The sequence below is a fragment of the Pseudomonas sp. TH32 genome, assembly GCF_016650855.1.
Taxonomy (GTDB): domain Bacteria; phylum Pseudomonadota; class Gammaproteobacteria; order Pseudomonadales; family Pseudomonadaceae; genus Aquipseudomonas.
The window spans coordinates 3,266,457-3,324,127 of record NZ_JAEKFA010000002.1 but is presented as its reverse complement, the minus strand read 5'-3'; the positions used below and the strand labels follow the sequence as shown (position 1 = coordinate 3,324,127).

At 63.1% G+C, this 57,671-nt stretch carries 26 protein-coding genes and 2 pseudogenes (1 of these 28 only partly in view); 13 read left to right on the top strand and 15 right to left on the bottom strand.

The window, feature by feature from the left end:
• The 4 genes from JFV30_RS18720 to JFV30_RS18705 form a co-directional block, all read left to right on the top strand.
• Nucleotides 1–722, top strand: the 3' portion of a protein-coding gene (locus tag JFV30_RS18720) for an AraC family transcriptional regulator (RefSeq protein WP_010166682.1). The gene continues 22 nt to the left of window position 1, outside the view; only the last 722 of its 744 coding nucleotides appear in the window; the start codon falls outside the window, past its left edge; the stop codon is at nucleotides 720–722.
• Between the two features lie 114 nt (nucleotides 723–836).
• Nucleotides 837–2,288, top strand: a complete 1,452-nt coding sequence (locus JFV30_RS18715; protein WP_201124881.1) for an efflux transporter outer membrane subunit — start codon at nucleotides 837–839, stop codon at nucleotides 2,286–2,288.
• Nucleotides 2,285–3,415, top strand: coding sequence for an HlyD family secretion protein (locus JFV30_RS18710; protein ID WP_201124880.1), 1,131 nt, complete (start codon nucleotides 2,285–2,287; stop codon nucleotides 3,413–3,415). Before JFV30_RS18715 ends, JFV30_RS18710 begins: the two co-directional genes overlap by 4 nt.
• Complete coding sequence (locus JFV30_RS18705) at nucleotides 3,405–4,916, top strand: MDR family MFS transporter (protein ID WP_201124879.1); 1,512 nt, start codon at nucleotides 3,405–3,407, stop codon at nucleotides 4,914–4,916. Before JFV30_RS18710 ends, JFV30_RS18705 begins: the two co-directional genes overlap by 11 nt.
• Nucleotides 4,917–5,817: 901 nt before the next feature.
• Here JFV30_RS18705 and JFV30_RS18700 read toward each other — a convergent pair.
• Nucleotides 5,818–6,402, bottom strand: a complete 585-nt coding sequence (locus JFV30_RS18700) for a TetR/AcrR family transcriptional regulator (RefSeq protein WP_201124878.1) — start codon at nucleotides 6,400–6,402, stop codon at nucleotides 5,818–5,820.
• Between the two features lie 134 nt (nucleotides 6,403–6,536).
• Here JFV30_RS18700 and JFV30_RS18695 point away from each other — a divergent pair, with 134 nt between their 5' ends.
• On the top strand, nucleotides 6,537–7,709 hold the full coding sequence (locus tag JFV30_RS18695) for an MFS transporter (protein ID WP_201124877.1): 1,173 nt from the start codon (nucleotides 6,537–6,539) through the stop codon (nucleotides 7,707–7,709).
• Here JFV30_RS18695 and JFV30_RS18690 read toward each other — a convergent pair whose 3' ends face one another.
• On the bottom strand, nucleotides 7,710–8,066 hold the full coding sequence (locus JFV30_RS18690) for a type II toxin-antitoxin system HicB family antitoxin (RefSeq protein ID WP_201124876.1): 357 nt from the start codon (nucleotides 8,064–8,066) through the stop codon (nucleotides 7,710–7,712).
• Complete coding sequence (locus JFV30_RS18685) at nucleotides 8,063–8,314, bottom strand: type II toxin-antitoxin system HicA family toxin (protein ID WP_201124875.1); 252 nt, start codon at nucleotides 8,312–8,314, stop codon at nucleotides 8,063–8,065. Before JFV30_RS18685 ends, JFV30_RS18690 begins: the two co-directional genes overlap by 4 nt.
• 209 nt (nucleotides 8,315–8,523) lie before the next feature.
• Between JFV30_RS18685 and JFV30_RS18680 the strand changes: the two genes are divergently transcribed.
• Complete coding sequence (locus JFV30_RS18680) at nucleotides 8,524–18,819, top strand: non-ribosomal peptide synthetase (RefSeq protein ID WP_201124874.1); 10,296 nt, start codon at nucleotides 8,524–8,526, stop codon at nucleotides 18,817–18,819.
• A complete protein-coding gene (locus JFV30_RS18675) occupies nucleotides 18,816–21,983 on the top strand; it encodes a non-ribosomal peptide synthetase (RefSeq protein WP_201124873.1) in 3,168 nt (1,055 codons plus the stop codon). The genes JFV30_RS18680 and JFV30_RS18675 overlap by 4 nt, the downstream gene beginning before the upstream one ends.
• Nucleotides 21,984–22,045: 62 nt before the next feature.
• Here JFV30_RS18675 and JFV30_RS18670 read toward each other — a convergent pair whose 3' ends face one another.
• The 8 genes and pseudogenes from JFV30_RS18670 to pvdM all read right to left on the bottom strand — a co-directional run bounded on the left by JFV30_RS18670 (nucleotide 22,046) and on the right by pvdM (nucleotide 43,433).
• Entirely contained in the window at nucleotides 22,046–22,999 is a 954-nt protein-coding gene (locus JFV30_RS18670; RefSeq protein ID WP_201124872.1) for an alpha/beta hydrolase, read from the bottom strand.
• 61 nt (nucleotides 23,000–23,060) lie between these two features.
• On the bottom strand, nucleotides 23,061–32,036 hold the full coding sequence (locus JFV30_RS18665; RefSeq protein WP_274610281.1) for a non-ribosomal peptide synthetase: 8,976 nt from the start codon (nucleotides 32,034–32,036) through the stop codon (nucleotides 23,061–23,063).
• A gap of 74 nt (nucleotides 32,037–32,110) precedes the next feature.
• Nucleotides 32,111–35,065, bottom strand: a pseudogene (locus JFV30_RS33295) (amino acid adenylation domain-containing protein); the annotation flags it as partial.
• A pseudogene (locus JFV30_RS33290) lies at nucleotides 35,051–37,897 on the bottom strand (amino acid adenylation domain-containing protein); the annotation flags it as partial. The pseudogenes JFV30_RS33295 and JFV30_RS33290, both read right to left, overlap by 15 nt.
• Before the next feature lie 177 nt (nucleotides 37,898–38,074).
• Nucleotides 38,075–39,724, bottom strand: coding sequence for a cyclic peptide export ABC transporter (locus JFV30_RS18650; RefSeq protein WP_201124870.1), 1,650 nt, complete (start codon nucleotides 39,722–39,724; stop codon nucleotides 38,075–38,077).
• Nucleotides 39,725–39,852: 128 nt separating this feature from the next.
• Nucleotides 39,853–40,749 carry a dihydropyoverdine dehydrogenase gene (gene pvdO, locus JFV30_RS18645; RefSeq protein ID WP_010166712.1) on the bottom strand — a complete coding sequence of 299 codons (897 nt, stop codon included), beginning with the start codon at nucleotides 40,747–40,749 and terminating at the stop codon, nucleotides 39,853–39,855.
• Between the two features lie 40 nt (nucleotides 40,750–40,789).
• On the bottom strand, nucleotides 40,790–42,070 hold the full coding sequence (pvdN, locus tag JFV30_RS18640; RefSeq protein WP_010166713.1) for a pyoverdine-tailoring periplasmic protein PvdN: 1,281 nt from the start codon (nucleotides 42,068–42,070) through the stop codon (nucleotides 40,790–40,792).
• A gap of 4 nt (nucleotides 42,071–42,074) precedes the next feature.
• Nucleotides 42,075–43,433, bottom strand: a complete 1,359-nt coding sequence (pvdM, locus tag JFV30_RS18635) for a pyoverdine-tailoring dipeptidase-like protein PvdM (protein ID WP_201124869.1) — start codon at nucleotides 43,431–43,433, stop codon at nucleotides 42,075–42,077.
• A gap of 173 nt (nucleotides 43,434–43,606) precedes the next feature.
• Between pvdM and pvdP the strand changes: the two genes are divergently transcribed.
• Nucleotides 43,607–45,232: a pyoverdine maturation tyrosinase PvdP gene (gene pvdP, locus JFV30_RS18630; RefSeq protein ID WP_201124868.1), complete on the top strand. Its 1,626-nt coding sequence runs from the start codon at nucleotides 43,607–43,609 to the stop codon at nucleotides 45,230–45,232.
• Nucleotides 45,233–45,385: 153 nt separating this feature from the next.
• A complete protein-coding gene (locus JFV30_RS18625) occupies nucleotides 45,386–47,872 on the top strand; it encodes a TonB-dependent siderophore receptor (RefSeq protein ID WP_201124867.1) in 2,487 nt (828 codons plus the stop codon).
• A 90-nt stretch (nucleotides 47,873–47,962) separates the two neighbouring features.
• Here JFV30_RS18625 and JFV30_RS18620 read toward each other — a convergent pair whose 3' ends face one another.
• From JFV30_RS18620 to JFV30_RS18610, 3 genes are read right to left on the bottom strand one after another with little or no spacing between them, the layout of a single operon-like run.
• Entirely contained in the window at nucleotides 47,963–49,375 is a 1,413-nt protein-coding gene (locus JFV30_RS18620) for an efflux transporter outer membrane subunit (RefSeq protein ID WP_201124866.1), read from the bottom strand.
• 7 nt (nucleotides 49,376–49,382) lie between these two features.
• Nucleotides 49,383–51,350, bottom strand: coding sequence for a MacB family efflux pump subunit (locus JFV30_RS18615; RefSeq protein WP_010166724.1), 1,968 nt, complete (start codon nucleotides 51,348–51,350; stop codon nucleotides 49,383–49,385).
• The gene (locus tag JFV30_RS18610) at nucleotides 51,351–52,523 is read right to left on the bottom strand and encodes an efflux RND transporter periplasmic adaptor subunit (protein WP_201124865.1); all 1,173 of its coding nucleotides are present in this window, start codon (nucleotides 52,521–52,523) and stop codon (nucleotides 51,351–51,353) included.
• A 297-nt stretch (nucleotides 52,524–52,820) separates the two neighbouring features.
• Between JFV30_RS18610 and JFV30_RS18605 the strand changes: the two genes are divergently transcribed.
• The 4 genes from JFV30_RS18605 to JFV30_RS18590 all read left to right on the top strand — a co-directional run bounded on the left by JFV30_RS18605 (nucleotide 52,821) and on the right by JFV30_RS18590 (nucleotide 56,919).
• Entirely contained in the window at nucleotides 52,821–53,303 is a 483-nt protein-coding gene (locus JFV30_RS18605; protein ID WP_029615754.1) for a sigma-70 family RNA polymerase sigma factor, read from the top strand.
• 159 nt (nucleotides 53,304–53,462) lie between these two features.
• Nucleotides 53,463–54,800: a lysine N(6)-hydroxylase/L-ornithine N(5)-oxygenase family protein gene (locus JFV30_RS18600; protein ID WP_201124864.1), complete on the top strand. Its 1,338-nt coding sequence runs from the start codon at nucleotides 53,463–53,465 to the stop codon at nucleotides 54,798–54,800.
• A gap of 68 nt (nucleotides 54,801–54,868) precedes the next feature.
• Nucleotides 54,869–56,089 (top strand): putative DNA modification/repair radical SAM protein, encoded by a 1,221-nt coding sequence (locus JFV30_RS18595; protein WP_201124863.1) that lies wholly within the window; start codon nucleotides 54,869–54,871, stop codon nucleotides 56,087–56,089.
• The gene (locus tag JFV30_RS18590; protein ID WP_201124862.1) at nucleotides 56,086–56,919 is read left to right on the top strand and encodes a TIGR03915 family putative DNA repair protein; all 834 of its coding nucleotides are present in this window, start codon (nucleotides 56,086–56,088) and stop codon (nucleotides 56,917–56,919) included. Before JFV30_RS18595 ends, JFV30_RS18590 begins: the two co-directional genes overlap by 4 nt.
• A 247-nt stretch (nucleotides 56,920–57,166) precedes the next feature.
• Here JFV30_RS18590 and JFV30_RS18585 read toward each other — a convergent pair whose 3' ends face one another.
• Complete coding sequence (locus JFV30_RS18585) at nucleotides 57,167–57,664, bottom strand: Lrp/AsnC family transcriptional regulator (RefSeq protein ID WP_201124861.1); 498 nt, start codon at nucleotides 57,662–57,664, stop codon at nucleotides 57,167–57,169.
• Nucleotides 57,665–57,671 lie beyond the last annotated feature (7 nt).

Sequence of the window (57,671 nt, the reverse complement as noted above, 5' to 3'; positions counted from 1 at the left end):
GGCTTGAAGCCTATGCCGACAACTACCGCAACGACGACGTGGTGCATCCCCATTGCCACGCCCAGGCGCAACTGATCCACGGGGTGTCCGGGGTGATGGTGGTCAGCACCGCCCAGGGCAGTTGGCTGGTGCCGTCCGGGCATGCGCTGTGGGTGCCTGCCGGCACCCCGCACGAAATCCGCATGGCCGGCGAGGTGCACATGCGCACGCTGTTCCTGATGCCCGAGGCCGAGCCGGGGCTGGGGCGCACCTGCCAGGTGATCGAGGTGTCGGCGTTGCTGCGGGAACTGATCGTTGCCGCCACCCTGATCGCCGGGCATAACAGCCCGCGGTTGCAAGCCATGGTCGAGTTGATCCGCATGGAATTACTGGCCGCTCCGGTGGTGGCGATGCACGTGCCGGTACCCGGCGAGGCGCGGCTGGCCCGGCTGTGCACGCATTTCATCCGCAACCCCTCTGACGACAGCAGCCTGGAATCCTGGGCCGACAGCCTGAACATGAGCGCCCGTACCCTGAGCCGGGTGTTCCAGCGGGAGTTGGGCATGAGCTTCGGCGAATGGCGCAAGCGTGCCCGGCTGGCCTTGAGTTTGAAGCTGCTGGCCCAGGGCGTGTCGATTCTGGAGGTGGCGCTGGAGCATGGGTATCAGAGCCCGAGTGCGTTCAGTGCGATGTTTCGTCGGTCGCTGGGTTATCCGCCGAGTCATTTCCGGCCGGGGGCGTAGTGTTGCGTCATGTAACGTTGTTGTCCGTTTAGCGACGATACATGGCCCTGACGCGGGCGAATCGGACAGGCCACCTGCCTAACCTGCAAGGCTCCTTCTTGAGCGAGCCTTGTGATGCACAGCCCTTCTTTTCATCCCTGGATACCCTTCGCCCTGTTGAGCGTATTGGCCGGGTGCAGTGGCGTGGCCGGCAAGCCGACGACCGTCACGGCGCAGGTGCCGCCGCGGCTCTCGGTCGAGTCGGCCGAGCCGTTGCCCGCCCGTTGGTGGCAGCTGTACCGCGACCCGCAGCTGGACGCCCTGGTAGCACGGGCCCTGCACCAGAACAAAGACCTTGAGGCCGCTGCGGCCCACGTCGACGCCTTGCTGGCGCGGCTGGAACAGGCAGAGGGCGAGCGCCTGCCGTCCACTTCCCTGGACTATGGCCTGGCCTACGGTCGCAGCCGGGATGACCAGACCCTGGCCCAGGCCACCCACGGCCATGCCGGTGCCGAATGGAGCCACACCCCTGAGTTTTCCCTGAGCTACACCCTCGACCTGTGGGGCGAGGTGCGCTACCGCATCGCCGCAGCACGGGCGGATGCCCAGGTGGCCCGGGCGCTGGAGGACGAGTTGCGGGTGACGGTGGCCGCGCAGACCGCCCGTGCCTATGCCCAGGCGTGTGTCTATGGGTTGCAAGCGCAGGTGCAGGCGCACTCGGTGCAGGTGCTGGAGCAAAGCGTCGCGGTCACGCAAAAGCTGCAAAAGGCCGGCGCGGCGACGGACCTGGACCTGACGCGTCTGCAAGGCCTGCTGGAAGAAACCCGCGCGCCCTTGCCGATGTTCACGGCCCGGCGCAGCAGCGCCTTATATGAGTTGGCGGTGCTCAGCGGTTTACCGCCGGAACAAGTGACGCCACACCGTTGTGCCCAAGGCCCGCAGTTGCAAGCGCCGTTGCCGGTGGGCGAGGGCTGGGCGCTGGTGCAACGCCGGCCGGATATCCGCCGCGCCGAAGGGCAACTGCGCGCTGCCACCTCGACAGTGGGCCTGTCCCGGGCCGAGCTTTATCCGCGCATTACCTTCGGCGCGATGCTCGGTTCGTCCGCCAGCAGCCTGGGCAAGCTGGGAGACCGCTACGCGACGGTGTATTCCGTCGGCCCGCTGGTGTCCTGGCGTTTTCCCAACCGCCAGATCGCCCAGGCGCGGGTCAAACAGAGCCAGGCCGAAGCCCGCCAGGCCCTGGCGAGGTTTGACGGCACCGTGCTCAACGCTTTGAAGCAGGTCGAGCAAGCCATGGCCTTGTATCAAGGCGAGCAGCAGCGTCGCCAGGCGTTGACCGCAGCCCTGGACAACAACCGCCGCGCCTTCGACCTCGCCTCCCGCGGCTACCACGCCGGTGCACTGGATGCTCTGCAACTGCTGGACAGCGAACGCAGCCTGGTAGGCCTTGAAGCCCGCGTGGCCGAGTCCGACCTGCGCTTGATCAATCGCCAGATCGACCTGTTCCAGGCCCTCGGTGGCGGCTGGCAGCGTGACGATCAAACCGCCCCCTTATCTGTCGCTGTAGTCAATGGAGCCACACCATGAACCAGGCTGTTGAACCCATTCGCCTGTCTGTAATGCAACGTCATCGTCGTGCCCTGGTGACCACTGCTTCTCTGGCTACGCTGGTGGGGCTCGCCGCCTTTGCCGGCTATTGGTGGCAGTGGGGGCGCTTTCTTGAGGAAACCGACGACGCCTATGTGCGCGCCGATTGGGTCGCCATCAGCCCGCGCATCGCCGGGTATGTCGCCCAGGTGCTGGTGGAGGACAACCAGCCGGTCAAGGCCGGGGATGTATTGGTGCGTATCGACGACCGGGACTTCACCGAGCGCCTCAACAGCGCCCAGGCACAACTGCAACAGGCGCAGGCCGCCGCCACCGCGCAACAGGCCAGGGTGCAAACCCTCGACGCGCAAATGAGCGAGCAACAGCAACGCATCGCCCAGGCCCGGGCGGAGCTGAGCAGTGGCGAGGCCGAAGCCCGGCGCGCGCGGCTCGATTATCAGCGTTACCGCGAATTGGTCGCGCAGCAGGTTGCCAGCGCCCAGCACCTGGAAACCGTCAGCGCCAGCCAGGCCAAGGCCCAGGCAGCGCTGGTGCAAGCGAACGCCCAGGTCGTGCGGCAGCAAGCGCAGTTGCAGGTTTTGCAGGCGCGTCGGCAGCAGGCGCAGGCGCAAATCGTCGAGCATCAGGCGCGCATCGGCGAGGCCCAGGCCAACCTGGCCCTGGCCCGCAATGCGCTGAAGGACACCGAGATCCGCGCGCCCTTCGACGGGGTGGTGGGCCAGCGCAAGGTCCGTCGCCAGCAATACGTGATGCCCGGTCTGCCGCTGCTGGCGGTGGTGCCGGTGGAGCAGGCGTATGTGATCGCCAACTACAAGGAAACCCAGTTGCAGCACATGGCGCCCGGGCAATCGGTGGACATCTCGGTGGACAGTTTTTCCGGCGCGCACTGGCACGGCCAAGTGGAGAGCATCGCCCCCGGCTCCGGTGCGGTGTTCGCGCTGTTGCCGCCGGACAACGCCACCGGCAACTTCACCAAGATCGTCCAGCGGTTCCCGGTGAAGATCCGCCTGGAGCCCGGCGAGTCACGGATTCTGCCGGGCATGTCGGTGATCGCCACGGTCGACACCCGCCCGGCCGCCCGCCAGGAGCCTGTCCATGGAGGTTGAAGGGCGTGTGCCGTTTCGCGCCTGGGTCGCGGTGATCGGCGGGTTGTTCGGCTGCTTCATGGCCGGGATGAACGTGCACGTGACCAGCGCCGCGCTGCCGGAAATCGAAGGCGCACTGGGCGCGACCTTTGAGGAAGGCTCGTGGATTTCCACCGCTTACCTGGTGGCTGAAATCATCATGATTCCCCTCACGGCGTGGCTGGTGCAGGTGTTTTCCCTGCGCCGCGTGATGCTGTGGGGCTCGGGGATATTCCTGGTGGCTTCGGTGGCGTGTTCGCTGTCGCCGAACCTGCAAGTGATGATCTTCATTCGGGTGGTGCAGGGCGCGGCCGGGGCGGTGCTGATTCCCTTGTCGTTCCAGCTGATCATCACGGAGCTGCCGGCCAGCAAGATCCCACTGGGCATGGCCTTGTTCAGCCTCGCCAACAGCGTCGCCCAGGCGGCGGGGCCGTCGATTGGCGGTTGGCTGACCGACGCGTATTCCTGGCGCTGGATCTTCTACCTGCAACTGTTCCCGGGGATCGCGTTGCTGGCGGCGGTGGCCTGGTCCATCGACCGCCAGCCGATGCAACTGGGCCTGCTTCGCCAGGGTGACTGGCTGGGTATCGGCTGCATGGTGCTGGGCCTGGGTGCGTTGCAGATCGTACTGGAGGAGGGCGGGCGCAAGGACTGGTTCGGCTCGACCTTTATCGTGTGGATGACGCTGCTGGCGGTGGTTGGCTTGATCGGTTTTGTGGCGCGCCAATTGTGGGGCGCCCACGGCTTTATCAACCTGCGGCTGTTGGGGCACTACAACTTTGGCGTGGCCAGCGTGGCGATGTTTATCTTCGGTGCCAGCACCTACGGCCTGGTGTTTCTGGTGCCCAATTACCTGTCGCAGTTGCAGCACTACAACGCGAGTGAAATCGGCGTGAGCCTGATCGCCTATGGCCTGGTGCAACTGATCATGGCGCCGTTTCTGCCGCGCCTGATGAAGTGGGTCAGTGCCAAGATGCTGGTGGCCTCGGGGTTTGCGATCATGGCGTTGGGCTGCTGGATGGGCGCGCACCTGTCGGCAGACAGCGCCAGCAATGTGATCGTGCCTTCGATCGTGGTGCGTGGCATGGGGCAGCCGCTGATCATGGTGGCGTTGTCGGTGCTGGCGGTCCATGGGCTGGCCAAGGCGCAGGCCGGGTCGGCGTCGGCGGTGTTCTCGATGTTGCGCAACCTTGGCGGTGCGGTCGGTACGGCACTGCTGGCGCAATTGGTGGTGGTGCGCGAGCGGGTGCATTCGGCGCGTATTGGCGAGTCGGTGACGCTGTTTGACCCGGCCCTGCAAGCGCGTTTGCCCGATGGCGGGGTGCTGCAGGAGCAGTTGCCGGATCACCAGGTGGTGCTGACTGTGCTGGACCAGGGTGTTCGCCATCAGGCGTTTTTGATGGCCTACAGTGATGCGTTCTTTCTGGCGTGTGTGGCGTTGGCGGCGTGCTCTGTGGCGGCGTTGATGTTGCGGCGTACCTAGGGTGGTCAATTCTGGGGTTGACTTTGGGTGTCTGAGGGTTGAGTACATATCCGTTATTTGGGTGATGGCTGATATGGGTTCCGCTCTTACAGCGGCTCACTTTTGAAAAGCGCAAAAGTAAGCAAAACGCTCTTGCCCCACCACTCGGCACCTCGCTTGGGCTCGGTGTGCCCTCTCTCCGGCATTACTCCGCGGGCCGCCGCGATGGGCCATCCTTGGCCCAGCGCGGCTAACCCGGCGTCCTGCCGGGTTACCCACGCTCCAAAGCCTGCGTTCGGCCAGCGTGGTTTAACGGGGCGCCTAAGATCAAGATCAAAAGCAGATCAAGAGCACAGCGGCCTACAGGCCGGCTTGAGTGGTGTGAAGCAAAGGCAACATCAAGATCAAAATCTACAGCGGGCACGGTCAAATGTGGGAGCTGGCTTGCCTGCGATGGCATCAACTGGATGTACCTGAAAAACCGAGTTGTCTGCATCGCAGGCAAGCCAGCTCCCACAGAAAAGCAGAGCTGCATCAGTTTCAGATTTGGTTTTCGCTTTGGCTTTTGATCTGGCTTCTACCACTCAAGCCGGCCTGTAGGCCGCTGTGCTGTAGATTTTGATCTTGATCTGACTGCCCCAATAAGCCCGAGGCCGAACGCAGGGATTGAGGAGCGGGTAAACCGGCAGGACGCCGGTTTAGCCGCGACGGGGCAGGGACGCCCCGTCGCGGCGGCCCGCGGAGCAATGCCGGAGTGAGGGAACACCGAGCCTTAGCGAGGTGCCGACAGGCGGGGCAGAGCCCTTTGCTTACTTTGGGGCTTTTCCAAAGTGAGTCGCTGTAAGAGCGAAACCATATTCAGCCGTTACCGCAGCAACGGATATGTACCCCATCTGACCCTGAAAACCCCGACCGCACTCGTTCAGCAAACGGCATTGAGCTTCAAACCACGCAATAACAACTCCAGCCCTTGCAAGGCTTCTTCCAACCGCTCGCCCGGGTGCTCATCCTGGGCGATCCAAAGCGATGCGCTCACCAGGCTGCCATTGACCAGCCTCGCCAACGCCTGGCTGCACGCATGCTCGATGAACCCCGCGTGCATCAGCTCATCAAGCAACCGGCGCAGCGAGTCCACGCATTGTTGCTGGTCGGTTGCCCCCAGCACCGCCGGCGCATCCTGCAGCACAATGCGCTGGATCTCGGCATCCTGGGCCATACGCAAATAGGCCCGGCAGCGTTCGCAAAACCCGTCCCAAGGGTTCTCGGCCCGCTCCGAGATAAGGTGCAGGCTCGCGTCCATTTCACCGTCGAGCTGCGCAACCACCGCCGCCAGCAAGCCTTTCTTGTCGCCAAAATGATGGTACAACGCACCCCGGGTCAGGCCGGCGCGCGCGGTAAAATCATCCATCGACGTCTGGGCGTAACCTTGCGTGGCGAAGGCCTGGCGGGCGCTGGCGATCAGGCGGGCGCGAGTGTCTTCGATCATGTCGGCGCGGGCTCGGCTCATGGGTAAGGCTCACAATAGATGATTGACATACGACGCGTATGTTACGCATGATTTGTCACATACGCACCGTATGTATTTTGCCCCGAAAACCTCGAATAGCAAGTTTCAGGGCGCTCAGGAAGAGGTGACACACCATGGCAAACCCCTACGCCGAGCTGTTCCAGGCGCCAGGTTCCAGGGCTTTTGTATTGGCGGGCATGCTCGCCCGCATGCCGATCTCCATGACCGGGATCGGCTTGATCACCATGCTTTCGCAGGTGCACGGCGGTTATGGACTGGCCGGCGCCGTGACCGCCACTTTCGCCCTGGCCACCGCGTTTTGTGCACCCCAGGTTTCGCGGTTGGTGGACCGTTATGGCCAGGGCCGGGTGTTGCCGGTGGCCGCCTCCCTCGGCGGCGGCGCGCTGTTGTTGCTGTTGCTCTGCACCCGCATGCAGGCGCCGACCTGGACGCTGTTCATCTTCGCCGCCCTGGCCGGTTGCATGCCCAACATGTCGGCCATGGTGCGGGCGCGCTGGACCGAGCTGTATCGCGGCCAGCCCAAGTTGCAAACCGCGTTTGCCCTGGAGTCGGTGCTCGACGAGGTGGTGTTCATTATTGGCCCGCCGGTCTCGGTGGGTTTGTGTGTGCTGCTGTTCCCCGAAGCGGGGCCGTTGATTGCGGCGCTGTTCCTGGCGGTGGGGGTCACCACTTTCGTGCTGCAACGCCAGACCGAGCCACCGGTTCACGAGCACCACGCCGAACACGGCCGTTGGTTGATTGCCTCGCCTTCGGTGTTGATCCTGATGGTGCTGTTAATGGCCATGGGCGTCATCGTCGGCGTGGTGGATGTGGTCAGCGTCGCCTTCGCCCAGCATCAGGGCCAGCCGGCTGCCGCGAGCATTGTGCTGTCGGTGTACGCGATCGGTTCGTGCCTGGCCGGGCTGGCGTTTGGTGCCCTCAAGCTGAAGGCCCCGTTGCCTCGCCAGTTCCTGTACTGCGGCGTGGCGACGGCGATTACTACGCTGCCGTTGTTGCTGGTGACAAACATTCCCGCGCTGGCGGCGGCAATCTTCATCTCCGGCCTGTTCTTCGCCCCGACATTGATCGTGTCCATGGCGTTGGTGGAACAAATCGTCCCGCCGAGCCGCCTGACCGAAGGCATGACCTGGCTGATCACCGGCCTGAGCATCGGCGTGGCCATTGGCGCCGCCAGCTCCGGGTGGATGATCGACCGCTTCGGCGCACCCAGCGGGTTCTGGGTGGCGCTGGCGGCGGGTGCGGTGGTGCTGGGTGCGGCGGTGTTGGGGTATCGGCGGCTGGGGTGATTACCCTGTCACCAGTGCGCCGCGATGTTGCAGGAATTCGTTCAGCGCTTGCCGCGTGAGATCGTTCAACGTCACTTTTTGCCGGGTTGCCGCGAGGGCAGCGGCCAAGTGGAGGTCATGGCCGACACGGACGTTGAACGAGCCCTTGCAAGGCTTTTCCGGTGTTTGCCCAAGGGCCAGGCAGGTCTCGATGTAGTCGTCTACGGCGCTGCAAAAAGCCGCGTCCAACTCGGCGACGGTTTTTCCCTCGTAGCTGACCAGGGCCTTGATGAAAAGCAGCTTCCCGAACAGGCAATTGTCTTCGATGCTGGCTTCGATGGAGCCGATGTAGCCTTTGTGTTTCAGCTGGTTGTTCACTGAATCAGTTCTCCTGATTTCAATTGTTCGATGATCTGGCGCCGAATGTAGTGTTTCAGTTCGTTGCCGGGGTGAGGCTTGTGCAGGGTAATCATTGCACTGGGGTCGCCCCTGTCGAACCTGACCCGGCTACCCGCCCCTTCGATTTGCGTGTATCCCAGGCGCCGCAGCAGTGTGACGAGTTCGGGCCAGGTAAAGGCCGAGTGCTGATTGAGCAGTTTGGCCAGCAGCTTTTCATTTTTCGACACGGCGATCCTTGCCTGTAACTAAATGTAGTTGCAATTGATGGGTTGCGTCAATGATAGGACAGCCTCGCCGAGCCTCTCGGTGTTTGATGTAACCCTTGATGACACCGTCGCCTGCGCTCCAAATCCCCCGCTAATTTTTCCCCTCCGGATTCGTTTTATAGGGACGACGTGCCTTTGTGCTTCCTGCCTATTGCCCCGGATCCCAAGAAATGAACGCTGAAGACTCCTTGAAACTTGCTCGCCGGTTTATCGGGTTGCCCCTGGAAAAACGCCAGATGTTCCTCCAGGCGCTACACAAGGAAGGGGTGGATTTTTCCCGGTTTCCGATCCCGGCAGGGGTGGAGGCGGATGACCGCCAGGCGCTGTCCTACGCGCAGCAGCGGATGTGGTTTCTGTGGCAACTGGATCCGGCCAGTGGCGCCTATAACCTGCCGGGCGCGGTGCGGCTGAAAGGGGCGTTGAGCCTGCCGGCGATCGAGCAGGCCTTCGCCAGCCTGGTGGCCCGCCATGAGACTTTGCGCACGGTGTTCCAGCGCCAGGCGGATGATCGTCTGTTGCAAGTGGCTGCGCAGTCGCCGCTGGTCATCGAGCAATCTGACCTCAGCGCCCTGGCACCCGCCGAGCGTGAGAAGGCGGTGACGCAGGCCGCTACCCGTCAGTCGCTGTTGCCCTTCGACCTGGCCAACGGCCCGCTGTTGCGGGTGCAATTGCTCAAGCTGGCCGAGCAGGAACACGTGCTGCTGCTGACCTTGCACCACATCGTGTCCGACGGCTGGTCGATGAACGTGCTGATCGACGAGTTCATTCGCTGCTACGACGCCCATGAGCGTCATGAGCCGCCGCAACTTGCGCCGCTCCCGATCCAGTACAGCGACTACGCCCTGTGGCAGCGCCGCTGGCTGGAAGCGGGGGAGCAGGCCCGCCAGCTGGAATACTGGCAGGCGCGCCTGGGTAATGAGCATCCGGTGCTGGAACTGCCCACGGATCACCCTCGTCCGGCCATGCCCAGCTATCGCGGTACACGTCATACCTTCGCAGTCGACGCCCGGCTGGTAGAGCAATTGCGCGCCTGTGCCCAGCTGCATCAAGTGACCCTGTTCATGCTGCTACTGGGCGCGTTCAACGTGCTGCTGCACCGCTACACCGGTCAGGGCGATATTCGGGTTGGCGTGCCGATTGCCAACCGTAACCGCAGCGAGATCGAAGGGCTGATCGGTTTCTTCGTCAACACCCAAGTACTGCGCACTGAATTGAACGGGCAAACCCCTGTCGACGAACTGCTGGCAGCCATCAAGGAAGCGGCCCTTGGCGCTCAGGCCCACCAGGATCTGCCCTTCGAACGGCTGGTGGAGGCGCTGAATATCGAGCGCAGCTTGAGCCACACACCGCTGTTCCAGGTGATGTACAACCACCAGCCGCAGGTGGCGGATATTTCCACGGTCAGCACCGCGTCAGGTCTGGAACTGAGCCTGGTGCAAGGGCAAGGCCGTACCACGCAATTCGACCTGACACTGGACACCTATGAACAGTCCGGCACCCTGCATGCCGCACTGACTTACGCCGATGACCTGTTCGACCCGGCCACCATCGAGCGCATGGCGCGCCATTGGTTGCGACTGTTGCAGGGGATGGTGTCAGATCCCCGTCAGGCGGTCGGCGATTTGCCGCTGCTGGACGAAGACGAATACCAGCGCATCGTGCATGACTGGAATCCCCGTCACGACAGCTTCCCCGAGGCGCTGTGCATCCATCAGCGCATTGCCGAGCAGGCGCGGCAAACCCCGCAGGCACTGGCGGTTACCTTTGGCGTCCGTGAGCTGACCTATGAGCAACTCGATCAGCAATCCAATCAGTTGGCCCATCTGCTGATCAAGCACGGTGTGGGGCCAGAGGTGCGCGTCGGCGTGGCGATGGTCCGTTCCGAGGCGTTGCTGGTGGCGCTGCTGGCGGTGCTCAAGGCCGGTGGCGCGTATGTGCCGCTGGACCCGGACTACCCGGCCGAGCGCGTGGCCTACATGCTCGAAGACAGCCGCGCCTTGCTGCTGCTGACCGAACAGGCGGTGGCGGCAACCCTGCCGATCATCCCCGATACCCAAGTGATTTTGCTCGACGATCCGGTATCACTGCTGGCGCCATGGCCTGTCACCGAAGCGGTCACGGCGGTAACCCCGGACAACCTGGCCTATGTGATCTACACCTCGGGCTCCACCGGCAAGCCCAAGGGCGTGGCAATTGCCCATCGCAACGTGCTGGCGCTGATCGACTGGTCGCAGCGGGTCTTCAGCCGTGAGGATGTGCAGGGTGTATTGGCCTCGACCTCGGTGTGTTTCGACCTCTCGGTGTGGGAGTTGTTTGTGACCCTGGCCGCCGGCGGTTCGCTGATCATCGCCCGCAACGCCCTGGAGTTGCCCGACCTGCCGGCCCGTGACCGGGTGCGCTTGATCAACACGGTGCCATCGGCGATTGCCGCGCTCCAGCGCACCGGGCAGATTCCTCCCGGGGTGCGCGTCATCAACCTGGCCGGCGAACCACTGAAGCAGGCGTTGGTGGAGGCGTTGTATCAACAGCAGGGTATCGAGCATGTCTACGACCTTTATGGCCCGTCTGAAGACACCACTTATTCCACCTATACCCGGCGTGCTACCGGTGGTCGCGCGAGTATTGGCCGCCCCATCAACCATACTGCCAGCTACCTGCTGGATGCCCGGTTGCAGGCCGTGCCCCAGGGTGTGTGCGCCGAACTCTACCTGGCGGGCGCGGGGATAACCCGTGGCTATTTGGGGCGTGCGGCCCTGACCGCCGAGCGCTATGTACCCAACCCGTTTGCCACCAGTGGTGAACGTCTGTACCGCACCGGCGACCTGGTGCGTTACCTGGACGACGGCGTGCTGGAATATCAGGGGCGCATCGACCATCAGGTCAAGGTGCGCGGCTTCCGTATCGAGTTGGGGGAAATCGAGGCGCAACTGTCGCGCCAGCCCGCGATACGTGAGTTGGCGGTACTGGTCCAGGACAGCCCAAGTGGCCAGCAACTGGTGGCTTATCTGGTGCCTACCAACCCGGATTTATCTGGCGATGCCGAGGCTCAGGACGCCTTGCGCGAAACCCTCAAGGCCGCTCTCAAGCAGGTGCTGCCGGCGTACATGGTGCCCACACATTTGCTGTTCATGGAGCACTTGCCGTTGACCCCCAACGGCAAGCTCGACCGCAAGGCCCTGCCGGCCATCGACAGTTCACAACCGGCACGGCAACACGTCGAGCCGAGCAGCGACACGGAAAAAGCGCTGGCGGCGATCTGGCAAACGTTACTCGGGATTGAACGCGTGGGGCTGGACGACAACTTCTTCGAACTGGGCGGCGACTCCATCGTCTCCATGCAAGTGGTCAGCCGGGCACGCCAGGCCGAGATCAGCCTGAGCCCCAAGGACGTGTTCCAGCACCAGACCCTGCGTAGCCTGGCACAAGTCGCCAGCCTGCGCCTGCACACCGCGATCGACCAGGGTACTGCCCACGGTCCGGCGGCCCTCAGCCCGGTGCAGCAGTGGTTTTTCGCTCAGGACATCCCCCAGCGCCAGCACTGGAATCAGTCGCTGTTGCTGGTGCCGCGCGAGCCGATAATGGCGGCGCACCTGGATGCCGCGTTGCAGCAGCTGGTCAACCACCATGACGGCCTGCGTTTACGCTATCAGCCGGGTGCCGAGGGATGGCAGCAGCACTACGGCGAGGCCGCGGTTGAATCCGTGTTATGGCAGCGCCAGGCTGACAGCAACGCGGCCCTGGCCGAGCTGTGTGATGAGGCCCAGCGCAGCCTCAGCCTGCAAGACGGCCCGTTGCTGCGAGCGCTGCTGGTGCAGATGCCCGACCACAGCCAGCGCTTGCTGCTGGTGGTCCATCATCTGGTGGTGGATGGCGTGTCCTGGCGCGTGCTGCTGGATGATTTGCAGCAGCTGTACACCGGTTTGCGTGACAGCACGGTGCCGAAACTGGCAGGCAAGACCACCTCCTATCAAGCCTGGACCGCCCGGCTGCAAGACGCCGTTGCGCGCTTCCTGCCCCAGCTTGAAGGCTGGCAGGCGCGGCTTGGGGCGGCGTCGATGGCGGATTTGCCTTGCGATAATGCCCACGGCGGCTTGCATCAATACCTGGAGGAGAAGGTCAGTTGCACCCTGGATGCCGACACCACCCGCCAACTGCTGACCCTTGCGCCGGCCGCTTATCGAACCCAGGTCAACGACCTGCTGCTGACCGCGCTGGCGCGTGTGGTGTGCCGCTGGAGCGGGCAGGGCAGTACCCTGATTCAGTTGGAAGGCCATGGTCGTGAGGACCTGTTTGACGGCGTGGACCTGACCCGTACCGTTGGTTGGTTCACCAGCCTGTTCCCGGTCAACCTGACCCCGGCCCAGGAACTGTCGGACTCGATCAAGGCGGTCAAGGAGCAATTGCGTGAGGTGCCGGACAAGGGCATTGGCTACGGTGTGTTGCGCTACCTGGCGCAGCCTGCCGTGGTCGCGGCCCTGGCCGCTCTGGCTCAGCCGCGCATCACGTTTAACTACCTTGGGCAATTCGACCGCCAGTTCGACGAAGCGGCGTTGTTCGTGCCTTCCACCGAAGGCAATGGCCTGGCCCAGGACCCCCTGGCGCCGTTGGCCAACTGGCTGACGGTTGAAGGGCAGGTCTACGGCGGGGAACTGTTCCTGCAATGGGGTTTCAGCCGTGAGATGTTCTTGACCACGACCGTCCAGCAATTGGCTGACGACTATGCCCGCGAACTCAAGGCGTTGATTGCCCATTGCTGTGCGCTTGAGGCCGGACAGGCGACGCCGTCGGATTTCCCGTTGGCCGGTATCAGCCAGCGCCAGCTGGATGCGTTGCCGCAGTTGGGGGCCCAGGCCGAAGACCTGTATCCGTTGTCGCCGATGCAGCAGGGCATGTTGTTCCACAGCCTGTACGAGCAGGACGCCGGCGATTACATCAACCAGATGCGCGTCAATGTGCTGGGGGTGGACGCGGCGCGCTTTCGTGCCGCCTGGCAGGCTACCGTCGACGCCCAGGACATCCTGCGCACCGGTTTCATCTGGCCCGGCGACTGGTCGCAAGCGCAGCAAGTGGTGCACCGCCAGGTGCAGTTGCCGTTCAGCGTCCTCGACTGGCGTAACCGTGATGACGTGCCGGCCGCCCTGGAGGCGCTGGCCCAGGCGCAATCCCGCGAACCTTTTGATCTTGCCCGGCCGCCATTGTTACGCTTGGTTTTGGTGCAACTGACGGACACTGACTGGCACCTGATTTACACCCATCATCACATCCTCATGGACGGCTGGAGCAACTCGCAGTTGCTCGGCGAAGTGTTGCAGCGCTACAGCGGCCAAAACCCGCCGGCCGCCGTTGGCCGCTACCGCGATTACATCGCGTGGCTGCAACAGCAGGATGGTGCCGCCAGTGAAGCATTCTGGAAGGCGCAGTTGCTGCCCCTGGAGCAGCCGACCCGCCTGGCCCAAACGCAGATGCCGGCTATATCGGGGCCGGCCTATGGTGAACACTATTGCGTTGTGGAAGCCGCGCAGACCCGGCGCCTGCATGAGTTTGCCCGCCAGCAGAAAGTCACGGTCAACACGCTGGTACAAGCCGCCTGGTTGTTGCTGCTGCAACGCTACAGCGCACAGGCCACGGTAGCGTTTGGTGCCACGGTGGCGGGGCGCCCGGCGCATTTGCCCGGAGTCGAGCAGCAGATAGGCCTGTTCATCAACACCTTGCCGGTAGTGGCCAGCCCGCTGGCGGAGCAAAGTGTCAGCAGTTGGCTGCAAAGCGTACAGATGCTGAACCTGAGCCTGCGCGAGCACGAGCACGCACCGCTTTACGAAATCCAGCGTTGGGCCGGTCGTGGTGGCGAGGCACTGTTCGACACTATCCTGGTATTCGAAAACTATCCGGTCTCCGAGGTGCTGCAGCAAGGGGCTCCCGAAGGCCTGCAATTCGAGGCATTGCACACTCATGAGCAGACCAGCTACCCGCTGACCCTGACGGTCAATCTGGGCGATACCCTGACCCTGCATTACAGCTATGCCCACGCGCACTTTTCAACGTCGACGGTGCAGCGTCTCGGTATGCATTTGAGCAATCTGCTCAACCATGTGCTCGGTGCGGCCGAGCTGCCGCTGGCAGAAATCAGCCTGCTGGATACCCAGGAGTACCAGTCGCTGGTCCATGACTGGAGCAGCGCCCGCTTTGATTACCCGAGCGAACAGCGGGTCCATCAGCTGTTTGAAGCCCAGGTCGCGAAGCAACCTTGCGCACCGGCCTTGCTCTTCGAAGACCGCCAGTTGAGCTACGCCGAACTCAACACCCGGGCCAATCGCCTGGCCCGGCATCTGGTGAGCCTGGGCGTCGGCCCCGACGTGCTGGTGGGGATCGCCGTGGAGCGCGGCCTGGACATGATCATCGGCCTATTGGCGGTGCTCAAGGCCGGCGGCGGTTATGTGCCGCTGGACCCGGAATACCCCCAGGATCGCCTGCTGTGCATGGTCGAAGACAGCGGCACCCGGCTGATACTGACCCAGAGCCATTTACGTGAACGACTGGCGATTCCCGCCTATGTCGAACACCTGTGCCTGGACCACGAGCAGGCCTGGATCGACCTGGACGACAGCAACCTGCTCAACCGCGCCCACGCCGAGAACCTCGCGTATGTGATGTTCACCTCGGGCTCCACCGGGCGGCCAAAAGGCGTGGGCATCAACCAGTCTTCGCTGACTCGGCATGCCTATGTGTCCCTGGAGTTTTTCAACCTCAACGGTGCCGACCGCATCCTGCAGTTCTCCACTTTCAACTTCGACGGCTTCGTCGAGCAGCTTTACCCGGCGCTGATCTGTGGCGCCTCGGTGGTGCTGCGCGGCACCGAGATCTGGGACACCGAGACCTTCTACCGCGAACTGATCCGGCACCAGATCAGCGTGGTCGACCTGACCACCGCCTACTGGAACCTGCTGGCCAAGGACTTCGCCGTGGCCGGCCCGCGGGATTACGGGCGCCTCAAGCAAGTGCATGCCGGCGGTGAAGCCATGCCGCCCGAAGGCCTTGCCGCGTGGGGCCAGGCTGGCCTTGGCCACGTCAAGTTGCTCAACACCTACGGCCCCACCGAAGCCACCGTCACCGTCACCGCGCTCGACTGCACCGACTACGTGACCGGCGCACGCCCCACGCCGTTGACCATGCCCATCGGCAAGGTCTTGGCCGGGCGCAGCATCTACCTGCTGGACGACAGCGGCGCCCCGGCCCCGATAGGTGTGGTGGGTGAACTGGTGATCGGCGGCGAGTTGCTGGCCCGTGGGTATTTCAATCGCCCGGACCTGACCGCCGAACGCTTCATGCCCGATCCGTTCAGCCAAAGTGGCGGCCGGCTGTACCGCACCGGCGACCTGGCGCGCTACAACGCTGACGGGGTGATCGAGTACGTGGGGCGGATCGACCATCAGGTGAAGATTCGCGGTTTCCGCATCGAACTGGGGGAAATCGAGGCCCGGTTGCTGGAGCAGGACGCGGTGCGAGACGCCATTGTCCTCGCGCAACCGGCAGCCAGTGGTTTGCAACTGGTGGGTTACGTGGTGCCCCACGCCAGCGCCGTGCCGCAAGCGCAGTTGCGCCAATCGATCAAGGCTGCCTTGGCGGCGGTGCTGCCGGACTACATGGTGCCGGGTTTCCTGATGTTCCTCGATGTGCTGCCCCTGAGCCCGAATGGCAAGCTGGACCGCAAGGCCCTGCCCAAACCGGATGCCAGCCAACAGCAAAACCACTATGTGGCGCCGCGGACGGCGCTGGAAATCCAGGTCGCCGGGATCTGGCAAAGCGTGCTGGAGCTGGAACAGGTCGGGCTGGACGATCACTTTTTTGAACTGGGCGGCCACTCGCTGCTGGCGACTCAGGTGGTCGCGCGCCTGAAGACGTTGCTGTCCTGCAACCTTACCCTGCGCGACCTGTTTGGCGCGCCGCGCCTGGCAGACTTTGTGGCGGCGGTGGCAGCCCGAACCGGGCGGGACGAGCCGGTGGTGCAGATTCCGCTGGTGGCCCACGGTAAAAAAACCAGCGCGAGCCTGTCCCTGGTACAACGCCGGCTGTGGGTTGTGGAGCAGCTTTCGGATGCCAGCGGCGCCTATGGCATGCCGCTGGCCGTGCGCCTGCGCGGCGAGTTGTCATTGCCGCTGCTGATCAGCAGCCTGGCGCAGGTGATTGCCCGCCACGAAACCCTGCGCACCGCCTACATCACTGACGAGGAGGGCGATCCGCTGGCAATCATCGCCGGGCACGTGGATGTCGATCTGCCGCTGCTCGACCTGTCGGCCCTGGACCCGGCGGAGCAGCAGCGCCGAGTTACCCTCGCCGTGGTAGCCAACACCCGCCAGCCCATCAGCCTGTTGCAGGCGCCGTTGTTGCGCGGGCAGGTGCTCAAGCTGGGCCCCACTGAACACGTGTTGCTGTATTCGATGCACCACATCATCTCCGATGGCTGGTCGATGGCAGTGCTGGTCAATGAACTGGTGGGGATTTATGGACGCGCCAAGGCCGGTGTCCTTGAACCGCTGCCACCCTTGCCGATCCAGTACTCCGACTACGCGCTGTGGCAGCAGCAGTTGCAACAGGCCGGCGTGCTGGCAGCGCAGGCGCGTTATTGGGAACAGGCGTTGGCCGGGCACAGCGGTGTATTGCGACTGCCCACCGATAAGCCTCGATCCCAGGCACCCACCTACGAAGGCCGGGACCTTGGCTTCACGCTGCCCGCCACCTTGCATGACGGCTTGAAGGCGCTGTCGGCCAACGCCGGCGTCACGCTCTACAGCACGATGCTGGCGGCGTTCCAGGTCATGCTCCATCGGCTCACTGGCTGCGACGATGTGCTGGTGGGCGCCGACGTGGCCGGGCGTCAGCAGCCGGAGCTGGAAGGCTTGATCGGCTTTTTCGTGAATATCCTGCCGCTGCGCTCGACCTTCACGGCGCAGCAGCCGTTCAGCGCTTTCCTCGCCGGTACCCAGGGCACTGCACTGGACGCCTTCGATCATCAGGACTTGCCCTTCGACATGATCGTCGAGGCCTCGTCACTTGTGCGCCAGCGCGGTTTCAACCCACTGGTCCAGGTGCTGTTCGTGATGAACAACCTGCCGGTGCAGGGCGGCCAGATGGAGGGGGTCGAGGTTGAGGTGCTGCCAACCCGTGGCGGTTACTCCAAGTTCGATATGGCCCTGTTCATCGATGAGGATGCCGGCCGCCTGCACGGTACCTGGCAGTACGCCAGCGACCTGTTTGAACCACAACGCATTGAGTCATTCGTCAACGCCTGGACAGGAATTCTTGAACAGATTGTGTGTGATCCGAACATTCAATTAGGGGATATCACCATGCCTACCAACACCCTTGAGCAAAACGCCGCGCCCGTACCGCCTGCCATCAAGGCCGACAAGCTGGGCAAGTTCCTGAAAAAGTCCCAAAGCCGCACCGACAAGCCAGCCGGCGCGCTGATGCGTGAATCGCTGCTGGTCCCGGAGCAGGACTTCCCATTACTGATGGAACCCACCGATCCAGGCCTGGACCTGGTGGCGTGGATCAAGGAAAACCGCGCGCTGGTGGAGGCCAAGCTGGCTCGCCACGCGGGGATCCTGTTCCGCGGGTTTGCGCTGCGCGACATTCATGACTTTGAAGCATTTGCCGAGGCCGTACAGCCTGGCCTGTATGGCCAATACGGCGACTTGCCGAAAAAGGAGGGCGGCAAGAACACCTACCGTTCCACGCCGTACCCTGAAAAGAAAATGATCCTGTTCCATAACGAAAGCTCCCACCAGGACCGCTGGCCGCGCAAGCAACTGTTCTTCTGCGAGCAGCCATCGCCGGTGGGCGGCGCCACACCAGTGGTGGATTGCCGGCAGATGTACCTCAAGCTGCCGGTGGCAATACGCGAGCGTTTCGAAGACAAGGGCTTGCTGTACGTACGCACCTTTGCCGACAAGCTGGACGTGTCCTGGCAGCACTTCTTCAAGACCGATGTGCGTGCCGACGTCGAGGCGCGTTGCCGAGCTGCGGGCATCGAGTGGACCTGGCTGGACAACGATGAGCTGCAAATCCGCACACCGTGCCCGGCGATTATCCGGCACCCGGTGACGGGTGAAAAAACCTTCTTCAACCAGGTTCAACTGCATCACATCTACTGCCTGGACCCGGATGTGCGCGAGGACTTGCTGGCGCTGTTCGGCGAGCACCGCATGCCTCGTCATGTGTACTACGGCGATGGTTCGCCGATCGAAGACGAGGTCATGGCGTTGGTGGGCGATCTGTACGAAGCCTGCGCGGTGCGGTTCGACTGGCAAAAGGGCGACGTGATCCTGCTGGACAACATGTTGGCTGCCCACGCCCGCGACCCGTTCGAAGGGCCGCGCAAGATTGTCGTGGCCATGGGTGAAATGATTGAACGCAGTGCGTTGCAAGTGGCGCACGGCGAGACCGAAAAGGAAGAGGCCGGAGCATGAGTACTGCACAACAGGGAATCGTGGACCCAGGATTGGCGCTGCTGATCGAGCAGCAACAACACCTGGACGCTCGGGAACAGGGGGCGAGCTGGGGCGATTTGGCCCACTGCCTCAAACTGGATATCCGCGGCCAATTGGACCCGTTGCGTCTGCAGCACGCCCTGGACAGCCTGGCACTGCGGCACGAAGCATTGGTGGCGCAGTTTGCCCCTGTCAGCGGTTATCACGGACTGCGTCAGCGGGTCGTGGCGGCTGAGGCGGTAAGCTTGACCCTGTGGCCCGAAGTGGGCTCGCCGCAGCAGGTGAGCGCCCGTCAGCAGCAATGGTTGCAGCAACCACTGCCGCCGTTCGGCGCGTTGTTGCAACGCCTGGAAACGGATCATTGGCAACTGCTGGTCGGCGTGGCGCGTTACGCGGCCGATGCCGCGACCCTGGCCCTGATCCAGCAGGAGTTGCTGGCAGCCTATGGGCAGCAAGGGTTTGAAGAGGACGAGCCCGGGCAGTTTTCCCAGTACCTGGAATGGCGCGGCGAGGTGATCTTCGATGAAGACGCAGACACGGCCAAGGCTTACTGGCAGCAGTATTTGCAAGGCCCCGAGCCGCTGGTCAGCGGCCCCGACCTGCCGTACCGCCTGACACCCGGCGGCACCGCACCGGCCGAGCGTTTGAGCGTGCCGCTGGATCAAGCCCTGCTGGCTCGTCTGGCCACGTCGGGACAGCCGCTGGACGTATTGATGCAAGCCGCCTGGTGGATACTGCTGGCGCGCATCAGTGGTCGTGAGACGTTCCTGGCCGGCTGGCGGCATGACGCGCGCCAGGATTATGATTTCTTCAGCCACAGTCTGGGCCTGTTCGAGAAAACCTTGCCCCTGGCGATTCGTATCGATCCGGCGAGTACCTTGCGTGACCTGGTTGCGAGCGTGGCGGCGCAGTTGGATCAGCACCGTACCTGGCAGGAATACTGGACGCCCTTGTCGTTCCCGCAGCAGGCCAGGCCAGCAATCAGCTTTGGCCGCCGACGGGTTTCGGCGCCGCGTGAAGTAGCAGGGCTGGTCTGGGCCGGCAGTGACCTGCCGGCCGGCGTGCCGGAGTTCGAGTTGGCACTGCAGCTGGAAGTCGCCGCGAATGGTGAGTCTCAGGGCGTGTCACTCGACTTCAACCCTGCGTGCTACACCCCGCAAGCCGTCGAGATCCTGTTGGCCCAATACCGTCAACTGCTCCATAGCATTGCCGACAATCCGCAAGAAACCGTTGCACGCTTGAATCTGTTGGATGCCGCCGAAAAAAGCTGGCTGCTGGCGCTCAATCCGCCACCGCAAGCGATGGATGCATCGTTGCTGTTGCCGCAGCGTATCGCCGGTTGGGCGCATCAGACGCCGCAGGCGATGGCCCTGGCCCATGCGGGCCAGACCCTCAGCTACGCCGAGCTTGAAGCCCGCACCGCGCAGTTGAGTGCCGAGTTGCTGCGTCAGGGCGTAGGGGCAGGGTCGATCGTCGGTCTGGCGTTGCCGCGCTCAGTAGAACTGGTCGTCGCGATGCTTGCCACCTGGCGTGCGGGTGCGGCCTACCTGCCGCTGGACCCGCAATGGCCAGCGGCGCGCCAGGCCGAAATCGCCCGGCATGCCGCCGCGAGCTTGATACTGGCGGCACAAGCGCCGAGCCCGGGCGACCCGATGGCCTCGCTCAAGGTCCTCAACCTCGGGGGGCTGAGCCTTGATGCACCGGTGACAATCGCCGCATCCGTGCAGGCGCGGGACGTGGCCTATGTGCTGTTCACTTCCGGCTCCACCGGGCAGCCCAAGGGCGTGGTGATCGAACATGGCGCGTTACTCAACTACACCGCGGGCAGCAGCCAGCAATTGGGCCTGTCTGCCTGCCGTCACTTTGCTTTCAGCTCCACGGTAGCGGCCGACCTGGGCAACACCGCCTTGTTCGGCGCGCTGTACAACGGTGCGACCCTGCATATCGCTGACGACGCGACCCTGCAAGACCCGCAGGGCTTTGCCGGGTTCCTGCGAGACCACCGCATCGATTGCCTGAAAATCGTGCCTTCCCATCTGGCTGCCTTGCTTGAGGCCCAGAGCGCTGTGTTGCCTGGCACGCTGGTGCTGGGCGGTGAAGCAATCGGCGCAGGCCTGGTGCAGCGGATTCATCAACTGCGCCCCGACTGCCGAGTGTTCAATCATTACGGTCCTACCGAAGCGACGGTGGGGGTGATGGTGCATGCGTTGCTGCCCGGTGACGACGTGACCCATGGCGTCCCGCTGACACAGGTGCTTCCCGGCAACCAGGTATTTGTACTCGGTGCTGATGCGCAACTGCTGGCGACGGGCGAACTGGGCGAGTTGTTCATCGGTGGCCGCCAACTGTGCCGGGGCTACCTGAATGCCGAGGCTGACGCCGACGCATTTATCCACAGCCCGCTGGTGGGCGGCGAGCGCCTGTACCGCACCGGCGACCTGGCCCGTTATCGGGTCGGCGGGGGCGTGCAGCTGTCTGGCCGCCGTGATCACCAGGTCAAGGTACGGGGGTTTCGCATTGAACTGGCGGAGATCGAGGCACAGTTGCTGCGTTTGCCTGAGGTCAGCGAAGCGGTGGTGGTGCTGGTACAAGAGGAGCCGCAGGCGTTCGTGGTACTGCGAGCTGCGATGGATGAGAGTGTACTGACTCACCTGAAAACCCAACTGGTTCAACGCCTGCCGGCGGCCATGGTGCCGCGCCTGATACTGAGCCTCGAACGCATGCCGCGCCTGCCGAACGGCAAGATTGACCGCAAGGCCTTGCAGAACACTCAGCCGGTGGTTTCCAGGGCGGTTTACGTAGCGCCACGTGATGCGCTTGAAGCGTTGTTGTCTACGCGCATGGCCCAGTTGGTCGGGCTGGAACGGCTGAGCATCGATGAGGACTTTTTTGCTGCAGGTGGGCATTCCTTGCTGGTGATCAAACTGGTGGCGGGTATTCGCAAGCTGCTGCAATGCGAGATTCATCCCGGTGTGGTGTTTGATCACCCAAGCGTGGCGGAACTGGCGCGGGTGCTGCGTGAGCGTGAAAGTGTCGCGGGGCAGTTGGAGAAGATTGCCCAGGCACGTTTGCGCCTGGATGCAATGAGTCCTGAAGAGAAGGCCGCGCTGATGGAAAAGGCTCGCCAGTTACAGCAGGGATAGTTGCAGTGTCCGGGGCTGGCAATCAGCCCCGGTTTTAAATAGTGGGAACGCTCAGACGGTACTCAGCGCTGTTCCCCCAACCAGCTCAAAACCTCCTCATAAATACCGGCAACGGCGGTTGTGATCCCGTTCATGCGCAAGAAGTCATGGGTCAGCCCCGGCTGCACATGCAGGCTGACGGCGGTGCCGCTCGCTGCCAGCAACCGGGCATACGCCTGCCCTTCGTCATACAGCGGGTCGTACTGGGCCAGGCTGATATAGGCCGGTGCCAGTGCTGTCAGCCCTTCGGCCAGCAGCGGCGAGACCCGCCAGTCGAGGCGCTGTTGGGCGTCCGGGCAATAGTGTTGGTAGAACCATTTCAGCGTGGCGGTTTCCAGCAGGTAGTCCTCGGCATATTGCCTGTGGGAATCCCGTTGCCGCGAGGTATCGGTGACCGGGTAAAACAGCAACTGGGCCCAGGGTTTGAACGCCAGTTGTTGCGGTGCCTTCACTGCGGTGATCGCCAATACCGTCGCCAGCGTCGCGCCCACACTGTCACCCGCCAGGGCCATCCGGCGGTTGTCCAGTTGCAGGTTGCCGGCTTGTTCGGCCAGCCAGTTGGCAGCGTCGAGCGTGTCGTTCACGGCTATTGGGAAGCGCGCCTCTGGCGCCAGGCGGTAAGTGGGGGCGAACACCGCGTACTGACCGCTGGCCGCGAGCCTGCGGCAGATGGAATCGTGGGAGTCGAGGCTGCCCACGACATAGCCGCCGCCGTGGAAATACACAATCACCGGCAGTTGCGCCGTGCCCGGCGCCCGGTAGAGGCGGGCGGGCAATGCACGGCCATCGCGGGCGGTGACCGTCAGCGCAGTGACCGCCACCGAATCCGGCGGGCTGGGGTCGAGAATCGCCGAGGTCTGCTCGAACTCCCGTCGTGCCTGTTCAACACTCAGCGCGTGCATGGGTTGGCTTTTGCCGGTCAGGCGACCCATCTGTGCCAGTTCCAGAAAGCCTTCGAGATCAGGGTCCAGGGGCATTGCATGTTCCTTGCGAAATAGGGTGAAGCGCCGCCCCTGACCATCAGGGGCGGCGACGGTTTCAACTGGCGACGGGTTGCAGCGCCAGGTGCTGCAACAGCCGGTGCAGCAGGTCCGGATGGTTGAGGATGTCGTAGTGGCCGGCCGGGATCTGTTCGTTGCTCCGGGCGCAGGCCAGGTTCGATGCGGGCAGGTCGGGCGTCTGCCGGGCCCACCAGCAATCGGCCTGCGCGCGGGTTGGTGGCAAACCGCTTATCTGCTGCGACAACGCCTTGAGTTTCATCGCCACCTGGAAGGTGTGGGCCAGTTCCTCAGGACTGATCCCGGCGTACACCGATTGCGCGGCTGCGCCCGTCTGGACCTGCTCGATCAGGTGCTCAAGGACCGTGCTGCCTGTTGTCGCCTTGACCTCAAAGGTGGGCAGGCTCTCGGCCGGCAGGCCGAACAGCACCGCCAGGAACCCGCGCAAGTCTTCACTCCAGTCATCGCTCAAAACGTCCTCGCCGGTGGGGATAAAACTGTCCACCAGGCCGAGAAACGCCACGCGCTGGCCCTGGCTTTCCAGCTCCTGGGCCACCAGCACCGCGAGCGTTCCACCCAGCGACCAGCCCATCAGGTGATACGGGCCGCTGGCTTGCTGCTGGCGGATGTACTGGCTGTAATCGATGGCCATGGACGCCAGGGACTCATCGTCCCACTGGCGGTCGAGCAACATCCGACACTGCAGGCCGTAGACACTGCGCTGTCCATCCAGGCGACGGGCCAGGGGTTCATAGTCGAACACTGTGCCGAACCCTGCATGCAGGCAGAAGAGCGGTGAGTGATGAGCCGTTTCGCTGTTAAGCAACAGCAGCGGATTAAGACGTGCGTCGTCTTCGGCAAACCCGGACAGCTCGGCGATGGTCGGCTTGCCGATCATGTCCCGCAGTTTCAGTTCGATGCCGATATCCGGCTGGCTGCGTACCTTGGACAGCACCTTGAGAATGCGCAGCGAGTCGCCGCCCAGTTCGAAGAAGTTGTCGGTGACGCCCACAGTCTCCAGGTCCAGCACCTCCTGCCAGATCGCCGCCAGTTGCGCTTCCAGCGGATTGCGCGGCGCAACGTAGGCACGGCCCTTGAAGTCCGGGTCGGGCAAGGCGTGGCGGTCCAGCTTGCCGTTGGGGTTGAGCGGGAAGGCCGGGAGCACGAGGATTTGCGCCGGCACCATGTAGTCAGGCAATTCCACCTGCAAGGCCGCACGCAGGCGCTCGCCCAGGCCGGCCGAAGCCTCGGCCACCACGTAACCGATCAGTTGCTTGCCGCCGGTGGTGTCGCGGGCGACGACCACGGCGTCCTGTACGTCGGTGACTTCGCGCAAGCGCGATTCGATTTCCCCCAGTTCGATACGGAAGCCGCGGATCTTCACCTGGTTGTCCAGGCGACCTAGATAGTCGATGACGCCGTCGGGACGTTGGCGTACCAGGTCGCCGGTGCGATACAGGCGTGTGCCGTTGGCCGCGAACGGATCGGCCACAAACCGCTCGGCGCTCAGGCCGGGTCGCTGGTGATAGCCACGGGCAACGCCTTCGCCGCCAATGTACAACTCGCCCGCCACGCCATCGGGCACCGGGTTGAGGTGTTCGTCCAGCACATACAGCGTGCGTTCACCGATGCGTGTGCCGATCGGCGCGTACACCGCCGCGCAGCTTTGATCCACACTCACTTTCCACAGCAACGGGGTGACGACGGTTTCGGTAGGGCCGTATCCGTTGGTCAGGAACTGCGGCTTGAGCACGCGTTTGACCAATTCGAAGTTGGCCTCGGCCACCGCATCACCGCCAAAGCAGTAGATACGCACGGGCGGCGGTGCGTCGTTTTGGCTGTCGCCATACTCGGCCAACTGCTGCAGATACGCCGGCGGGAAGCAGGCGATGCTGATGCTGTGGGCGTGCAGCGCCTGCCAGGTTTCTTCCGGGGTCCATAGAGGGTTGCCACGCACCACCAGGCACCCGCCGCTTTGCAGGGTCGACAGCCAGCGTTCCTGGGCGCCATCGAAGGCGAAGGACATGAACAGCAATTCACGTGTGCTGGCGTCCATCTCGTAACGTTCGGCAATCGCCTGGCAATGCATGCGGATTTGCCCGTGCGCCACAGCCACGCCCTTGGGTTTACCGGTGGAGCCGGAGGTGTAGATCAGGTAGGCCAGGTTATCGTCGTGCACCTCCCGCACCGGGCAACTCGCCGGCCAGTTCGACAGCGGCAGGCGATCCAGTTCGATCAGCGTTGCCACGCCGAGGCTGTCGAAGCGCGAGCGCAGTGAGTGCTGGCTGATCAGCGCGCTCATGGCAGAGTCTTCGACGATCCACTGCACGCGGTCTTGCGGGTAATCAATGTCCAGTGGCACGTAGGCGGCGCCGGTTTTCATCACGGCGTAGAAGGCGACGATGACGTCGACGGAGCGCTCGAGGGCGACGCCGACGAACATTTCCGGGCCGATGCCCTGGGCCATGAGGTAATGCGCCAGGCGGTTGGCACGGGCATCCAGCTCGCCGTAGCTCAACTCGATACCGTCGCACACCACCGCCAATGCGTCAGGACGCTGCAGTGCGTGCTGGCGGATCACCTGTGCCAGGTGGGCGCGCGGTGCCGTGCCGGGGCTCAGTACGTTGCGTTGCTGCAACAGTTGCTGCTCGGTGTCGGCCAGCATCGTGAGGTTACCGACGTTCGTCTGGCTGTTGTCCAGCAGTTCCAGCAGCAGGGTTTCAAAGCTGCGGCGAACGTGTGCGGTGGCCGCTTCGGTGAAGCGGTTGCGCAGGTACAGGAACTCGATCTTCAGGGTGTCGCCGAGGTTGATTGCCAGGTCCATCGCAAAGTTGGTGACATCGCGACTGCTGACTTCGCCGAAGCTCAGGCGTTCCTGCCCGGCTTCCTGCAGGCGTTCGTCAACCGGGTAGTTTTCAAACACCAGAATGCTGTCAAACAGCGGCTGGCCGCCCTGGCCTGACCAGCGTTGTACGTCGGCCAGGGACGCATGCTCGTGGTCGCGCACTTCCAGGTTGTAGGCTTGCAGCGCTTGCAGCCATTGGGCGACGGGCATTTGCGGTTGTGGGGTCTGGATGATGGGCAAGGTGTTGATAAACAGCCCGAGCATGTCCTCGGCGCCTGGCAGGCTGGACGGGCGACCGGCGACGGTGGCGCCGAAGCACACGGTGTCCTGGCCGGTGTAGCGCTGCAACAGCAAAAGCCAGGTGGCCTGGATCAGCGTGTTGGGGGTGACACGCAGGCGTTGGGCCTGCTCGCGCAAGTGAGCGGTTTGCGCGGCATCCCAATTCAGATACAGCGCCGCGTGGCCTTCCAGTTCCATCGACGGTTTGGGCGACAGGCTGTTGGCCAGGGACGAGGTACCACTCAAATCCTGGAGCTTGGTCTTCCAGAACTGCTCCAGTACCGCTTGGGACTGTTCCTGCAGCCAGCGGATGTAGTCGCGGTAATGCCCGCGCTTGGCCGGTGCGGCCTGGCCGTTGTAGATCGCAAAGACTTCGCCCAGCAGCCGGGAGTTGGACCAGCCGTCCATAAGAATGTGGTGGCTGGTCCAGATCAGGTAGTGGGTCTGGGGGTTGAGGTGTACCAGGGTCAGGCGCGTGAGGGGTGCACGCAGCAGTTCGAAACCACGGGCGCAATCCTGACTCGCGAGAGCCTCCAGGTCGTGCGCGGTGACCTCGCGCTGCTGCCAGTTGAGTACTTCGACGGGCATGGTCGCTGCGCGATACACCACTTGCAGCGGTTCGGCCAACTGATTGTCGGCCCAGAACCCGGTGCGCAGGATTTCATGGCGCTCGATCACGGCATTCCAGGCCGCGGTGAAGCGTGCAACGTCCAGGCCGCTGACCGAGACGGCCATCTGGTTCACGTACAGCGCGCTTTCCGGCGCTTCCAGTGTGTGAAACAGCATGCCCTGTTGCATCGCCGACAACGGGTAGAGGTCTTCCAGTTGGGGTAATGGTACCGGCAAGCGGTCCAGTTGCGCCTGGCTGATACGCGCCAGCGGGAAGTCGGACGGCGTCACGCCCATGTTGGCGTCGTCGCAGCAATGCTCGATCAGCGCCAGCAGTTCTTGCTTGAGGTCATCGGCCAGTTGGGCGATGGTCGCCTCGTCGAACATCTCGCGGCTGAATTGCCAACCCAGGGTCAGCTCGTCGCCATACACCTGGCCATTGAGGCTCAGCCAGTTGCCCAGTGGCGCGTCCAATGCCTGCTCGCGGCCACTGCCTTCGGTGGCAGGTGCCAACAACGAGCCCTGTTCGGTATCGAAGCTGGCATCGAACTGACCCAGGTAGTTGAACGTGATCCTTGGGGTTGGCAGTGCGGCGAGACTGGCCCGGACCTGCGGTGCGCCCAGGTAGCGCAGGGCGCCATAACCCAGGCCTTTATCGGGGATTGCCCGCAGTTGCTCCTTGATCTGTTTGATCGAGTCGCCAAGGCTCACCGCCGGCACCAGCTTGACCGGGAACAGGCTGGTGAACCACCCCACCGTGCGGGTCAGGTCGACGTCGTCGAACAGGTCTTCGCGACCATGGCCTTCGAGCTCGATCAGGCAATGTGGGGTGCCGGTCCAGCGGCTGATGACGCGCGCCAGGGCGGTCAGCAGCAAGTCGTTGATCTGCGTGCGATATGCCTTCGGCGCCTGCTGCAGCAAGTGTCGTGTCTGCCGGGCATCAAGGTGGGTATGCAGCGTGTGGCTGTGGCGATTGTCCAGGCTGCCATTCGGGCGCTCGCATGGCAGGTCGACCATGGCGTCGCGCAGTTGATCCTGCCAGTAGCTGAGTTCGTCCTGGTTGCCGCTGGCGCGGTGTTGCAGGCGCTCGGCCCAGGCCTTGACCGAACTGGTGCGTGCCGGCAGTTGCACCGGCTGCTGGTTGCTCACCTGTTGATAAGCGTTTTGCAGGTCTTCAAAGAGAATCCGCCAGGACACGCCATCCACCGCCAGGTGGTGGATCACCAGCAGCAGGCGCTGAGTGCCATCGGCCAGGTGGACCAACAGCGCGCGGATCAGCGGGCCTTGTTGCAGGTCGAGGCTGCCCTGGGCCTTATCACATAGGTCCGACAGTTGCTCGGCGGTGGCTTCAACCTGTTGCAACTGCCAGTCGCCCAGCGGCCGGTAATGTGCGCTCCAGTCACCGGCTCGCTGTTCGAAGCTCAAGCGCAGAGCGTCGTGATGCTCAATCACTGCGTGCAACGCCTGCTGCAGCGCATCGGCCATGAGCGGTTGTGCAGGTTTGAGCAGTACCGACTGGTTCCAGTGATGGCGCTCAGGGATCGCAGTTTCAAAAAACACCTGATGAGTCGGCAGCAACGGCAGGGTTCCGGTGGCGGGGCCCTGGTCGATCACTTGGGCATTCGCGCCGCTACGGGCCACGCTGGCCAGGCCCTGCACGGTCTGGTGCTGGAACAGCTCCTTGGGCGTAAACGCGATGCCTTGCTGGCGGGCGCGGCTGACCACCTGGATAGAGATGATCGAGTCACCGCCCAGCTCGAAGAAGTTGTCGCTCAGGCCGACGCGTTCCAGTTTCAGCACGTCTTGCCAGATCGCTGCGATTTGTTGCTCCAACGGGCTTTGTGGTGCCACGTAAGCTTTTTGCAGCAGGCTTGCATCGGGTTTTGGCAGGGCCTTGCGGTCCAGTTTGCCGTTCGGGCTCAGGGGCAATTGATCGAGGAAGATCAGTTGGGCGGGCACCATGTAATCAGGCAAGTGTTCGCCCAGGCGTTGCCTGATTTCGCTGCGCAGTTCACCGGCGTCACGGGCTTCGGTCGGCACTGCATAGGCGACCAACTGCCCATCAGCCGCGATCACCACGGCTTCGCGCACGCAGTCCAGTTCCATCAGGCGGGTTTCGATTTCCCCCAGCTCAATGCGCAGGCCGCGGATTTTTACCTGGTGGTCGATACGGCCGCGGTATTCGATCACGCCGTCGGTGCGATAACTGGCCAGGTCGCCGGTGCGATACAGACGTTGGCCGTCACCAAACGGGCTGGTCATGAAGCGCTCGGCGGTGAGGGCCGGGCGGCGGTGGTAACCCCGGGCCAGGCCTTCGCCGCCCAGGTACAACTCGCCGATGACCCCGGCCGGTACCGGCTGCAGTTCGGCATCGAGGATGTAGGTGGTGAGGTTGGCGATCGGCTGGCCGATCGGCACGCTGGCCTTGCCTTCTTCGCGGCAGGTCCAGTGGGTCACGTCGATGGCGGCCTCGGTGGGGCCGTAGAGGTTGAACAGGCCGGCGTTCGGCAGCTTGGCGAATACCTGTTGTTGCGCGTCCACGGGCAGGGCTTCGCCGCTGCAGACGATGCGCGTAAGGCTGGTGCATCGGGCAACGTTTTCATCCAGCAAAAACACCTGCAGCATCGACGGCACGAAGTGCAGGGTGCTGACCTGGTAGCGCTGGATCAGGCTCACCAGTGTGGCCGGATCGCGATGGTCGCCAGGCCCGGCGACGGCCAGACGAGCACCGGTCATCAGCGGCCAGAAAAACTCCCACACCGACACGTCGAAGCTGAACGGGGTTTTTTGCAGCACGGTATCGGCATCGGTCAATGCGTAGGCCTGTTGCATCCAGCACAGGCGGTTGGTCAGCGCCGAATGGCGGTTGCCGGCGCCTTTGGGCTTGCCGGTGGAGCCGGAGGTGTAGATGACGTAGGCGAGGTTTTCGCCCTCGACGGCAACCTCAGGATTGACCTCGGCATAACCGCTGACGTCCAGTTGATCCAGCGCCAACGTCGGCAGCGTGGCCGGAATCGGCAACTGCGCAAGCAGGTGCTGCTGGGTCAACAGCAGGCCAATGCCGCTGTCTTCAATCATGTAGCTCAGGCGGTCCTGCGGGTATTCCGGGTCCAGCGGCACGTAGGCGCCCCCGGCCTTGAGCACGGCCAGCAGGCCGATGACCATTTCCAGGCTGCGTTCGGTGGCAATGCCCACCAGCCCATCCGGGCCGACGCCCAGTTCGATCAGTTTGTGGGCGAGCTGGTTGGCGTGCTGGTTGAGCTGGCGATAGCTCAGTTGGTGTTCGCCAAAGACCAGGGCTGGTACCTCCGGCGTGGCGGCCACCTGGGCCTCGATCAACTGTTGCACGCTGTGGTCCAGCGGGTACTGGGTGCGGGTGTTGTTCCATGCGCTGACGATCTGTTGCTGCTCGGCGCGGTCCAGCATCGGCAGGTCTGCAACCCGCTGGTGTGGTTTCTCAAGAAGGCTTTGCAGCAGTTGTTGCCAATGCCGACCGAGGCGCTCAATGGTGGCGGCGTTGAACAGGTCGGTGGCGTAGGTCAGGGTTGCGCCCAGGCCTTCGGCCGATTCGATGGTGCTGAGGGTCAGGTCAAATTGCGAGGTATTGCCTTCCCAGTCCAACCCCTCGACCTGCAGCGCCGAAGGCAGTGATTGGCCTTCGGTAGCGCTGCGTTTGTCGGCACTCTGGTGGTTGAACATCACTTGGAACAGCGGGTTATGGCTGAGGCTGCGCTCCGGTTGCAACGCCTCCACCAGTTGTTCGAACGGCAGGTCCTGATGCGCCTGGGCATCCAGTGCATGTTGCTTGACCTGTTGCAGCAGATCTTCGACCCGCAGTTGCGCGCTGAACTCGGACTTCATGATTTGAGTGTTGACGAAGAAGCCGATCAGCCCCTCGGTTTCGACCCGGTTGCGGTTGGCAATCGGCACGCCGACGCGGATATCGTGTTGGCCGCTGTAGCGATGCAACAGGATCTGGAATGACGCCAGCAACAGCATGAAGGGCGTAATACCGAGGCTATGGGCCAACTGCTGCACCGCGTCGCCCAGGCCAGGCGCCAGGGTGAGTGGCAAGTGGGCACCACGGTAGCTTTGTTCAGCCGGGCGCGGGCGATCTGTCGGCAACTCCAATACGCTGTTTGCGCCGGCCAATTGGCTGGTCCAGTACGCCAACTGGCGTTCGCGCTCGCCGGCTTGCATCCATTGCCGTTGCCATACGGCATAGTCGGCGTACTGGATCGGCAAGGGTGCCAGCGAGTGAGGCTGCCCGGCCTGGGCGGCGCTGTACAGGGTGAGCAGTTCTTCAACCATCAACTGCACCGACCAGCCATCGGAGACGATATGGTGCTGGGTGAGCACCAGCACATGCTCATCGTTTGCCAGGCGCAGCAGCCTGACCCGCAGCAGTGGGCCCTGTTGCAGGTCGAACAGTTGCCGGGTTTCGTGCTCCACAAAGGCCTTGATCGTGGCATCGTCCGGCGTGCCGTTCAGGGTCTCAACCACAAGGGGCCTGGGCGCCTGGGCGCCGATGACTTGCCGGGGTTGTTCGTTGTCCACCACGAAAGTCGTACGCAGGGCCTCGTGGCGGGCGATCAGTTGGTTGAAGGCTTGCTCCAGCGCCGCCACATCCAGCTTGCCCTTGAGGCGCAGGGCGGCTGGAAGGTGGTAGGCGGCGCTGTGCGGGTCCAGTTGCCAGAGGAACCACTGGCGCTCCTGTGCGTAGGACAGGGGCAGCGGTTGATTGCGTTCGACGGGCACCAGGGGCCGCTCATGCTGCCGGGAGCGGCCTTCCAGGCCTGCAACGAAATCACCGAGCACGCTGCGTTCGAACAGGCTGCGCAGTGCGACGTCAAGGCTCAGGGCCTGGCGCACCCTGGAGATAATCTGGGTCGCCAGCAGCGAGTGGCCGCCCAGGGCGAAAAAGTCATCCGTAAGGCCTACCTGCTCAAGGTTGAGCACGCTTTGCCAGATCCCGGCGACCTGGATTTCCAGCGCCGTCCGCGGCGCCACATAGTGGTTTTGCTGTTGGCTGGCATCCGGTTTGGGCAGGGCCTTGCGGTCCAGCTTGCCATTCGGGCTCAGGGGCAGCACATCGAGGAACATCAGGAAACCCGGCACCATGTAGTCCGGCAGCACCGCCGCCAAGGCAGCCTTGATCGATTGGCGCAACTGCGCTTGCGGCACGGCGCTGGCGTGGGGCACCACGTAACCCACCAGTTGCAAACCACTGGCTGCCGGTTGCGCGAGGACAATGGCGTCTCGCACCGCGTCCTGCTCCAGCAACCGGGCCTCGATTTCCCCAGTTCGATGCGGAAACCGCGAATCTTCACCTGATGGTCGATCCGCCCCACGTACTCGATCACCCCGTCAGCGTTGTAGCGCGCCAGGTCGCCGGTGCGGTACAGCCGGCCGCCACTTTGGCTGAACGGATCGGGCATGAAGCGTTCGGCGGTCAGGTCCGGGCGATTGAAATACCCACGGGCCAGCAACTCGCCGCCGATCACCAGTTCACCTACCACACCTATTGGGGCCGGGGCGCCGCTGTCGTCCAGCAGGTAGATGCTGCGCCCGGCCAAGACCTTGCCGATGGGCATGGTCAACGGCGTGGGGCGTGCGCCGGTCACGTAGTCGGTGCAGTCGAGCGCGGTGACGGTGACGGTGGCTTCGGTGGGGCCGTAGGTGTTGAGCAACTTGACGTGGCCAAGGCCAGCCTGGCCCCACGCGGCAAGGCCTTCGGGCGGCATGGCTTCACCGCCGGCATGCACTTGCTTGAGGCGCCCGTAATCCCGCGGGCCGGCCACGGCGAAGTCCTTGGCCAGCAGGTTCCAGTAGGCGGTGGTCAGGTCGACCACGCTGATCTGGTGCCGGATCAGTTCGCGGTAGAAGGTCTCGGTGTCCCAGATCTCGGTGCCGCGCAGCACCACCGAGGCGCCACAGATCAGCGCCGGGTAAAGCTGCTCGACGAAGCCGTCGAAGTTGAAAGTGGAGAACTGCAGGATGCGGTCGGCACCGTTGAGGTTGAAAAACTCCAGGGACACATAGGCATGCCGAGTCAGCGAAGACTGGTTGATGCCCACGCCTTTTGGCCGCCCGGTGGAGCCCGAGGTGAACATCACATACGCGAGGTTCTCGGCGTGGGCGCGGTTGAGCAGGTTGCTGTCGTCCAGGTCGATCCAGGCCTGCTCGTGGTCCAGGCACAGGTGTTCGACATAGGCGGGAATCGCCAGTCGTTCACGTAAATGGCTCTGGGTCAGTATCAGCCGGGTGCCGCTGTCTTCGACCATGCACAGCAGGCGATCCTGGGGGTATTCCGGGTCCAGCGGCACATAACCGCCGCCGGCCTTGAGCACCGCCAATAGGCCGATGATCATGTCCAGGCCGCGCTCCACGGCGATCCCCACCAGCACGTCGGGGCCGACGCCCAGGCTCACCAGATGCCGGGCCAGGCGATTGGCCCGGGTGTTGAGTTCGGCGTAGCTCAACTGGCGGTCTTCGAAGAGCAAGGCCGGTGCGCAAGGTTGCTTCGCGACCTGGGCTTCAAACAGCTGATGGACCCGCTGTTCGCTCGGGTAATCAAAGCGGGCGCTGCTCCACTCATGGAGCATCAGGTGCCGTTCTTCACGGCCCAGCATCTCCAGTTCACCCAGGCGTTGCTGCGGATTGCGAACGATGGACTGCAGCAGGTTTTGCCAATGCCCGGCGAGGCGCTGGATGGTCCGGGCTTCAAACAGGTCGATGGCATAGGTGAGGGTTGCAAGCAGCCCATCGGCAGACTCGGTGGTATCCAGGGAGAGGTCGAACTGAGTGCTGGGCAGCGTGCCTTCCAGTACTTCAAGGCTCAGGCCGGGAAGTGTGACGCTGTTTTGAGGCTGCACGCTGGCATGGTTGTACATCACCTGGAACAGCGGGCTATGGCTGAGGCTGCGTTCCGGTTGCAGCGCCTCCACCAGTTGTTCGAAGGGCAGGTCCTGGTGGGCCTGGGCATGCAAGGCATGATGCTTGACCTGTTGCAGCACCTCGACAAACCGGGACTGGCTGTTGAGCTCTGCGCGCAGCACCTGGGTGTTGACGAAAAATCCGATCAGCCCTTCGGTTTCCACGCGGTTGCGGTTGGCAATCGGCACGCCGACACGGATATCGGTTTGCCCGCTGTAGCGATGCAACAGGGTCTGGAACGAGGCCAGCAACAGCATGAACAGCGTCACGCCTTGCTGCTGGGCCAATTGTTTGAGTGACTGATTCAGCTCGCTGCCCAACGCCAGTTCCAGCTGGGCCCCACGATAGCTTTGCTCGGACGGCCGAGTGTGGTCGGTGGGCAGTTCCAGTACTGTCTGCTCATCGCCCAATTGCCCCGTCCAGTAGGTCAGTTGGCGCTCGCGCTCCCCGGCTTCCATCCACTGGCGTTGCCACACGCCATAGTCGGCGTACTGCACGGGCAGGTCTGGCAGGCTGACGTCCTGTTGCTGGCTGAAGCCTGTGTACAGGGCAATCAACTCCTGGATCATCACGTTGATCGACCAGCCGTCGGAGACGATATGGTGCTGGGTGATGATCAGGACGTGATCGTCATCCGCCAGTTTCAGCAGTTTGACCCGTAACAACGGGCCGTGCTGCAGATCGAACAACTGCTGGATTTCGTGTTCGACACACGCCTGGATCGCCTGCTCGTCGGCCCCCGGCCGCGACTCGACGGTGATTGCCAAGTGGGTGTGAGTGGCAATTCGTTGGAGGGTGCGATCGCCGTCCTGGATGAACGAGGTGCGCAGGCTTTCATGGCGGGCAATCAGCCGGTCAAAGCAGCGTTGCAGCGCCTGTGTGTCCAGGTTGCCCCGCAGGCGCAAGGCCGCCGGGATGTGATAAGCGGTGCTCTGGGGATCCAGTTGCCAGAGGAACCACTGGCGTTCCTGAGCGTAGGACAACCGCAGCGGCTGATCACGCTCGCCCCTTACCAACGGCGGCTCTTGGCGGGCCGGTTGCTGCTCCAGGGTAGCGACGAACGCGTGTAAGGTGCTGCTCTCGAACAGGTTGCGCAGGGGCACATTGGTGTTGAGGGCATGACGTACCCGGGAGACGACCTGGGTGGCCAGTAGTGAATGGCCGCCCAGCTCAAAGAAGTCGTCGTGCAGGCCGACGGTTTCGCGCTTGAGCACGTCTTGCCAGATCGCTGCGATTTGCTGCTCCAACGGGCTTTGTGGTGCCACGTAGGCTTTTTGCAGCAGGCTTGCATCGGGTTTTGGCAGGGCCTTGCGGTCCAGTTTGCCGTTCGGGCTCAGGGGCAATTGATCGAGGAAGATCAGTTGGGCGGGCACCATGTAATCAGGCAAGTGTTCGCCCAGGCGTTGCCTGATTTCGCTGCGCAGTTCACCGGCGTCACGGGCTTCGGTCGGCACTGCATAGGCGACCAACTGCCCATCAGCCGCGATCACCACGGCTTCGCGCACGCAGTCCAGTTCCATCAGGCGGGTTTCGATTTCCCCCAGCTCGATGCGCAGGCCGCGGATTTTTACCTGGTGGTCGATACGGCCGCGGTATTCGATCACGCCGTCGGTGCGATAACTGGCCAGGTCGCCGGTGCGATACAGACGTTGGCCGTCACCAAACGGGCTGGTCATGAAGCGCTCGGCGGTGAGGGCCGGGCGGCGGTGGTAACCCCGGGCCAGGCCTTCGCCGCCCAGGTACAACTCGCCGATGACCCCGGCCGGTACCGGCTGCAGTTCGGCATCGAGGATGTAGGTGGTGAGGTTGGCGATCGGCTGGCCGATCGGCACGCTGGCCTTGCCTTCTTCGCGGCAGGTCCAGTGGGTCACGTCGATGGCGGCCTCGGTGGGGCCGTAGAGGTTGAACAGGCCGGCGTTCGGCAGCTTGGCGAATACCTGTTGTTGCGCGTCCACGGGCAGGGCTTCGCCGCTGCAGACGATGCGCGTAAGGCTGGTGCATCGGGCAACGTTTTCATCCAGCAAAAACACCTGCAGCATCGACGGCACGAAGTGCAGGGTGCTGACCTGGTAGCGCTGGATCAGGCTCACCAGTGTGGCCGGATCGCGATGGTCGCCAGGCCCGGCGACGGCCAGACGAGCACCGGTCATCAGCGGCCAGAAAAACTCCCACACCGACACGTCGAAGCTGAACGGGGTTTTTTGCAGCACGGTATCGGCATCGGTCAATGCGTAGGCCTGTTGCATCCAGCACAGGCGGTTGGTCAGCGCCGAATGGCGGTTGCCGGCGCCTTTGGGCTTGCCGGTGGAGCCGGAGGTGTAGATGACGTAGGCGAGGTTTTCGCCCTCGACGGCAACCTCAGGATTGACCTCGGCATAACCGCTGACGTCCAGTTGATCCAGCGCCAACGTCGGCAGCGTAGCCGGAATCGGCAACTGCGCAAGCAGGTGCTGCTGGGTCAACAGCAGGCCAATGCCGCTGTCTTCAATCATGTAGCTCAGGCGGTCCTGCGGGTATTCCGGGTCCAGCGGTACGTAGGCGCCCCCGGCCTTGAGCACGGCCAGCAGGCCGATGACCATTTCCAGGCTGCGTTCGGTGGCAATGCCCACCAGCCCATCCGGGCCGACGCCCAGTTCGATCAGTTTGTGGGCGAGCTGGTTGGCGTGCTGGTTGAGCTGGCGATAGCTCAGTTGGTGTTCGCCAAAGACCAGGGCTGGTACCTCTGGCGTGGCGGCCACCTGGGCCTCGATCAACTGTTGCACGCTGTGGTCCAGCGGGTACTGGGTGCGGGTGTTGTTCCATGCGCTGACGATCTGTTGCTGCTCGGCGCGGTCCAGCATGGCCAGTTCGGCCAGCCGCTGCTGTGGGCCTTGCATGAGACTCTGCAACAAACTCAGCCAATGCTGGCCCAGGCGTTCAATCGTTGCCAGGCTGAACAGCGCGGTGCTGTATTCGATGTTCGCCGTGATGTGCCGTGGCGAGTAGTCCACGTCCATCGACAGGTCGAACTTGGCCTCATGTTGCGCCACCGGCAGCAACTCCAGAGTCAGCTCACCGAGCTTCAGCGCACCTGGCTGGTCCTGGCTCACACGCCAGTTGAACAGGGTCTGGAACAGCGGATTGGCCTGGGTGCTGCGTTGCAGTTGCAGACGCTCGATGATCAGTTCAATCGGGTAGTCGGCATGTTCCATGGCCGCCCGGGATTGCTGGCGCAGTGCCTGGAGAAACTCACCTGTGGTGAGGCTGTCGGTGAGTTGCGTGCGGTAGATCTGGCTGCTGACGAAGAACCCCACCAGGTCCTGGGTCTCGCTCTGATTGCGGCTGGCATTCGGAACGCCGACGGTGAAATCCTGCTGACCGCTGTAGCGGCTGAGCAGCAATTGCCAGGCACCCAGCAGCACGATAAACGGCGTCAAGTCCTGTTGCTGGCAGAAATCCTGTAGCTGTTGGCACAGGGCTTGGGGCAATGGCAGGTGAAGATTGCCGGCGCGGTGCTGTTGCTCGGCACAGCGGGGCAGGTCGGTGGGCAGGTTCAGCGTGGGAATCTCGTGTCCCAGGTAATCCGCCCAATAGTCGTCAGCACGCTGGTGCACGGGGGTGTGCGGGTATTCTTCGCGCTGCCAGTGTGCGTAGTCGGCGTACTGGATGGAAGGCCGCGCCAGCGGGGTGGTATCGCCCAGGCAGGCGCGTTGGTAGGCCTGTGTCAGGTCGTGCATCAGGATCGGATTGGACCAGGCGTCCGAGACGATGTGGTGCATGTTCAACAGCAGGATATGGTCGTCGTGCTCGAGTGTGATCAGGGTGGCGCGAATCAGCGGGGCACGGTCCAGGTCAAACGGTGTACCGGCCTCGGTGGCAAGGCGATCCGCCACGGCGGCGCTACGTGATTCGGGCGCCAGGCCCGACAGGTCCTCTTCCTGCAGGTGAATCCGGGCTTGTGTGTCCACCACTTGCCGGGGTTCATCGTCGATGGTTTGGAATGCGGTTTTCAGCACATCGTGCCGGTCGATGATCTGTTGCAAGGCAGTGCCCAGCGCGGGTGTATTCAACGGGCCGCGCAGGCGCAGGGCGTTGGGCTGGTTGTAGGCGCTGCTGTCGGGCGCCAGCTGTTGCAGGAACCACAGGCGTTGCTGGGCGAAGGACAGGGGCGTGGGGCCGCGATGGGTGTGAGCCTTGATGGAATGCTCTGAACCGACGTCGTCGGCCATCAACAAAGCCAGCAGGTCGTCGTCGGGGAGTTGATTCAGTGGGTTCATGTTCGGTCTCGTCGCCATCGGCTGCGTAAATATGCGTTGTCAGAAAGACGAAGCGTGGCCGACGAGATTTAGGTGTGGGCGGGGACTTGAGGGCAGGCGGCGAGCGGCAGGGTGCTCGCCGGAGGGGGATCAGGCGAACGCTTTTTCGGTGATGACGCGTCCGGCTTCCATGCGCACCAACTGGTCGGCGACGTCGAAGTAACGGTCGTCGTGGGAGATCACGATGATGGTTTTGCCCAGGCGCTTGAGGTCCGGCAGCAGTTCGGTATAGAACACGCGGCGGAAGGTCGGGTCCTGGTCGGCCGCCCATTCGTCGAAGACCAGCACCGGCCGTTCATCCAGCCAGGCATTGATCAAGGCCAGGCGCTTGCGCTGCCCGGTGGACAGGTCGGTGGTGGTGAACGCGCCGTCACGGATGCTGACCTTGTGGGCGATCTCCATGCGTTCCAGGTATTGGTTGGCATCGTCCGGCAGTGCTTTATCGCTTTGCACCAGTTCGTCGAACAGGTAGTAGTCGGCAAAAATGGTGGTGAACATCTGCCGGTAATCGTCCAGGCCAAGAGCGTCGACCGTGGCGCCGTTGAGGCGGATCTCACCCTGTTGCGGGGTGTACAGGCCCAGCAGCAATTTGATCAGGGTGGTCTTGCCGCAGCCGTTTTCACCGACGATAAACAGGATTTCCCCGGGCTCGATGGTCAGATTGACCGGGCCCAGCTTGAACGGTTCGCTGCCTTCGACGGGTGGGAAGGCGTATTGCACGTCGCGCAGTTCCAGGTTGTTCATGGGCGGTGTGCGGCTCTCGTCAGCGTCGAGCAGCAGGTGCGGCTCCGGCGAGGAGAAGCGCTCGGACAGGTCGGCAATGCGGCGGAAGGCGATTTGCGCGCGGCTGATGATCGGCAGGTTGGCGATCAGGTTTTCCAGCGGGCCTTTCATATAGAGCAGTACCAGGACAAAGCCGCTCATCATGGCCGGGTTGCTGCTGGGCCAGAACGATTGCAGGGTCAGCGCCAGGCCGATGACCACGAAGAACAGCATCGAGCCCAGGCTTTTGGCAATCACGAAAATATTGATCGAGCGCACGTGGGTGTCGCAGATGTGATCGGCGGTGGCCTGGATGTGGTGGGTCAGCATGGCGTGACGGCGCTTGCGATGGATGCGCAGCTCCTTGGCGCCTTCGGCGATGGCCGAGTAGTGTTTTTGCAGGTTGTCTTCAGCGTCCCGCGCGGCGTAGAAACCCTTGATGCCTTTGCTTTGTGCGATGAACTGAATGGCCGAGCCGATCCCGATGGCCAGCAGGGTCATGACGAAGATCGGCAGCGAGAGGCTTGCCAGGTAGCCCAGGCACCCCAGGATGACGGTGATGGAGATCGCCAGTGGGGCGAAGGCGAAGGCAAAATCGCTGATGGTGTCGACGTCGTGGGTCAGTACCGGAATCAGGCGGTGGCTGCGGTAGCGTTCGATCTGCTCGATCGGCGCTGACAACACCTTGGCCCCGAGGTCCTTGCGCAGCTTGGCAATCACTTTTTGCCCGACAAAGTTGCTGCCGATGTCGGCGGCAATGCTGCTGAGCAGGGCGAGTACACACAGACCGGCAAACGCCAGCACCACCGAAGCGGTAAGGCCGGACTCGCTGTGCAGGCCCTGGTTGACCGTGGCCAGCAGCGCGGTGACGCCCAGGCCTGCGAGAATCCCGAACAGGATCGACAGAATGACGGTGTAGCGATAGGGCTTGAGCAGGCTCAAGAGTTCGCGAAGGGCGCTACGCGGTTTTGCAGTCATGAAACTACCTCGGTCGCGACGTGGCTACGTGCTAAGGGCGAGTGGAGGCCCGGCGATCGATTTGATCGCTGGCGGGCTTTTGTAGGAGACGTTTCGAGTGGGGCGGGATTTAGCTTTATTACGGTGGGTCAGAGATCCCGCGCGACACGAAATCCCAGCCAGTCGCCACGGTCGGCCGGGTCCAGGTTATTGCGATTGCCGGAGCGCGAGAAAATCGGTGCTTCGGTCCAGTCGTTACCACGGATCTGCCGGTACTGGCATTGCCCGGTCATCCATGCGCTGCCATCGCTCGGGGCGCCGACATAGCTGTCGTTCTCACAGTCGGCCACCCATTCGTAGACGTTGCCGTGGCCGTCATACACACCAAAGGCGTTGGGCGCGAAGCTGCCGGCAGGCGAGGTGTAGGTAAAACCGTCCGTCGGGCCGTAGGTATTGGCGTGCTTGGAAATGCCGTATTCCGAGCCCTCGTCGAACGGGAACGGGAAGGGCCCGGTGCTGCCACCGCGTACCGCATATTCACGCAACGCTTCGCTTACCAGTCGGTAGTGCTTGCCGGTCTTTTTCGACAGCCAGGCCACGTAGGCTTCGGCTTCGGCGTAGTCCATGCACACCGCCGGTTGTTTGGGCCCCATGGGGTAGCGTGGTTTGCCGGCCTTGCATTCGCGGCCGGGGCGGGTATCGCCGTCGGGCATCACGTAGCCGCTGGAGCGGATATAGGCGTCCCATTCGCCGGACAGCACCTGGAAGCGGCTGATCGCCACGGGGTGGGCAAAGGTCACCGGGTGTTGCGGGCCTTCGTCGGGTTGGCGGCCCAGTTCGTCCTCGGGGGTACCCATGATGAACGTGCCGGTAGGCAGCACGACCATCTCGGGGCAGTCCTTGCAGTCCTTGAATACCTTGCCCGGTGGCAGGGCGGCAGCGGCCATCGCCGTGGCGGGGAGCGCACAGGCGGCCAGGGCGGTGAGGGCCAGGGCGCTGATCAATGGGCGCAGATGCTTGGGTGCGGCAGCAGATACAGGGGTCATGGTGCTCTCTATCGATAAGCCAAAAAATAGGGGGGGCTCGTCAGTGCCGTTTGCCCAGCAGGGCAATCACGCGATCGACTTCGTCCTCGGTATTGAGCAGCCCCGGGGCGGTACGGATGACCGGGCCCACGTCACGCTCCACAGCGTCTGCCACCACACGATTGGCCATGAGGTAGGCGGCGACTTCATCGCTGTCCTGGCCCTTGAGCCGGAAAAAGCTGAAACCGGCGGAGTGGTCGGGGCTGGTGGGGGTCACCATGTCGATGTTGGGCAGCGCCAGCAGGCGCTCCTTCAGGTAGCTGTTGAGTTGATGCACGCGGGCCTGCACATCGGCCTTGCCCAGTTGCAGGTGCAGTTCGAAGGCCTTGTCCAGTGCCCAGCGATGCTCGAAGGCGTGATAGCCGCCGGGTGTCAGGGTGTTGGCGAAATCGGTGGTCTCGGAAAAGGTTGGCAGCGTGGGAGTGAGGTCTTTGACCTGCTCGCTGTGGGCGCAAATAATGCCCGTGCCCCGGGGGCCGAACAGCCATTTGTGGGTGCCGGCGATGAAGTAGTCGCAGTTCATCTCGGGGAAGCTGAGGTCCTCGATGCCTAGGCCGTGCACGCCGTCGACGCAGTAAATGATCCGGTCCTGGTCATCGCGGTTGCGGTTGTGATGCTGCACCAGGCTGCCGATGTCGCTGATGGGCAGTTTCACTCCGCTGCTTGAATGCACCCACGTCATGCCCAGAACCCGTGTTTTGGGACGAATGGCCTGGTCGATGTTGCCCAGCACTTCGTCGGTGGACAGCGTATGGGGATCGTTGAACAGGCGGATCTTGCGCACCGATGTGCCCTGCTTGAGGGTGCGGTACTGCAGTATGTTGTGGGTCGAATAGTGTTCGTGTTCGGTGGTCAGGATTTCCTGGTCGGGGCGTACGTGCACGCCGCTGTAGATGATGCCCAGGCCTTCGGTGGTGCTGCCGGTGAGGGCGATCTGGCCAGGTTGGGCCCCCAGGTAGCGGCCGGCCCAGCGTCGCACTTCATCCTCGCGCTTGACGGTTTCGCCCAGGTCCCAATCCATCGCCAGGCCGGGGTTGCGGTCCAGCCGGTCGCGATGGGCCTCGATGGCCTCGCGTACCGGTTTGGGGTGGGAGGTGATCAGGAAGTTGGAGAAGTGGATGTAGGCCGGGTCCTGGTTGAACAGTTGGCGCAGTTGCACCCACTTGTCGCCGGAAGCTGCTGGCGGCGGGGTGTTGGCCAGCGCTTCGCCAAGCTTGAAGCCGATCGGCAGGCTGGCCGCGAGGACGCCTGCTTGTTTGAGAAAGGTTCTACGGTCGGCCATGGCTTCAATTCTGTTGAGTGACAGGGGCGTCAGGTTTGGCGGCGCGTTGCACCTGGTCCCAGACGCGCAGAAAGTTGCCGCCCCACAGCTTGGCGATGTCCGCTTCGGAGTAACCCCGCTGCAGCAGTTCGGCGGTGACGTTGCGAATTTCGGTGACATCCTTCCAGCCCTTGATGCCGCCGCCGTCGTTGAAGTCCGAGCTGATACCCACATGGTCGATGCCGATTTTTTTCACGGCGTAGTCGATGGCATTGCCCAGGTCCTTGAGGTCGGCCTTGGGCTCTTCATCGAGGATGGCGTAGAGAGCGCTGGCGTACTCGCCGAAACGCTGCTCCGGCCAGACGGTGATCACCGCGTCGCCCGGCATCAGCGCCATGGCCAGGTTGGGCAGTGGGGGCAGGTCGAAGCGCGCGCGCAGTTTGTTGAGTTTGTTCTGGGTAGGCTGGCTCAGCGGTCGCAGGTACGGCGAGAAGGCGACGATCTGCACCACGCCGCCGCTGTTCTTGATCAGTTGCAGCTCCTTGTCGCTGAGGTTTACCGGAATGTCCACCAGCGCCCTGGGGGCCGAGTGCGAGGCAACCATGGGAGTGCGGCTCAGTTGTGCCACTTGTTCCAGCGCGAGGGATGACATCTGCGACACATCGATGATCACGCCGAGGTCGTTCAGGCGCTGCACCGCTTGCTTGCCGATCCCCGACAACCCGCCCAAGGCGTCGGGCGTGTCATTGAAGAACGGCAGCGGGCGCGAGGAGTCGGCCCAGTCGTTGTTGCCCACATAACTGAAGCCGAACATACGCATGCCACGGGCGGCCCAAAGATCCAGCAGGCTCAGGTCGTTGCCCAGGGGGTAGGCATTGGACAGGTTGATGAACACGGCAAACTTGCCTTCACCGTGCAGGCGCCGGTAGTCGTCCGGCGTGTAGGCGATCCCGACCTGGTTGGGGAAGTCGCGCACCATGCCGGTGATGATCTTGTAGCGTATTTCCTGTTCCTTGCGGGCTTCGTCGACAAACCCTGCCGTAGGGCGGTGAGGGGCATTCGGGCCGTTCCAGATTTCCGGCCAGCCAAACACGCCCAGCGCAGCCCCCGAGAGAGGTCCGCGATTGGCCTTGACCAGGTCGAACTGGCCGCTGCCATCCTTGTCGGCTTCATTGCCGGCGCTGCCAAAATCCAGGGGCACGGTGATGTGGCTGTCGAAGGAGAGCAGGCGGTCTTGCAGTTCTTCGGCCTGCTGCATGAGTTTTATCGGGTAGCCGGGGTTGGCGAACCACTGTTCCCACGCCAGCCACCCAGCGCCCGCGGTGAGGGCGACGGCCAGTGGCAGGCCAATTAACAGAGCTTTTTTGGAGCGCGATTTTGTCATTGCCATCTCAGTCAGGTTGCCGTCGAGGTCGGGCGCAGTGGCCTTGGCTATCTGGGAAGAACGAGCGCAGCGCGTAGAAATTTAGCGAGTACCGCCGCAGGGCCTAAATTTGTCCGGCAACCCAACGTTCTAGCTTGGATACGGCCTGCTCCATGGCTGACACAGGTAGGGCAATGACGATTTCTCGACGAGGGTTTGTGGCGGGCCTGGCCCTGACGGGGGCGGCGGTGCCTGCGGCGTGGTACGCCCACCGTGAATGGGAGCGGGACAAGGAGCCGGAAACTCCCGGCGAGGCGACCGTGGAGTTGGCGGATGCCAGCGGCCAGCACCTGGCCGACAAGTTGCGGGGTGTCTGGGACATTCGCCTGCAGGGGCGCGATGCCGCGTTGGCGGGATTGCCGGTCAACGGCCTGGAAATGTTCCTCGACATTGCCCCGCGTGGGCGTGGCCTGCGGGGTTGCGTGGATACATCGCAGGTTCTGCGCGGGCCGGGCGAACCGCGCTATCAGGTGCAGGGTGATCTGGCGGAGGCGGACCCCCGGCATCTGACCTGGCGTCTGGTAAGTCGCGAATCCCTTGACGGTGCTCCGGCATATGAGTGCGAAGCGGTGCTGGATGAGGTCTGGGCCGAACATGGCAACGCGGGCAGTGGCACCTTGAGTGGACGGGTGTGGGATCTGAGTCGTCCCCTGGGTCTGCCGCAACTCGACGCGCGTTTTGTTGCGGTGAAGCGGGTGTTCCCTGAGGCGCGTGAACGTATCGGGCTGAATCCGACGCTGTTGGCCTGGCTGATCGCCCCGGAGCACCGATTGTTTCATCAGCTATGGCACGCATCCCGTGACCGTTGGCACAAACTGTCGGAAAAAAAACGCGACGCCTTGCGCGGCATCGGCTGGCAGCCCGGGCCGCGTGACCAGGAGCGCGACGCCCGTGGCCCGCGCAAGGATCGCAATGGTTCGGGGGTGGACTTCTTCTTCATGCACCGGCACATGCTCGGCACGGCCCGGTTGATGCAGGATTTGCCGTCATGGCCGCGTTTCCCCCTGCCGCAGCCGGAGTTGGAGCGCGACCGCCAGGGCTTTGCGCGGTACTTCGACAACCATGACGGTTTCGCTTTACCACCTGCCTGGCTGGCAGAAGGCGATGATGAGTACTCGCAGTGGGTGGGCGATATAAAAAGCGCCGAAACCTACCATGGCAATTTTGAAGTCTGGGAATCGCGCTACCGCAACCCGGCTTACCTGGCCAGGTTGACCCTGGGCCAGTTCGGCTCGGAAATCGAATTGGGCCTGCATGACTGGCTGCACATGCGCTGGGCCTCGGTGCCCCGCGACCCTTCCAACGGTGCGGCCGTGCCCATGGCGCGCGATCCGGCGGATTTCGCGGCGCGCTGGTACCGGCCGGAAAACGACTTTCTCGGCGACCCGTTCTCCTCCCACGTGAACCCGGTGTTCTGGCATTTCCATGGCTGGATTGATGATCGGCTGGAGGACTGGTTTCGCGCCCATGAGCGTTTCCATCCCGGCGAGCTGACGCGCCTGACCGTCAATAACGTGCCCTGGTTTGCGCCCGGGCGCTGGGTCGAGGTCAGCGACCCGTGGCTGGGCCCGACGACCCATGGCTGCAGCACCACGCCAGGCCTGGCGGTCGGCAAGTCGGTGGAGATGGACCCGGAAACCATGAAGCTGGCACTGCGTATCACGTTTGGCGAGGAGGACACACTGACCGATCTGTGGCGGCGTGTGCCGCGACGACCCTGGTATGCACGGCACCTTTCGGTCACGCCGAAACCCGGCTGATGGTGGGGCTTTCACGCGTCGATGGAGAGTCGAAAAAAGATTTTCGTAAATGAGTATGGTTTTCATTAGTGGGCCGTCTTATTAACCAGAGGCGCTGAAAGACGCCATCACTTCCTGCCAATCACACACCTCATCGTTCAAGGATTGCTGTCGATGCCTTATCCCCTTTGGTTGTCCACACCCAAGCATTACGCGTTGAAGAAACTGCCGCAGACCGTTCGCCTGATGATGCTGGGTGCTGCACTGGCCGTGCCGGCCGCTGGCGCATTGGCGCCGGGCGCAGCATTCGCCCAGAGCGAGGCGGGCAAGGTTGCGTTCGCGATTCCGGCCGGCAAGTTGTCGGAGGCCTTGATGAAGTTCGGCTCGGCGGCAGGCGTGTCGATTTCCTACGACCCGGCCCTGGCCAGCCAGCGCACCACCCAAGGGTTGAGGGGGCAGTTCAGCGTGGATGAAGGCCTGTTCCGGCTGTTGTCGGGCAGTGGCCTGCAGGCCAGTCGAGAAGCCAACGGCAGCTATATTGTGATGCCGCCTGCCAGTGGTTCGGCATTGACGTTGGGGGCGACCAATATCAGTGCCGAAGGGCTGGGGGCTACCACCGAAAACACCGGCTCCTACACCACGGGAGCCACCAGCACTGCAACCAAGCTGCCGTTGTCGTTGCGTGAAACTCCGCAGTCGGTGAGTGTGATTACCCGGCAACTGATGGACGACCAACACCTTTCAACGCTCAACGAGGTGCTGACCTTTACGCCGGGTATCAGCGCGAATCATCGCGACAGTGAACGTTATTCTTTCTACTCCCGTGGCTTCGAGATCCAGAATTTCCAGTACGACGGCATTCCGTCGCAAGTGGCCAACGAGTCCCAGCAGTACGTGGGTGCAATCTCGGACATGGCCATCTATGACCGGGTCGAGGTGGTACGAGGCGCTACTGGCCTGATGAGTGGTGCGGGGACTCCATCGGCCACTATCAACCTGGTGCGCAAGCGTCCGACCAAGGACTTCCAGGCTTACGTTTCCGGGGAAGCCGGCGCGTGGGACCGCTACCGTTCCGAAGTCGATGTCTCCGGCCCCCTGACCGAGACAGGCAATGTACGTGGGCGGTTCGTCGCGGCCTACCAGAAGCAGAACTCGTTCATCGACTGGTACAGCCAGGAAAAGCGGGTGATGTACGGCGCGTTGGATATCGACTTGAACGACAGCACTACGCTGCGAACGAGCCTCGATTACCAGAATAATGATGCCAATGGCAGCAGCTACGGGCATATCCCTTTGTTCTACAGCAACGGTACGCAAACCAATCTCTCCCGTTCATTCAACCCAGCCTCGCGCTCGAGTTACATGGACAATACCAGCTACAACTTCACCACCATGCTTGACCACAAGCTGGACAATGACTGGAGCCTGAAGACCGCCTACAGCCATCAATACTCTTACCGTAAAGGTCAGGGCGCATCAGCCAGTGGTGGTTACCCTGATCCGGTGACTGGGCAAGGCACAGGGGTATTTATCTATCGCCTGGACAGCTACCAGACCCAGGACACGCTCGACGCCTATGCCTCCGGTCCGTTCCAACTGGGTGGCCGCGAACATGAATTGGTGGTGGGGGCCAGTACGTCGCGCACTCACCTGAACTTCCCCAACTACGCAAGCCACCAAGACGATGGTGACTATGGTTCGGCGGATATTTTCAACTGGGACGGTCGCGAGTACCCACGTCGTCAGTACTACAAGGATGGCGGCACCGTCACGACCTTGCAGCAGACCGGCATTTACGGCGCCCTGCGTCTGAAACCGTTTGATCCGTTGACGATCATTCTGGGTACCCGGCTCAGCTGGTGGAACCAGGAAGACGAAGTCAGCAACTACCTCAACGACACCAAAGCCACTGACAAGACCAAAAAAACCGGGGTGGTTACGCCATACGCGGGTATCGTCTATGAGCTGAATGACACATACTCGGTGTACGCCAGCTACACCAGCATCTTCTTGCCGCAGACGTTCTACAAGACAGAGTCCGGTGGCTCACTCGCTCCTCTTGAAGGTGACAACTACGAGATTGGCCTCAAAGGTGAGTTCTTCAACGGCGCGCTGAACGCGAGCATCGCGGTATTCGATATCGAGCAGAAGAACACGCCGGCGCAGTCTGGCCAGGACTCTTCGGGCCGGGCCGTGTACAAGGCCATCAGCGGTACCAATACCCGTGGTGTCGAGACGGAAATCTCTGGCGAAGTTGCCAGCGGCTGGAATGTGTTTGGTGGCTATACCTATCGTGAGTCCCATGACAAGGACGGCGCTCGGGTCCAGACCAACCAGCCGATCAACCTGTTCAAGTTCGGCACTACGTACCGCCTGCCGGGTGAATGGAACAAGTTGACCGTCGGCGGCAACGTTACCTGGCAAAGCGAGATGTACGCCTCTTCGCAAATCAACTACTCAGGCCCTTATTACAAGGCAACGCAGGATCCATACGCCGTGGTTGGCCTGCTGGCCAAATACCAGGTGGACGAACACCTGAGCGTGGGCCTGAACGTTAACAACCTGTTCGATCAGAAATACTACGACGGCATGGGCACGTTTAACTCGGGCTCCTACGGCGAGCCCCGCAACGCAGTGGTCAACGCCAAGTGGACCTTCTGAGTCGGTGATACACCGGGCGCCGGCAGTTGAGCTTGCGCCCTCCACGCAACAAAAAACCGCCGTGAAGGCGGTTTTTTTATGACGCCGGTTTCAGCGCATATCCGCGACGGTCGGCGCCTGCCAACTGCCCCCCAGTGCCTTGTACAACGCGATACTGGCCTGCACCCGCGCCAGTCGCAGTTGCACATTGAGGTCCTGGGCCGCGTACAGCGTGCGCTGGGTTTCCAGTACCGTCAGCAAGTCCTCGGCGCCGGCCTGATAGCGGCTTTGGGCAATCCGGAAGGCCGTTTGCGCCTCGCTCAGTTCCTGGCCCTGCCACCTCCGTTGCTGGTCCAGGCCATGCAGAGTGTTCAAGGCTTTTTCGACATCGGCAAAACCATTGATGATCGCGCTGCGGTAGGTTTGCAGCAGTTCATCCTGGCGGGCGGTGGTGCGGTCGCGTTCGGCGCTCAGTTGGCCGTTGTTGAAGATCGGCGCGGTAAGCCCGGCCGTCAGGTTATAGAACGGGCTGCGCAGGATGTCCGAGGCGGTGCTGGCGCCCGAGCCGAGGCTGGCCCCCAAGGTCACGGTGGGTAACATCGCGGCGCGGGCGACGACCACGTCAGCCTTGGCCGCAGCAAGGCGGGCTTCGGCGCTGGCAATGTCCGGCCGGCGCCGCAGCAGGTCGCTGGGCACACCGGCTGTAATCTGCGGCCAGTGCAGTGCATCGAACGACTGTTGGCCCAATGTGAGGTTTTGCACCGGCTCTCCCAGCAGGGCCGCCAGGGTGATCATCGCGTCGCGGGCCTGTTGCTGCACCTGTGGCAATTGGCGCTGCTGGGCCGCCACCAGGCTTTTCTGTTGGGCCAGCTCCAGGGCGGTGGCGGAGCCCGCGTTGTAGCGGCTCTGCACCAGGTCCAGCACGTTTTGCGCATTGGCCAGGTTCAGTTCGGCGATGCGCCCTTGCTCGCGCAGGGACAGGGCTTGGGTGTAGCTGTTGGCGACGCTGCTCAGCAGGGTCAGTTCGACGGTGGCCCGATCGAACTCGCTGGCGCGCAGCCCTTCGAGGGCGCTATCGCGGGCGGCGCGGCGGCCGCCCCAGAAATCGATTTCATAGCTGGCGGTGAGGCTGGCGTCGAAGTAGTCCACCGCCTTGTTGTCGCTGTCGGCGTCCAACTGGCTGTAGCCTTTGCCGCGCAGCAATTTCTGGCGGCTGGCGTTCGAGCCGCCGGTCAGCGCCGGCAGCAACGGCGCGCCGGCGATCACTGCGCTGGCCTGGGCCTGGCGAACCCTGGCCATTGCCGCAGCCAGGTCATGGCTTCCGGCCTGGGCCTGGGCGATCAACTGATCAAGCTCGGGGCTGGCGAACTGTGTCCACCAACGTTGATTGTCTTGCCGCGCACCTTCGGTATTCGGTGACTGCCAGGAGGAGGGCGGCGCCAGGCCGCTCTCCACGTTGGGCACCAGGTTGTTGCAGGCTGCGAGCAACAGGCTGGCGGCGATCACGGTCAATTGCACGTTCATAGGGCGATCATTCACTGGTAAGGGCGGTGACCGGGTCCAGCCTGGCCGCCTTGCGAGCCGGCATGAAGCCGAAGAGGACACCGGTGACCAAGGCGCAACCAAAGGCGCCGAGCCCGGCCATCAGGGAGAAGGCCACCGCAATGTCACTGAGGATCAGCACGCCGCCGATGATCAATGCCAGGGCAATTCCAGCCAGGCCGCCCACCACCGAGAGCATCACGGCCTCGGTCAGAAACTGGCGCAGGATGTCCCGTTGGCGGGCACCGGTGGCCATGCGGATGCCGATCTCGCGGGTGCGTTCGCGCACGGTCATCAGCATGATGTTCATCACGCCGATGCCGCCCACCAGCAATGAAATGGCGGCTATGGCACCGAGCATCAGCGACAGGGTGTTCTGGGTGCGGGCCTCGGCCTGGATCATGGCGGCGTTGTTGGTCAGTTCATAATCGCGTTTGCCACCGTGCAGGCGCAGCATCAACTGGTCGATGGCCTGTTCGGTCTCCTTGACCTTGCGCGCATCGGCGGCGGCAATCACCACGTATTCCGGGTTGTAGCTGCCGAACAGGCGGATGCTGGCGGCGGAGTAGGGCACGGCAATCCGGTCGTCACTGTCCTGGTCGCCGGAGCTCGCACCTTTGCCAGCCAATACGCCGACCACCTGGAAAGGCACGTTTTCGATCAGGATGTATTGGCCGATGGGATTGGCGAGGTCCTTGAACAGGGTGTCACGCACTTTCTGGCCGATCACTGCCACCGCAGCGGCGCTGTGCTCGTCGGCGTCGGTGAAGTAGTCACCTTCGACCACCGGCCAGTTGAAAATGGCCGGGAAGTGGGTGTCGTTGCCGCCGACGTAGGCGGCATGGTCGACATTGCCGAAACGCACGGTCGCCTGGGCACCGTTGACCGGCATGATGCGTTGCACTTGTGGCAGGTCTCCCAGGGCGGCGACGTCATCCAGCGTGATGATGCCCGGCGGTGTACGCGGGTTGGGGGTGTGGCCGCTCAGGTAGATGATGTTGGAGCCGAATGCGCCCATCTGCGCCATTACCTGGCGCTTGCTGCCTTCGCCGACGGCCAGCATCACCACCACCGAAGCCACGCCGATGACGATGCCCAGCAGCGTAAGGGCCGTGCGAAAGCGGTTGATCCACATCACGCGCCAGGCCGCGTGCACCGCATCCACAAGCTCACCCTTCCAGGCGCCGGTGTGTTCGCTGCCATCGGCCAGGCGCTGGCGCAAATCTACGGCCTGCAACGTACCCTCCACGGCCTGCGCCGGGGCGTTGTCCGGGCCCGAGTCGCTGACGATCTGGCCGTCGCGGATCTCAATGATGCGCTTGGCCCGCGCGGCCACTTCCCGATCGTGAGTGATCAGAATGACCACGTGGCCCTGGCTCGCCAGCTCGTCGAGCAGTGCCATCACTTCGGCGCCGCTGTGGCTGTCGAGGGCGCCGGTGGGTTCGTCGGCAAGGATGATATGGCCGCCATTCATCAGCGCGCGGGCAATCGACACTCGTTGCTGCTGGCCGCCGGACAATTGGTGGGGGCGGTTGCCGGTGCGGCTGGCCAGGCCCAGCCGATCCAGCAGCGCTGCGGCGCGGGCATGGCGTTCGCCGGCGGGCAGGCCGGCGTAGATGGCGGGCATCTCGACGTTTTCCTGGGCCGAGCCGGACGCAATGAGGTGGTAACCCTGAAACACAAAACCAAAGGCTTCGCGGCGCAGCCAGGCCAACTCGTCGCTGCCCAGTTGTGCAACATTTTCCCCGGCGAACAGGTAGTCGCCCCGGGTCGGGCGGTCGAGGCAACCGAGGATGTTCATCAGGGTGGATTTGCCGGAGCCCGAGGTGCCGACGATGGCGACGAATTCGCCGGCATGGATCGACAGGTCGATGCCGCGCAGCACATCGACCTGCGGGGTGTCATGGCCGCCGTAGGATTTGCGGATGTCCCGCAGCTCGATCAGTGGGGTGGGCATTCAACCACCACTGCCGTCGGACGGGCCGGTCAGCAGGTGGTCGCCTTCCTTGAGCCCTTCCAGCACCTGGACCCGCCTCCGGTCACTGATGCCGGTGCGCACCTCGTGAGTCTTGATGCTGCCGTTGGCGGCCACTACCCGCGCCAGTTGCTGGTCCGGGGCACTGCCGCCCTGCAACGCGGAGATCGGTGCAGTGAGTACGTTCTTCGCCGAGTTGGCGACGAAAAACACCTGGGTGGTCATCTCTGCCATCAAGGCGTGGTCGGTGTTGTCGACATCCAATAGCACGGTATAGAGCACCACTCGCCCACTGCCGCTCTTGCTGGAACTGGCGGGGCTGCCGCCGCCCTGGCTGGTTTCGTTCAGCGGCTTGGGCGGGATCGGCAGGATCTGCCGCACGGTGCTGGCCCAGCGCCGGCCGCCGCCGCTCAAGGTGGTGAAGTAGGCGCTCATGCCCGGTTTGACGTGGCCGATATCGGCTTCCGAGACCTCCGCCCAAACGGTCATCGGTGACAGCTTGGCGATGCGCATGATCAGGGGGGTCTGTTGCTGTGCGTTGAGGGTCTGGCCGACCCGGGCGTCGACTGCCACCACCGTCCCGGACATCGGCGCATAGATGCGCGTGTAGCCAAGCTCCGCTTCGTCGCTGCGCAGGCTGGCCTGGGCCTGGCGGATCTGCGCCTGGAACATCTCGACCCGGGCCTGGGTGGCGCGCCACTCGGCCTGGGCGGTTTGTACATCTTCCTCGCGCGTGGCGCCGGCGGCCGTGAGGTTTTGCTGGCGCTTGTATTTCTGCTGCGCCAGGTCGTGCTGGGCGCGCTGCTCCTGCAACTGGGCCTTGAGGTTTTCGATGGCAAAACGGCTGGCGTCGAGCTTGGCCTTTTGTGTGGCGGGATCGATTTCCACCAGCAGTTGGCCTTCCTGGACCTGGTCGCCGGCTTCGACATGGATCTTGCGGATTTGCCCGGACGCCTGGGCGCCCACGTCGACGTAGCGCCGTGGTTGCAGGGTGCCCAGCGCGGTCACGCTGCTTTCAATGTCGCCTCGAGTGACCTGGACAGTGGACAGCTTGTCGCGCCCTGCGGGTAGAACCTGCCAGGTGGCCAGGGCAATCATAGGGACCAGGCACATCGCTGCCAGCCAGGCGTATCGGTTAACTCGGGGACGTTTCATGCAGGGTTCCAGCCAAGGGAATTCGGTCCGCTGGTGCACGCAGTTGGGGCGCGGGCAGCGGTCTGTCGGCACGGGGGCTGTCCTGTAAACGAGGAGGCGGAAGGGGAATTTAAGACGGTTTTCGGTGGCTGGGCAGGGATAGATTACAAGTTGTTTCGTGGGCAATATGTAACCAGCGCTTTAACTCTACATGAGAATTATTATAAATTACGCGCTTCAAACTGCCATCATCGTGCGACCAACTCCTTGGTACATCGATTTGTCAGAGACGTGCCGTCTGATCCACGGTGGAGAAGCCTGTTGGAAAGCTACTATCGGGAGCTGGTGTATTTTCTCCGTGCCAGGCTGGGCAACCCGCAGCAGGCCGAAGATGTGGTGCACGATGCTTATTTGCGGGTGCTGGAGCGTTCCAGCGAAACGCCGATCGAGCAGCCCCGTGCCTTTCTCTACCGCACCGCGATGAACCTGGTGATTGACGGCAAGCGCTACACGGCGCTGCGTCAGATGGAATCTTTAGACGTGCTGGAAGGCGATGAGCGTTTTTTCAGCCCGCCCCCCCAGGCCGACATTGACCACAAGCAGCGCCTGGACCTGGTGCGCCAGGCTCTGGATGAGCTGTCTCCTGTCTGCCGCGAGAGCTTTTACTTGCGCAAGCTTGAGGGCATGTCCCATCCGCAGATCGCCGACCGCCTGGGTATTTCCAAAGGCATGGTGGAGAAATACATCGTCAATGCCATGAAACATTGCCGGCTTCGCATGCGTGAGTGGGACGCAAACTGACCGGCAACCTGGCAGCCAGTTAAATTTCTTTTCATTGTCCTCGTTCTTATTCAACAGACGACCTGTGCCGGGATTACACGTGTGTAATTGACCCGTGTGCCCGCCAGGTTAACCAGGCTTTCCCTCCTGTAGCAGAGGGCTTATCCAGAGGACACTGGAATGACACAGGCAATTGCATCGCCCGCCGTTCACGACCTGATCGGTATCGGTTTCGGCCCCTCGAACCTGGCGCTGGCCATCGCCCTGCAGGAACGCGAGAAAGCCCAGGGCAAGCTGGACGTGCTGTTTCTCGACAAGCAGGCCGACTACCGCTGGCATGGCAACACTCTGGTGACCCAGAGCGAATTGCAGATTTCCTTCCTCAAGGACCTGGTGACCCTGCGCAACCCCACCAGCCCGTATTCGTTCGTCAATTACCTGAAAGCCCATGGCCGCCTGGTGGATTTCATCAACCTGGGCACCTTTTATCCGTGCCGCATGGAGTACAACGACTACCTGCGCTGGGTCTCCGGGCAGTTCCAGGCGCAGAGCCGTTATGGTGAGGAAGTGCTGGCCATTGAGCCGATCCTGCATCAGCAGCAGGTCGAGGCGCTGCGGGTGATTTCCCGGGATGGCCAGGGTGAGCAACACGTGCGCACCACCCGTTCGGTGGTGGTCAGCGCCGGTGGCACGCCGCGTATTCCCGAGTCTTTCAAGGGGCTCAAGGAGGACGGGCGGGTGTTCCATCATTCCCAGTACCTGGAGCGCATGGCCAAGCAGCCATGTGTGGACGGCAAGCCGATGCGCATCGCGATCATCGGCGGTGGCCAGAGTGCGGCTGAGGCCTTCATTGATCTGAACGACAGCTTCCCGTCGGTGCAGGTCGACATGATCCTGCGCGGCTCGGCCCTCAAGCCTGCGGACGACAGCCCGTTCGTCAACGAAGTGTTCTCGCCGGAATTCACCGACCTGGTGTTCCAGCAGAACGGCAGTGAGCGTGAGCGGCTGGTCAACGAGTACCACAACACCAACTATTCGGTGGTGGACCTGGACCTGATCGAGCGCATCTACGGGATCTTCTACCGCCAGAAAGTCTCCGGCATTGCTCGTCATGCGTTCCGCACCCTGACCACCGTGGAAAAAGCCACGGCCGGGCCGCTGGGCGTCGAGTTGGCATTGCGCAACAACGCCACCGGCGAAACCAGCCTCAACCACTACGACGCCGTGGTGCTGGCCACCGGGTATGAACGCCAGATGCATCGCCAGTTGCTGGCACCGTTGGCGGACTACATGGGCGACTTCGAAGTCAGCCGCGACTACCGCATCGTCACCGACGAGCGCTGCAAGGCCGGCATCTACATGCAGGGTTTCAGCCAGGCCAGCCATGGCTTGAGCGATACGTTGCTGTCGATCCTGCCGATCCGTGCCGACGAGATTGCCGCGTCGCTGTACGAGCACGACCGTAGCCGCGGCAAGGGGCGTTCGGTGCAGGACCTGCTGCTGGCCACCGCCAGCTGACAGGCTGCACTTGAACCCTGGGGCTTGCTGCTGATACTGTACAAAAAACCAGTATCGGTAGAAGCCCCATGCAGTTGATCGAAAAACTCAGCATCCTCGCCGACGCCGCCAAGTACGACGCCTCCTGCGCCAGCAGCGGCGCGCCCAAGCGCAGCTCGGAAGGCAAGGCGGGGCTGGGTTCCACCGATGGCATGGGCATCTGCCACAGCTATACGCCCGACGGTCGCTGCGTGTCCCTGCTCAAGGTATTGCTGACCAACTTCTGCCTCTACGACTGCCAATACTGCGTCAACCGCCGTTCCAGCGACGTGCCCCGTGCACGCTTCAGCCCGGAGGAGGTGGTGACCCTGACCCTCGACTTCTACCGGCGCAACTGCGTCAGCGGCCTGTTTCTCAGCTCCGGCATCATCCGTTCGGCCGACTACACCATGGAGCAGTTGGTGCGGGTCGCCAAGCTCCTGCGCGAAGAGCATGACTTTCGCGGCTATATCCACCTCAAGACCATTCCCGAAGCCGACCCGGCGCTGATTGCCGAGGCGGGGCGCTATGCCGATCGCCTCAGCGTGAACATCGAGTTGCCGACCGACCAGAGCCTGCAGACCCTGGCGCCCGAGAAGCAGATTTTCTCGATCAAGCAGGCCATGCAAACCATCTACACCGGTGAACAGACCGTGCTCAACGAACCCCGTGCACCACGTTTCGCGCCGGCGGGGCAGAGCACGCAGATGATCGTCGGCGCCGATGACACCGACGACAGCACCATCCTCCACAGCGCCGAGGCGTTGTACGGCAACTTCAAGTTGCGCCGGGTGTATTACTCAGCGTTCAGCCCGATTCCCAACAGCCCCAAAAGCGTACCCCTGGCCGCGCCGCCCCTGATGCGCGAGCACCGCTTGTACCAGGCGGATTTCCTGTTGCGCAGCTACGGGTTCAGCGCCAATGAACTGTTTGAAGGGCCGGGGGACCTGGCCCTGGACATCGACCCGAAACTGGCCTGGGCCCTGGAGCACCGCGAGGTGTTCCCGCTGGATTTGAATCGTGCCGAGCCGACACTGATTGCGCGCATTCCCGGGATTGGCCTGCGCACCACCCAGCGGCTGGTGGACCTGCGCCGCCAGCGCAAGATCCGCTTCGAAGACCTGGCGCGTATGCGTTGCGTGCTGGCCAAGGCCAAGCCGTTTTTCATCACCAGCGACTACCACCCGCAGCAGGCGGAAAGCACCAGCGTGTTGCTGCGCGAACAACTGCGCGACCGTCCGCAGCCGCAGCAAATGGGGCTGTGGGGATGATCAGCCTGGAGTGCGACAACCTGTTCAGCACCTGGCGCGAGCAGGCGCGCTGGCTGCTCAGCCATCAGATTGACCCAAGCCATGTGAGTTGGGGCGTGGCCGAGGTGGCGGACCTGTTTGCCACTGACGAGCAGTACCCGGCCGAGTGCGGGCCGTTCCAGGCGCGGATCCCCAAAGCGCTGCTGGAGCTGCTGGAGTCTGCCGCGTGTTACCACGGTGAACAGCGCTGGAGCCTGCTGTATGAGGTGTTATGGCGCGTCAGCCATGGGGACCGCACGGCGATGATGTCGGGAGACAAGCTGGGCAGCGAGTTGCAGCGCCGGATCAAGCAGGTGCAGCGCGAGGCCCATCACCTGCATGCGTTTGTGCGGTTTATCGCGTTGCCGGCAGAGGCTGGGCCGGAGTTGCCGGAGTATGTGGCCTGGCACGAGCCGGCCCACGATATCCTGAAGGTGGCCAGCCAGCATTTTGTCGGGCGCATGGGGCGCCATCGCTGGATGATCGCGACGCCCCTGGATGGGGTTTATTACGATGGGGAACAGTTGATACATCAGCGGCACTGCCCGGTGGAGTGGCAGCAGTTGGCGCAGAATGTCGAGGACCCGCACAGTGCGATGTGGCTGACGTATTACAGCCATATCTTTAACCCGGCGCGGCTGAACCCTAAGGTGATGGAAGGGCATTTGCCGAGCCGGTTCTGGAAGAATCTGCCGGAGGGCAAGTTGATTCCGGGGTTGATCAGCGAGGCGCGTACGGGCAAGCAGCGGGATGGGCAGGCGAAGATGGTTGGGGCCAAACAGGGTAAGAGAATCTCAAGCGGGCACATTTAAATGTGAGAGCGGGCATTTGTGGTGAGTGGGCTTCTGTGTTGAGCGGGCTTCTGTGGTGAGTGGGCTTTTGTGGTGAGCGGGCTTGCCCCGCGCTGGGCTGCGAAGCGGCCCCAAAACCTGCGCTCCGGTTCCATCTGAAAGAACTCGGTGACTTTGTTGGGGCTGCTTCGCAGCCCAGCGCGGGCAAGCCCGCTCACCACAGAGGCACCTTCACCACAGTGATGTGTGTGGTTTTCGCGGGTGGTGTTCAGGCCAGTTCCGTGGCGGTATTTTTCACCACCGCCAACTCCGGATGCGCCACCAATTTATCAATGTGCAACTCGTCATTGTTCAACCAGGTTTCCGTCAGCACCCGATAGTGCTCCATGTCCCGGCAGCGCATGCGCAGGCTGTAGTCGAACGGCCCGCTGATCAACTGGCATTCGAACACTTGCGGGCAGGTTTTGACGCACGCCTCGAATGCTTTCTGCGCCGAGCGCCCGCTCTGGTTGGAGAGGGCCACCAGCACCAGCAGTGACAGCCCCGGTGAAACCATCTGCACATCGATGATCGCCCCATACCCCCGGATGACCCCGCGCCGCTCCAGCTTGCGCACCCGTTCCAGGCACGGCCTGGGCGTCAGGTGCACCAGCGACGAGAGTTTTTCGTAGGTGATGCGTCCCTGGTGCCGCAACACGTCGATGATGGCTTCATCGATGCGGTCCAGCACAGGGGAGGCGTTCGGTCCGGTGGCCTTGGTATCCATGGTGTGT

Coding starts and splice junctions, on each gene's coding strand:
- JFV30_RS18715 (WP_201124881.1), top strand. CDS start 837: ATGCACAGCCCTTCTTTTCATCCCTGGATACCCTTCGCCCTGTTGAGC.
- JFV30_RS18710 (WP_201124880.1), top strand. CDS start 2,285: ATGAACCAGGCTGTTGAACCCATTCGCCTGTCTGTAATGCAACGTCAT.
- JFV30_RS18705 (WP_201124879.1), top strand. CDS start 3,405: ATGGAGGTTGAAGGGCGTGTGCCGTTTCGCGCCTGGGTCGCGGTGATC.
- JFV30_RS18700 (WP_201124878.1), bottom strand. CDS start 6,402: ATGAGCCGAGCCCGCGCCGACATGATCGAAGACACTCGCGCCCGCCTG.
- JFV30_RS18695 (WP_201124877.1), top strand. CDS start 6,537: ATGGCAAACCCCTACGCCGAGCTGTTCCAGGCGCCAGGTTCCAGGGCT.
- JFV30_RS18680 (WP_201124874.1), top strand. CDS start 8,524: ATGAACGCTGAAGACTCCTTGAAACTTGCTCGCCGGTTTATCGGGTTG.
- JFV30_RS18675 (WP_201124873.1), top strand. CDS start 18,816: ATGAGTACTGCACAACAGGGAATCGTGGACCCAGGATTGGCGCTGCTG.
- JFV30_RS18670 (WP_201124872.1), bottom strand. CDS start 22,999: ATGCCCCTGGACCCTGATCTCGAAGGCTTTCTGGAACTGGCACAGATG.
- JFV30_RS18650 (WP_201124870.1), bottom strand. CDS start 39,724: ATGACTGCAAAACCGCGTAGCGCCCTTCGCGAACTCTTGAGCCTGCTC.
- pvdO (WP_010166712.1), bottom strand. CDS start 40,749: ATGACCCCTGTATCTGCTGCCGCACCCAAGCATCTGCGCCCATTGATC.
- pvdN (WP_010166713.1), bottom strand. CDS start 42,070: ATGGCCGACCGTAGAACCTTTCTCAAACAAGCAGGCGTCCTCGCGGCC.
- pvdM (WP_201124869.1), bottom strand. CDS start 43,433: ATGACAAAATCGCGCTCCAAAAAAGCTCTGTTAATTGGCCTGCCACTG.
- pvdP (WP_201124868.1), top strand. CDS start 43,607: ATGACGATTTCTCGACGAGGGTTTGTGGCGGGCCTGGCCCTGACGGGG.
- JFV30_RS18625 (WP_201124867.1), top strand. CDS start 45,386: ATGCCTTATCCCCTTTGGTTGTCCACACCCAAGCATTACGCGTTGAAG.
- JFV30_RS18620 (WP_201124866.1), bottom strand. CDS start 49,375: ATGAACGTGCAATTGACCGTGATCGCCGCCAGCCTGTTGCTCGCAGCC.
- JFV30_RS18615 (WP_010166724.1), bottom strand. CDS start 51,350: ATGCCCACCCCACTGATCGAGCTGCGGGACATCCGCAAATCCTACGGC.
- JFV30_RS18610 (WP_201124865.1), bottom strand. CDS start 52,523: ATGAAACGTCCCCGAGTTAACCGATACGCCTGGCTGGCAGCGATGTGC.
- JFV30_RS18600 (WP_201124864.1), top strand. CDS start 53,463: ATGACACAGGCAATTGCATCGCCCGCCGTTCACGACCTGATCGGTATC.
- JFV30_RS18595 (WP_201124863.1), top strand. CDS start 54,869: ATGCAGTTGATCGAAAAACTCAGCATCCTCGCCGACGCCGCCAAGTAC.
- JFV30_RS18590 (WP_201124862.1), top strand. CDS start 56,086: ATGATCAGCCTGGAGTGCGACAACCTGTTCAGCACCTGGCGCGAGCAG.
- JFV30_RS18585 (WP_201124861.1), bottom strand. CDS start 57,664: ATGGATACCAAGGCCACCGGACCGAACGCCTCCCCTGTGCTGGACCGC.